Genomic DNA, 57,671 nt, shown 5'->3' on the forward strand with positions numbered 1-57,671 from the left:
ATAATAAGGAGCGATTATTATTAAAAAACAGATTTGATTACCTAATTTTGTGAAATCGCAAATAAAATCCTGCGACTACAAAATCACTTCTGATGAACAAAACGGCTCAAATCAAAAAAAATCATCAATTTATTAAATTCCGAAAATTAGTTATTGTTTCTATTTTAATTGGCTTCCTTTCTGCCTTCCTCGGAATTTCACTTAAAAAAATTACAGAGTATTACGAAGAAATCTTCTTTCATCAAGTTTCGGTAAACCCATTATTTTATATCCTTTTTCCGGTTTTCGGATTGTCTGTAATTTATTTTTTGAGGCAATATCTTTTTAAGAAAAAAGAAAATAAAGGAATCAAAGAAGTTTTTGAAAGTACGCAAACCACAAAGAATCTTCCCTCTTATAAAATCCCATCACACTTTATCAACGGATTATTGACTGTAGTTTTTGGAGGTTCAACCGGAATCGAAGTTTCTACCGTTGTTGCCACAGCCACAATTGGTTCAGTTGCTCACGAGAAAGAAAATGTTTTCCGTCAGTACAAAACCGAATTAATCTGCGCCGGAGTTGCTGCCGGAGTAACTGCACTTTTCAGCAGTCCAATTGCGGGAATTTTATTTGCTCTTGAAGTTATTTCCAGAAAAGTGACACGAGCTTTTATCATTTCAAATGTAATTGCGGTTTCAGTTGCCTTTGGTCTACTTTCTATTTTAAAAGAAGAACCTTTGTTTGCCGTTTCTATTGAAACCTGGCATTTAAAAGCCATTCCGTATTTTATTCTTTTAGGAATTTTAGCCGGAATGAATTCGGTTTATTTAACTAAATGTGTCTTGTTTTTCAAATCACAATTCGGGAAAATCGGAACGCATTATTATAAAATCATTATAGGTTCTGCAGTTTTAAGTATTTCTTTATTTATTTTTCCTCAATTATATGGCGAAGGTTATCACGCTATAAAAGGCATTTTTGGGAATACTGCACAAATTCCATTAACGATAACATTAGCTTTAACATTCATCGGAATTTTAATTCTAAAACCAATTGTAACTTCCATAACATTAGCTTCTGGTGGCGACGGCGGCGTTTTTGCTCCGAGTCTGTTTATTGGGGCTTTCTTAGGATTATTACTGGCTTCGGTTTTAAACAGCTTTTTCCATGTAAATGTAATTCCGGTTAACTTTATGATCATCGGAATGGCGGCTGTTTTGAGCGCCAGTATTCATGCTCCATTTACAGCAATATTTTTAGTATGCGGATTAACGAACGATTATACGTTGTTTTTACCAATTCTTGTCGTTTGCTTAATTTCAAAATACACCGCAAAAACGCTTTATCCATATACTGTATATAGTTATGCCCCAAGCTTAACGAAATAAATATTTTTTTTTTAGGCCACAGATTTTACAGATTCACACAGATTTATAATCCTTTTTAATCTGTGAAATCTGTGGCAAAAAATACCACAAATTATATTATTATGCCGACTCCTAAAATTAAAAGAAGCTATCGCAAAACACGTTACATTCTTTATAAAGAAACTTTAATTGATTACAAGGAACATTTTTGGTCTTTTTTAGGATCGTTTGTTGGAATTGGAATTCTGGCTTACGTACAATCGATTCACTTTTCTGGAAGTGATGCCGTTTATTTAATTGGTTCTTTTGGAGCTTCGAGCGTTTTGGTTTACGGAATTATTCAGAGTCCGTTTTCACAGCCTCGAAATCTGGTTGGCGGACATGTAATCTCTGCTCTCGTTGGCGTAACCGTTCACAAACTGGTTCCGGATATTATGTATATCGCTGCTCCATTGGCAGTTTCTATCGCCATAATTTTAATGCAGATTACTAAAACGCTTCATCCGCCGGGAGGCGCAACGGCTTTGATTGCTGTTATTGGAACAGAAAAAGTAAAAGCTTTGGGATATATGTATGTGCTTTCTCCAGTTTTAAGTGGCGTACTTATTTTACTTTTAACGGCTTTGATTTTTAATAATATGACTTCAAGCAGAAGTTATCCTAGTCATAGTACGTATCACAAACATTATCATAAAATTAGAAAGAGATTTACTGGGAAGTAATACTCTTGTCTGCTCCTGCAAGGTTTTCAAAACCTTGTAGGTATAACTTGAGCAATACCTGAAACCTACAAGGTTTTGAAAACCTTGCAGGAATGTGAAATATACGATTGTCGCCCTGAGCGAAGTCGAAGGGCGCTCCTAATTAGATCGAGGCTTCGACTTCGCTCAGCCTGACAATCGACGCCACATAATCAGAAAGCTGAAAAAATCTTTTCAACAAATCGTAATTCACAATTCGTATTTCGTTTTTTATATTTTACCTTTGACCTCTCAATAAAAACAAAGATTATGGTTTATAAATTTAGAGTAATTCTAGACGCCGAAGAAGATATTTTTAGAGACATTGCTATTCTTGAAGACGATACGCTTGAGGATTTACACAATGCGATCTTCAACGCTTTTGGTTTTGACGGATCAGAAGTTGCTTCATTTTATACTTGTGATGAGACTTGGAATCAGGAAGATGAAATTCCTCTTTTTGATACTGGCGATGTTCCGGGTGAACAAAGAACCATGAACGATTATCCGTTATCTAGTATTTTAGATAAAGAAAATACTAAGATTATCTACGTTTATGATTTCATCAGCATGTGGACTTTCTTAGTTGAACTAGCTGCTGTTGAAGATGAAGCAGTTGGAGCAACATATCCTGAAACTTTATTCTCTCACGGAGAAATGCCAGACGAAGCGCTTGAAAAAAACTTCGAAGCAGATGATATGCACAACGATATCTACGGAGAATTTGAAGATGATTTAGACGAAGATGATCTTGATATGTTCGAAGGCGATGACAGCTTTGAAGATTATGGATTTGAGGAAAATTGGAACTGACGTTAGTTGCTAAGATTCTGAGAGACTAAGATTCTAAGTTTTTTATTTTGAAGGATTTTTCTTATTTTTAAAAATTATTTAAAAAAAAAGAAATGAGTCATTTTAGAAAAATCTTGGTTTGGCAGAAGTCAATTTCCTTAGTTACCAAAATTTACAAAGCAACAAGTACGTTTCCAAAAGAAGAAATGTTTGGATTAACTTCGCAAATACGTCGAAGTTCAGTATCAGTTCCTAGCAATATTGCAGAAGGTTCAGGCAGGGAAAGTACTAAAGATTTTTTACGATTTTTATATATTTCTCTTGGCTCTATATTTGAAATGCAGACTCAGCTTGAAATTGCAAAAAATATAATTTACATAAACGAAGAAGAATTTAACCTTTTATATGAGGACAGTCGAGAGATCGAAAGGATGTTAGCGTCGTTAATTAGAAAAATAAAAGACAGTAACTAAAAAACTTAGAATCTTAGAAACTTAGAATCTCAGCAACTCAAAATATGATCAATTTATTCAACACCCACATCGAGACGCTTGCGATACACCGCGTAGGGAACAAAAGCCGTAACGAAGCTATTTTTTTATCAGAGCAGCCATTTAATCTAAAAGATGAAATTGTGCCTTTGATAAAAGAGTACTTCTTTAAACCTTTTAGAGAGAAAGAAGAAAACTATTATCAGTTTGCGCACGAAGTGGACTTGGATTACAACGACATGTTTAAATATGCAACGGAGATTTTTGCTAATCCTTCTAATTTACAAGAGATTTCAAAAAAAATCACGACGCATTTATTTGAACAGTCGAATCATCCGCATATTAAAAACGGAGAGGTTTATGTAACGTACTTAACAAACTTAAGTATTGATAATAATGTAGTTGACGCAATCGGGATTTTTAAAAGCGAATTGCAAGCAGACTTTTTACAATTTGAAGAAAAAAACAGCAACCTGGAAATGATTTTGCAGCAAGGAATCAACCTGAGCAAATTAGATAAAGGATGTTTGATTTTTAACTATAAAAAAGAAGAAGGATACAAAATTCTAACTGTAGATAGCAACCGTTACGACGCGCGTTACTGGTTAGAGCACTTTTTATCTGTAGACGCTTTTGAAGACGAAAACTTCATCACTAAGAAATATTTAAAATTCTGCCAAAACTTCGCAAAAGATGTGGTTTTACCAGCAGAAGACAAAAAAGAAGAAGTTATGTTTATGAACCGATCTGTGAATTATTTCGCTAAAAATGATCAGTTTGAAGAGCAAAATTTCCTGAATGAAGTATTAGACAATCCAGACTTGATTCCTGAATTCAAAAATTATAAAGTTGATAAAGGAGAAAAATACAGCATCGAAGATGTAACCTCATTCCCAATTGCTAACGCAGCAGTTTCTGACGCCAGAAAATCGATTAAAAACGTAATTAACCTGGATACACACATTCAGATTAAAATGGATTTTATCAATCCTGAAAGTGCAGAAAAATTTGTTGAAAAAGGCTGGGATGAAGAAAAACAAATGTATTACTACTTAGTGTATTTCAATAAAGAAGAAAAAAGCTAAGAAGTTTTCATTTTCTATTACTTACTTAAAACAAAAAATGGCAGTTACAAAATGTAATTGCCATTTTTTTATTGTTCTTATTTTCGATATTATAAAAGGGAAAAAACTGCTTTTACAATATCATCATAAACTTGTTTATCTCTTTCTCCGGCGCGGGCCAAAACCCTAATTCCGGAATAATTATTAAAGATGAATCGGGCTAAAATTTTCGCATCTAACTGTTTGGAAATATGTCCTGCCTCCTGCCCTTTTTTCACTGCATTTGTAAAAACTTCTTCCATTGTGTGGCTGTTGCTTTTTACAATTTTTGCAATGTCTTCATCGTGCATGGCTAATTCTACAGAAGAATTTACCATAAAACAGCCTTTTGTAATTCTGTCTTCGAGGCTTTCTATAACTGCTTGTTTAAAAATAGCATGCAATGTTTCTTTGACATTTTCAGATTTATCCAAAAGCTCTTTTACAGCATCTTGATTCTGCTGTTGATAGCGCTGCAAAGATTTTGAAAATAACTTTTGTTTGTCGCCAAAAGTATCATACAAACTAGAGCGGCTTAAACCTAAATGTGTTACCAAATCCTGAGCAGATGTTCCGTTGTAACCTTTGTGCCAAAAAATTTCAATTGCTTTATCTAAAGCCTGATCTTCATTAAATTCCTTCGTTCTAGCCATTACATCAAAATTAAATTTCTTTACAAATATAAGAATTAAACGGAACAATCGTTCCTGAATAAGTCAAAAAAATTATAATACTGTGTTTACAGTAAGTCCGCCGTCAACCACAATTTCTGTTCCTGTAATGAAAGAAGAATCATCAGAAGCAAGGAAACTAATTGTTTTTGCAACCTCAGAAGCTTGTCCAAAACGTTTCAATAAGATTTTTTGACCTAAAGCAGCTCCTAAACCTTCCACTTCTTCTTTTTCTAAACCAACTTTACCATACAAAGGTGTTTCGATTGGACCAGGAGAAACTGCATTTACTCTGATTTTTCTTGGTGCTAATTCTGCTGCAAATATTCTGTTTAATGATAAAACTGCTGCTTTACTTGCTCCATATACACTTGAACCCGGCATTCCTAATTGAGCATTTACAGAAGTATTAAAAATAATAGATCCGCCATCGTTTAAAATTGGCAATACTTTTTGAACTGTAAAATAAACTCCTTTTACATTCACGTTCATAATACTGTCATAATGATCTTCAGAAGCTGAATCTACTGGAGCAAAAGCTGCGATTCCAGCATTTAAAAACAGAATATCTACTTTTCCAAATTGTGCTTTTACTTGTTCTACTAAACTGTCAATAGATTTTAAATCAGATTGATCTGCAACGATTCCGGTAACGTTTAATTCTGTTTCGGCTTTTGCCAAAGCTTCTTTGTTTCTTCCTGTTACAATTACTTTTGCCCCTTTTGATACTAAATCAGCTGCTGCTGCGTATCCAATTCCACTATTTCCACCTGTTACAATAGCTACTTTGTTTTCTAAATTTTTCATTTTATTTGTTATTTAAGTTATTGATTATTCAATTATTATGGTACAAAGATATAATAACGGAACGATCGTTCCGTTATTATTAAAGTTAATTTTTTGTTAAAATAATTATTCACTTCTGAAAGTGCCATTTTATAAGGGTTTATATCTATGTAACCATAAAGGAAACAAATCGTAAAATGTCGCCAATTCTTAATTTATGCTTAATTTTGTATTTCTAAAAACAAAAAAACAGATGGATCGTCTTTTACCAGCCGAAAGTCCTTTCGAAACGATAATCTCATTTCATAAACTAATTGAATCTTTTGAGCAGATTGCTTTATCTAATGTTGATTACCGATCTAACTACGCCAAAGCGATTTTAAAAGAAATTGAAGCGTACCCGGAATTCAGAACAGGAATTCGCGATTACAGTACTATTAAGGATAATGAAGCATTAATTAAAAACATTGCTGCTGACTTATTCCCTACGGCTTTAACAAACAATGAAATAAAAGCCATAACAATACCTTTTCAAAATATATCATTTAATTATACAGAACGTTTCAAGAAAATATTGCGTAATGCCGGTGATGAATTTTACATGGAAATTCGTGATTTTGATGATCACCAATTCTATATTAATAATTGCTGTTTGATTTTAAGCGCTTATTATCATCAAAATATTGATTTTAATAAACCTTTTTTCTATGATATTCCAGATGAAGAAGGTGTAGAAAAACATTATCGTATTCTCTATAATGCCGATTTCATGGAAATCACTCCAACAGAAAATGCACCGCAGCTTACACAGGACGATATTGATATTTTGATTGATAACTATAATGATATCGATTTATGGAAATCTAAATTCCCGCCAAGAAGCTGGATTTTAAAAGGTTTCGGGATTGTTTCTTTATTTGATGCAACTACAGAAAGTGCAATTTCCAATTTAAAAAGTAATCTTTTAAAACCGGAAACTTCAAGAGTTGCTTCTACAGATATTATAGAAAACATCTTCAGGTCTATTTTTAAAATTCCGAGTTTAAAAGTTGGTTTTATTATCTATAATCCTGAAGAAGAAAAATTTGTACGACCAATAAAGTTTGACAACCAAATGCAGAGTTTTTTACTTTCATCTACACAGGAAGTAGATTGTAAAAATGCTTTTTTTGGATGTTCATTTGAAAATCTTTTAGATAAAAAGGAACCGTTTGTAATTTCAAATGTGAAAAAGTTTATCGAAGAATCTTCAAACCCAAAACTTGGCGAGCATTTATTAAGTCAGGGAATTCAAAGCTGTGTTTTTGCACCGGTTATAAAAGACGATCATTTATTAGGCGTTGTTGAATTGGTTTCTGATAATATTCGTGAGTTAAACAGCGTAAATGCAACAAAACTAGAATTGGTTTTACCGTATTTAACAGATACTATTGATCGTTATAATACAGATATGCAACATCAGGTTGAAGCTATTATTCAACGTGAATATACAACGATTCACCCAAGCGTTTATTGGAAATTCAGAAAAGAATCTCAAAATTATTTCCAAAATATCAATCATACTAAAGATTATATTTTTAAGGAAATTGTATTTAAAAATGTATTCCCGTTATACGGACAAATTGATATTAAAGGTTCTTCTGAACACCGAAATGAAACGGTTAAAATTGACTTGAAAAATCAGCTTACGGCTCTTTTGGAAATTTTCGATAATCAAAAACCAAATTCAAACCTGGTACTTTTAGAGCAGAGAAAATTTGAATTGGAATCACTTCGAAGTGAATTGGACTTTCCGCTTAAAGCAGATATGGAACAGCATATTCAGCGTTATATTGAAGACGAAATTCATCCAATACTGAGAAACACTAAAGACAACGCTAAAAATAAACAGTTAGAAGAATTGTACTTTCAAAGTCTGGACGAAAAAACCGGAATGTTTTATCAGGAAAGAAAGAAGTTTGACAATGCGATGTCGATTATCAATAAAAGACTGGCTTCTGTATTAGATAAAAAACAGGTTGAAGCACAGCAAATTTATCCGCATTATTACGAACGTTTTAAAACGGATGGTGTTGAGCATAATTTATATATTGGAGCTTCGATTTCGCCAACAAAACCATTTGATATTATGTACCTGCACAATTTACGTTTGTGGCAGTTACAGACTTTATGCGAAATGGAATTAGAACATCATCAGCTTAAGGAATCGCTTCCGTATGAATTAGATGTTACTTCACTGATTTTGGTTTTCAGTTCGCCGCTTTCTATTCGTTTTAGAATGGATGAAAAACGCTTTGACGTTGACGGAACTTATAATGCCAGATATGAAGTCGTTAAAAAACGTATCGACAAATCGAACATTAAAGGAACAAACGAAAGAATTACCGAAAAAGAGAAAATTACAATTGTATATTCTCAAAACAGTGAAGAAGCAGAATATTTAAAATACATTAAATATTTGCAGCACAAGAAAATTCTGGAACCTTCAATAGAACAATTTGAAGTTGAAGATCTTCAGGGAGTTTCTGGTTTAAAAGCGATTCGTGTAAAAGTGATTAATAACGTAAATAATTCAAAAATAAAGAAAATTACCTATCAGGATTTATTAGATGAGCTCAACTAAAAGTTGAGCTTTTTCTTTGAATTTATAATTTAACACATAGAAACATAGACTTTTGAAACTTAAAAAAGGCGTTTCACTTGTCTAAACAAACATAGCTATGTGTTAGAAAACTTGTTTTCTTTTTATATCTTTTTCATTCCCCATAAAAACCTATGTTTCTATGTGTTTAAATTTTATAGACAAAGAACGCGGATGAAACGGATTCGCTTCGCGAAGACGCAGATTATACGGATAAATATTTAACGCGGATAATAACAGAAAAAAATCTGTTTTTATCCGCGTTTTCGCGAAGCGAATCCGTATCATCCGCGTCTAATTTTATGTATTATAAAATTTAAATAGATTTAAAAGCAATTACAAACGCAATTACAGTAACAATAATTCCAAACATAAATAGGTTGTAAGCAATACGAAGTAAGTTATATTTTCGCTGTAAAACCAATCCCAGATAATACAAATCTTTAATCATGTTCGAATAAAGATAATCACGGTCTTTCATCATTTCGTTCATTGCCCAGTCGTATTCTTCTAAAGGCATTTTGTAGAAATTTCCAAAAAACAATAAATTAATCTTTTTATTCTCGATATCTTCTCTTGTAAAAACTCCCGAAGTTACTTTTGGCCTTGTAGAAAGAATCGCAAAAATAATAGTGATTACGCTCGACATCAGCATAATAAATGTTGGGATAACTAAATGTGCATTTTTCGGACTGTCTAATTTTGGAATAATAGACGAAAGTGCAATCGAAATAATAATTGCATTTACAGATAATAAAATATTGGCCTTACTATCCGCAATTCCGCTTAAACGGGTATGATTTCCAAGCGTAACGCGAAATAAGGTATCAACACCGCGATCTGGTTTTTCTACTTTTTCGCTTTTTTTGGTTTCTTTTTCAAGTTCTTCCGCCGCTTTCAATTCCTGCTTATTTATTTTTTTCTGAATCAAAATAAGGTTCTTTTCTTTTAAAGGCTGCCATTTTTTTAAAGCATAATCCGTGTAGAATCTATGTTTATTCAGTAAAAAATTCAGGTTTTCCTTTGTCCATTCAGCATTTGAAAAATTTACAATTCCTGTGTTTTTCAATTCTAAACGTAGTAATTCGCAGGTTGTAACATATTCTGTTCCCATTAAATGGGCATAATCAGCATCTTTAATTATTTTTTCCAAATGCGTTTTTGGATAGTAATCTTTGGCTGTAGCCAAAATCAAACTGGAAACCAATTCAATAAACTTTTCAGATTTTCCTTTTTCTTTTAAAAAATCAACAGCAATCTTTACACTCTTAGCTTCATGATCTTCATAACCTTGAATATATCCTGTATCATGAAACCATGCTGCAACTAAAAGTGCCTCTTTGTCATCACTTTCTACATCTTCCTTTTTGCAAAGCTCTTTTACGGCTGAAACTACTGTGAAAGTATGGTTAAAATTATGGTAAGAATATAAATTAGAAAGTTTATCTTTGAGTAAATTACCGACGAAATCCTCGGATTGTTCTATTAGGTTCATAAAAGAATATTTTTATACCACTAAATTATGAAATTGTTTTTGGATAATCATTTTATTGCTAAGGTTAAAAAATTTTCATTAGCAATTATAACTTTAACATTTATTTATTCTTGTGCCACACATAAGGCGCAGTACGGAAAAGATGTTAGTGCTAACGAAACAGAAAACGCAACAGATACTATAAAAATTGCCCACACTTTTTATCTTGTTGGAGATGCCGGAAATGCTGATCAAGAGCAGGCACAGCAAACACTTGAGCTTTTACACCAAAAGCTAAAAAAAGCGAGTAAAAAATCGACTTTACTTTTTTTAGGAGACAACATTTATCCTAAAGGTTTTCCTACTGACAATACTGATAACAAAGCTTTGGCAGAAACAAAATTGACGAACCAGTTAAAATTAGCTAAGGGATTTAAAGGAAAAACAATTTTTATTCCCGGAAACCATGATTGGTACAGCGGTATAAAAGGTTTAGAATTGCAGGCCGATTTTGTGACAAAAAATTTAAATGATAAAAAAGCATTTCTGCCAAGAAAATCATGCCCTATTGAAGATGTAAAAATTGACAGCATTACAACTTTAGTAACTATTGACAGCGAATGGTTTCTGGAAGATTGGGATAATCACCCCACAATAAACGATAATTGTGACATAAAAACGAGAGAAGACTTTTTTAAGGAACTGGAAAGTATCTTAAACAAAAATCAGGAAAAAACAGTTGTTTTAGCCATTCACCATCCTTTATTAAGTAACGGAAGTCACGGCGGTCAATATTCTTGGGAAAAACAATTATTTCCGTTAGAGAAAAAAATCCCGCTTCCGGTAATTGGATCTTTTATTAATTTATTGAGAAAAACATCTGGAGTAAGTCCGCAGGATCTTCAAAATAAACAATATACCATTTATGCCAAACGAATAAAAACGCTTTTGCAAAAGCAGCGAAATGTAATTGTAGTTTCTGGTCACGATCATAATCTGCAATATATCAGCAAAGAAAATATTCAACAGATTATCAGCGGTGCAGGATCAAAATCGGAAGCTGCAAGAGCCATAAATCCATTTGATTTTTCGTATGGCGGAAATGGTTACGCTGCTTTAACATTATATAAAAGCGGTGACGCCAAAGTTTCTTTTTACGGAAATGAAAACAATAAAGAAAAACTGCTTTTTGAAAAAGAAATTATAAAAGCAAAAGAAATTAACTGGGCATCAGATATCTCTAATAATTTTCCTCCAAGAATTACAACTTCTATCTATTCAGCAAAAATGACTGATAAAAGTATGTTTCACAGATTTTTATTCGGTCAGCATTACAGAAAATATTACAGCATGCCTATTGATATAAAAGTAGCCACTTTAGATACTTTAAAAGGCGGCTTAAAACCTATTCGCGAAGGTGGCGGGCATCAATCTGTTTCTTTAAGAATGTCTGATTCAAAAAACCGTGAATATGTAATGCGCGGCATGAAAAAAAGTGCTTCGGTATTTTTACAATCTGTAGCTTTTAAAGATCAATATATTGTAAATGATTTTGAAGATACTTATACAGAAAGTTTCTTATTTGATTTTTATACGACCTCACATCCATATGCTCCATTTGTAACTGGCAGTATGTCAGACAAAATTGGTCTTTTGCATACCAATCCGGTTTTATATTATATTCCCAAACAAAAAGGTTTAGGCGAATTTAACGCTGGTTATGGAGATCAATTGTATATGATTGAGGAAAGACCTGCTGATAATCATTTAGACGCTAAAAACTTTGGAAATCCGAGTAATATTATCAGTACAGATGATATGATGATGAATCTTCATAAAGATGAAAAATATTCGGTTGACGAAAAAGAATATATTAAAGCCCGTTTGTTTGATATGCTTATTGGCGATTGGGATCGTCACGCTGATCAATGGCGCTGGGCAGAGTTTAAAAAAAACGGTAAAGTTATTTACAGACCAATTCCCAGAGACAGGGATCAGGCTTTTGCAAAATATGACGGTGCGCTGCTTTCTATTTTAATGAATATTCCGGCATTACGCCATATGCGTACTTTTAAAGACAAAATTGGAAATGTAAAATGGCTGAGCAGGGAACCTTATCCTATGGATTTGGCTTTTTTAAAAACCGCAGAAGAAAAAGACTGGATTGAACAGGCTAAATTTATTCAGGATAATTTATCTGACAGCGATATAGAAAATGCTTTTAAAGCTATGCCAAAAGAGGTTCAGGATGGAACGGTTGATGAAATCATTCGAAAATTGAAAAACAGAAAAAGAGAGCTTCAGGAATATGCCGTAAAATATTCTGATGTTTTAAGTAAAACGGTTATGATTGCGGGAACAGATAAAAAAGACAAGTTTGTTTTGAATCATAATGCCCGAAAAAGCATTGAAATTCAGGTTTTCAGAGTGAAAAAAGAAGGCGATGAATTAGTTTACAGCAAAACAGTACATGACGCTAAAACTAAAAATTTATGGATTTATGGTTTAGATGATAATGATGTTTTTGAAGTAAAAGGCGATCAAAAATCGAGAATTAAAGTCCGTTTAATTGGCGGTCAAAACAATGATACTTACAATATTGAAAACGGAAGAAAGGTTATTGTTTACGATTTCAAATCAAAAGAAAACACGTATAACCTTGATTCTAAAACCCAAATGCAGTTAACAGACGATTACGATGTTAACTTGTACAATTTTCAAAAACCTAAATACAATGTTGTTTCCGGTTTACCAAATATTGGTTTTAATCCTGATGATGGTGTAAAATTAGGTATTAACTTAAATTATACAGTAAATAACTTTAAGCAAAATCCGTACACGCAGAGACATGTTTTAAATGCCTTTTATTATTTCGCAACCGGAGGTTTAGAGTTTAATTATGTGGCACATTTCCCCGGATTATTAGGTAAATGGGTTATTGATGTTGAATCTCTTTATACGACACCAAATTTTGCGATGAATTATTTTGGTTACGGAAATGAATCTCAATATGATGATAATCTTAGTATGGATTATAATCGTGTTCGTATTCGTAAATTTAATGCCTCAACTGCCATTCGCCACGTAGGAAGATATGGAAGTGAGTTCAGCATTCAGCCTATTTTCCAGAGAATGACGGTTGAAGAAACAGAAAACAGATTTATCGATATTCCGAATATTGTAAACCCTGATGTATTTAACAGTCAAAATTACGGAAGTTTAAAAGTGAAATATCTTTTCAAAAATTCTGATTTTGCTGCTAAACCAACTCTGGGAATGGCTTTCATGATTGCTGCAACCTGGACAACAGATTTAGATGACACGAAGAAAAATTTCCCAACGCTGGAAAGTTTTTTAGGATTTACACATAAATTGGATCATAACGGAAAATTGGTTTTAGCAACTTATGTAAAAGGAAAAGCCATTTTTAACAATAACTACGAATTTTATCAGGGAGCTGCTTTGGGCGGTGATACTGATTTAAGAGGTTTTAGAAATGAGCGCTTTTTAGGAAGTTCTTATTTCTCTCAAAGTTCTGATTTGCGTTTGAGTCTGGGTAAAATCCGTAAAACGATTGCTCCGTTTACGTACGGAATTTTAGGTGGTTTTGACTACGGAAGAGTTTGGCTTGATGGTGAAGATTCCAAAAAATGGCATCAGGATTACGGCGGCGGACTTTGGCTGAATGCGATTAATGTTTTAACGGCCAGAATCTCTTATTTTAAATCTCCTGATGAAGTTGGAAGGGTTATTTTTGGAGCAGCGTACAGTTTCTAGGTTCAGAGGGACAAAGTAACAAAGGTTCAAAGGTTTTTGCCACGAATTACACTAATTCTCACTAATTTTTATTTAAATATAATTCGTGGAAATTTGTGTAATTCGTGGCAAACTTTTTTTCTTAGAACCTTAGCAACTTAAAGTTTAAACTCATAAACGTTTCCTCCTATTTTATTTGTTTTTTCGTCGGCTACGAGTAAGGTGTTGTTGTCTTTAAAAACGATGGCTTCTTTTTGAGAGAAGTGGTTTATGCTTATTTCGGTTTGGGTTCCTTTGTGGAATAAATCCCCTTTGAAGCCTTTAAATAAAACTATTTTATCGTGGCTTAATAAAACTACTTTCTTACCGTCGGGACTTATCGTGGCGCTTGTTAAAACACAATGATTATAATTACTGCAGGTTTTAAACTCTCCTATTTTAACTGCTTTTTGAGTTCCTTTTGCATTTTTGATTTTGTAGATAAAAGCAGTTCCGTCAAAACCTTTGCTTCGGTTTTTGGTGAAAAGATAAAAATAACCGTTGTGCTCAAAGAAACCTTCAACATCATAAAACATTTCTTTTTTCTTTGGAGGAAATTCAGTTTGTTCGGGATACGAAAATGAGATTTTATATTCGGCGGAAGCCACCTCTTTATTCAATTGATTTTTGGCCACTTTATAAATACACAAATCCCTGCGTTCGTTATCGTTGTTTCCGAAATCGCCAATGTAAATATTTCCCGTTTTATCTTTGGTAATATCTTCCCAATCCACATTTTCGGCATTTGAGATCGTAATTGTCTTTTCTAATTTCCCTTTCGAATTAATGGCATAAATGGCATTTTTATTTCCGCTGTCTTCCAAAGTATAAATCACATTTGTTTCCGGGAAATAGGTAATTCCAGAAACTTCTTTTAATTTCTTCGGAAGTGAATAAAGCGTTTTCAAATCATCACCAGATTGTTGCTGACAAGCTAATAAAACAATAGAAACGGCTATTAAAAAAGATTTTTTCATAAGATTTGTTTTTTTTGAACCATATAAGTTATATAAGAAAATTTAAGTTTTGCTTTGTGGATATAACTTGCATTGATTTTTTAAAATCATATAAAGGAATTCACGTTTTGCTTTAATGAATTTATATAACTTATATGGTTTAATCCTTTAAACTAAGTTTGTGTTTTTAAAATTACGGATGATGAATTCAAAAGCGGCCTGCATGATGTGTCCCATTGATCTGGCGTTTTTAAATTTCATATCGTTTGTGTATCGGTACAATTCCATTTTTAACTGACTTAAATGTTCTTCTGTCGAAATGGTATCGTGACACATTATATTTAATAATTTTTTAATTCTGTTTTCGGCAGAATGGATTCGTTTGGCCAGAATAGCTCTTTCTTCATCTTTATATTGAATGATCGAACGCTCTTCTAACTTCTCTTTAATCAGCTGAATCATCGGATAGTTTTCCTTGAAAAACTGCGGACGATACACCTTAAAATTCCCTTCGTAGCATTGCTGGTCAAAATCGATAGGTCGAATTTTATAAACTACCTGATCAAAATCGTGAATTGGCACAATTACATAATTATACGCTCTCATATCGCCCAAAAGCCTGATCATACAGCGTTCGTTAAATTTAACGAATTCTTTGGCGATTTGTGCTTTCTCCATTTCAGTACATTTATCGAGCAGCGTATCCATAAAAACATCGCCGGGAATTCCGATAATATGTTCTTCAATTAAAGTATCATTATAAACCAAAAAGTTGATTTTATCCGGCGAAAGAATATCTTCTAACTCTAATCCGTAAATCCTTGAAGCATCGGCTTTTTTAATATAAAAGTGAACGTAATTATCGTTGAGAATATTACGGACTTTAATTCTAAAAGGTTTTGAATTTCCGAATGTACAATAGTCGATGGCATCAATATTTAGAAACTGAATAATTTCGCTGTTTCCATCGGAATGTAAAAGTGAATAGATTTTCTTTAAATTGAGGTCAATTTCATTTCGTTCAAATTCATTGTAATAAACCCGAATCCATAATGTATCGGTTTCGTTTTTATCATAAACGTTAACCGAACCAGAAAATCGCAATAAGTCATCATAAAACACAGAAACTTTCGATATACGCTCGTATCTGTCTAAATAACTTAAAAGTGGCTGTGTTAAAGGAAAAGAAGGTTTCTTTAACACCATCAACGGTTCGCTCATTTTGAATATCTTTATTACAAATTTACATCAATAAGCTGATAAAAATAAATTTGGCGTAACAATATAGAATTTGAATCGTCATACTAAAAACTAAAACCGAAATAAATTTGGAAACCATCCTTACCATTCAGAATCTCAGTAAAAGATACGGGCGCATTCAGGCGCTTAAAAATGTATCTTTTAGCATACAAAAAGGCCACGTCTACGGAATCCTGGGCCCTAACGGAAGTGGAAAATCGACCACTTTAGGAATCGTTTTAAATGTTGTCAACAAAACATCAGGCGATTATAAATGGTTTGACGGAAATGTACAAACGCATGAAGCTTTGAAAAAAGTGGGAGCGATTATCGAGCGTCCGAACTTTTATCCGTACATGACCGCCGAAGAAAACCTAAAATTAGTCTGCAAAATTAAAAGCATCAATTATTCTAAAATTGGAGAAAAGCTTGATCTTGTTGGTTTATCTGAAAGGAAAAACAGCAAATTCAGTACATTTTCTTTGGGAATGAAACAGCGTCTGGCAATTGCATCGGCACTTTTAAACGATCCTGAAATTTTGATTTTAGATGAGCCAACGAATGGGTTAGATCCGCAGGGAATTCATCAAATTAGAGATATTATTAAAGAAATTGCATCGCAGGGAACTACCATTTTGCTGGCTTCACATTTATTAGATGAAGTCGAAAAAGTTTGTTCTCACGTTGTTGTTTTAAGAAAAGGCGAAGTTTTATATTCTGGTTCTGTAGATGGAATGTCTGCAAATGAAGGTTTCTTTGAAATTTCTTCAGATGATAATCTGGCGCTGAAATCTGCTTTACACAGCCATCAGGCCGTTGCAGAAGTTAAGGACGAAGATGGAAAAGTTTTGGTTTACTTAAAAGCCGATTTATCTGCTCAGGAATTGAATCAGTTTTTATTCTCAAAAAATATTATTTTAAGTCATTTGGTCAAACGTAAAAATAGTTTGGAAGCCCAATTTTTAGAATTAACCAAAAATACAAATCCAAAAATCTAACTAAGCCATGAAAAGACTTATATCTATAGAATTACAAAAAATCTGGATGAATAAAGCCAGCCGTATTTTAACTTTAACCTATTTCATCTTACTTTCATTTATAGCTTTAATCGCTTCTATCAAGTTTGATATAGGACCATTTAAATTTCACTTAGCCGAAATGGGAATTTTTAATTTTCCTTTCATTTGGCATTTTAATACTTTCGTTGCCGCTTTTCTTAAATTTTTCCTAGCAATTGTAATTGTTTCCATGATGGCAAACGAATACAGTTATGGAACATTAAAACAAAACTTAATTGACGGTTTAAGCAAAAAAGAATTCATTTTATCAAAATTTTTAACGGTTGTTGTTTTTGCATTATGTTCTACAATTTTCGTTTTTGTAATGAGTTTACTTCTTGGCTTAAGCTTTTCTTCATACAATGAAGTTGATGTCATTTTTATGGATTTAGACTATTTGTTAGCCTTTTTTATAAAACTGTGCGGATTCTTTTCTTTCTGTTTATTTCTTGGAATTTTGGTAAAACGTTCTGCCTTCGCTTTAGGCTTTTTATTAGTCTGGAGCATTCTCGAAGGGATAATAAAAGGAATTCTGGTTTTTAGAATTTTCCCAAATAGTAATACTGGTGATTACATTATGCAGTTTTTTCCATTAGAAGCAATGTCGAACCTAATCATCGAACCTTTTTCAAGATTATCAGTAATAAAAAGTATAGGAACTCAAATTGGTGTAGAAAATACCAAAGATTACAGTGTACATTATCTTTCAATTCTGATTGTTGCAATCTGGACATTTTTATTTGTATATTTTTCTTACAAATTATTAAAAAATCGGGATTTATAGTATATTTGTTATACTATGAATCAGGCAAAAAGTTTTTTAATTATTTTATTTTTATGCTGTTTATCTACGAAGGTAAATGCGCAGTTTATCACTATTGATGATCAAAAAACACCGCAGCAGCTTATTGAAGATATTCTGGTGAATAGTTCGTGTGCTGCTGCTACAAATTCAACAGGCAATGGTGATACTTTCAGGCCTGGAAAACAGAGTTTTGGTTATTTTAACAGCAACGGAAGTAATTTCCCTTTTGCCGAAGGAATAGTATTGGCAACATCAACTGCCGAAAGTGCTGTTGGGCCTTTTGTTAGTGACTTGACTAGCAGTGACAGTCCTAACTGGCTTGGTGACAACGATCTTGATCAAATATTAGGTATTCATTCTATAAATTCAACAGTATTAGAATTTGATTTTATTGCTTATACAAGTGCACTGAGCTTTAATTATATTTTTGCTTCAAATGAATATCAGTACGATTATCCTTGTGAGTTTTCAGATGGATTTGCTTTTTTAATTAAAGAAGTCGGAACAACTGATCCATATAAAAATTTGGCTGTATTACCTAATACTACTACGCCTGTTTCGTCTATAAATATTCGTCCGAAAATTGAACCCGGAACAAGACCCGGCGGAATTAACTATCAAGGCTGTGCGGCTTCAAATGAAAATTATTTTCATGGTTTAAATAACAATACAAGTCCGGTAAATTATGCCGGACAAACAACTGTTATGACCGCGCAGACTACCGTAACAACAGGAAAAACATATCATGTAAAACTCGTTGTGGCCGATGATACATATCGATATCTGGAATCTGCCATTTTCCTTGAAGCGGGAAGTTTTGCTTCAAAGATTTTACTTGGGCAAGATCGTACAACTGCCGCAAATAATCCTGCTTGTTTTGGAGAAGAAATCGACCTGAACAGCAATCTTGATTCTGCCACTTATACTTTTAGATGGTTTAGAAAAACTGACCCGACTAATATTCTTGGCACAAACTCAACTTACAAGGTTACAAGTGCCGGAAATTATAGAGTTGAAGCTACTGTTATTGGTACAACTTGTGTATTATCAGGAGAAATAAAAATTGATTACGCTCCTGAAATTCTTTCCTCAAATACATCTTTATTTCAATGTGATGATAATACAGATGGAATTTCAATTTTCAATTTAGATAAAGCGAACAATATTGTTAAAAATAATACTGCCTATATTATTAATGAAGGCTATTACGAAACACTAGCACAGGCACAAGCTAAAAACAATAAAATTGTAAAGCCAGAAATGTATATTAATAAATATGCAGATCAAATTGTGTATGCGAGATTAGAAAATGAATTTGGCTGTTTTAAAATTGCCGAAGTAACCTTAAAAATTGCTCCAACCTCAATTCCAGATCCGAGTCCGATAAGTACTTGTGACCGAGACGAAATTCAGGATGGATTTTTTCAATTTGATTTGAATGCAGAAGTTACGCCAGTACTAACTGCCGGACTTCCAAGCGGATTGATTACTAGTTATTATTTAAATGCAAATGATGCTTTGGTTGAAATAAATCCATTACCAAATATCTTTAAAAATACAACAGCTTTTAATCAAAGAATATATGCAAGAGTCGTAAATGGCCCAGATTGTTATGATGTTGTACCAGTCAATCTCGTGGTTAATACTTTTGATCCGCCAAATTTTCAAGAAGAATCGAAATTTTTATGCCAAAATGGAGATACAACTTTGTCTGTAGCAGCTGGTTTTAGCAGCTATTCATGGAATACTGCACCAACAAATAATACTAATACTTTGGTAGTTATTGCTCCCGGCGATTATTCTGTAACGGTAACAGATGCAAATGGATGCGAAAAAACAAAAGACTTTAAGGTTATTTTATCTGAACCTGCAATCATAACGAATGCAGTTGTAAAAGATTTTTCAGGAAATGAAAACTCTGTTTCTATCGAATATACCGGAGTTGGGAATTACGAATTTTCATTAGACGGAACAACTTTTCAAAACGAACCGCTATTTACAAGCGTACCAGCAGGAACTTACACGGCAGTAGCAAGAGATAAAAATGGCTGCGGATTGTCTAATGCTTTTGTCGTGTATGTTTTAGATTATCCTAGATTTTTTACACCAAATGGTGATACTTTTAATGACTTATGGCTTATTGGAGATTCTAATTTGTTACCAAATTATACTTTAAATATTTTTGACCGCTACGGAAAACTCCTAAAACAAATGAACCAAAACAGTCCGGGATGGAACGGTATTTTTAACGGACAGCCGCTTCCTTCTGATGATTATTGGTTTACTTTAATTTTTGTAGACGGCAAAAATGTGAAAGGACATTTTAGTTTGAAAAGATAATTTTTTTGAAATTCCAATATTTAAATTCCAAATTCCAATAATATCGGTTTTAAAAATTCCAATACTTAAATTCCAAATTCCAATTTATAAAAGATTCGAATTTGAATCATAAAAAAATCCCAAACTCATAATTAGAATTTGGGATTTTTATATTGAAATTTAAATCTAATTAGATTTTAAATCTTTTTCTATCAGTTTCTGTCAAATAGATTTTTCTCAAACGAATAGATTTTGGCGTAACCTCTACGTATTCATCTTTTTGAATGTACTCTAAAGCTTCTTCAAGAGAGAAAATAATTGGCGGGATGATTCTCGCTTTTTCATCATTTCCAGAAGAACGAACGTTAGATTGTTTTTTCTCTTTCGTTACGTTTACACACATATCATCTCCACGAGAGTTTTCTCCAATTACCTGACCTTCGTAGATTTCAGCATTTGGTTCAACGAAAAACTTACCACGATCTTGTAATTTATCGATAGAATAAGGAATTGCTTTTCCTTTTTCCATAGAAATTAATGAACCTTTGTTACGTCCTGAAATTTCTCCTTTGAAAGGCTCATATCCAATGAAACGGTGTGACATAATAGCCTCACCAGCAGTAGCTGTAAGCAATTGATTTCTTAAACCAATAATTCCACGAGATGGAATATTAAATTTAATAATCATACGCTCACCTTTCGTTTCCATACTCAACATTTCACCTTTACGAACTGTTACGAATTCAACTGCTCTACCTGAAAGGTTTTCTGGTAAATCGATTGTTAATTCCTCAATTGGTTCACATTTTTTACCATCAATTTCTTTGATGATAACTTGAGGCTGACCAATTTGTAACTCATAACCTTCTCTTCTCATTGTTTCAATAAGAACAGATAAGTGAAGTACTCCACGGCCAAAAACCATGAATTTATCTGCAGAATCAGTTTCACCTAACTTCATAGCTAAGTTTTTCTCTAATTCTTTTGTCAATCTTTCTCTAATATGACGAGAAGTTACAAATTTACCTTCTTTACCAAAGAAAGGTGAGTCATTGATTGTAAACAACATACTCATTGTAGGCTCATCAATAGCAATAGAAGCTAAACCTTCAGGGTTTTCGTTATCTGCAATAGTATCTCCAATTTCAAAACCTTCAATACCAACTACAGCACAAATATCACCAGCAATAACTTCTGTAACTTTTTTACGTCCAAGACCTTCAAAAGTGTGTAATTCTTTGATTCTTGATTTCGTTACAGTACCATCTCTTTTTACTAAAGATATTGCCATACCTTCTTTCAAGATACCTCTTTCTAAACGACCAATTGCGATACGTCCGGTAAAAGCAGAGAAATCCAAAGATGTAATTAACATTTGCGGCGTTCCTTCTGATACTTTAGGAGCAGGCACATTAGCAATAACCATGTCTAATAAAGGCTCAATGTTTTCAGTTTGGTTTCTCCAATCATCAGACATCCAGTTGTTTTTAGCAGAACCATAAACAGTTGGGAAATCTAATTGCTCTTCTGTAGCACCTAATTCAAACATTAAATCAAAAACTTTCTCATGAACTTCTTCCGGAGTACAGTTTTCTTTATCTACTTTATTGATAACTACACAAGGCTTCAAACCTAAGTCAATAGCTTTTTGTAATACAAAACGAGTTTGCGGCATAGGACCTTCAAAGGCATCCACTAGTAAACATACACCATCGGCCATGTTCAATACACGTTCTACTTCACCTCCAAAATCCGCGTGGCCAGGAGTATCGATAATATTGATTTTTGTTCCTTTGTATTGAACAGAAACGTTTTTAGAAGTAATAGTAATACCTCTCTCACGCTCTAAATCGTTATTATCAAGAATTAAATCACCTGTATTTTCGTTGTCACGAAATAATTGACAGTGATACATAATTTTATCAACCAAAGTGGTTTTACCGTGATCGACGTGGGCAATAATTGCAATATTTCTAATAGATTCCATTTGTGATTTTTAATGGGTGCAAAAGTACACTTTATTTTGATAAAAAAAACGTTTCTGCGATAGTTTGCGTATATACAAGTAATTAGTTCATTAATCTAGTGTTAATTTGCACCCTAAAATGAACTTTAGTTATTGTTTAATTATAGTTAATTTAACTATATTTGAGTAATGAAAAGTAAAACTCTCCAAATTACTCTCGTTTACGTTATCATATCGCTAATTATGGCAATAGTCTGTCATAATTTACTCATAGACTACTTTTTTGAAGCAAAATACTCTTACTTCTTTTTTGCAAAGGACGTCTTTTTTATAATATCTACCGCATTCATTTTCAAATATATACTCTCAACAAATGAGACTAAAAATATTTCTGTTTTTCAGAAATTAAAAAGCACAAATGAGGAAATTAAAGAGTCAAACGAAAAATATGACATTGTTGCAAAAGCGACAAGTGACACTATTTGGGACTGGAAAATTCAGGAAGATACCATAAATTGGAATAAGGGAATTGAGAGCGTTTTTGGCTATAATCCGGAAGAAGTTGGAAAGACTTCGAAGTGGTGGTTTGATAAAATTCATCCTGAAGACAGCATTCGAATGTCGATCAAATTATATTCTTTTATCGAACAAAAAACAGAAAAATGGCAGGATCAATACCGATTTAGATGTGCCGATGGTACCTATAAATATGTTTTAGACCGAGGTTTTTTACTGAAAGATGAAAACGGAAGAGCCATTAGAATGATTGGAGCAATCCAGGATATTACCAAACAGAAAGAAGAAGAACAGCGATTAAAACTTTTAGAAACCGTAATTACACAATCTAAAGATTCGATTTTAATTACCGAAGCCAACTCACAAGATCGCAAAATACCGAAAATTGTTTACGTAAATCCGGCATTTTCACAAATGTCCGGCTATCAGTCTAATGAAATTATCGGGAAATCGACCAATATATTTAAAGGTCCAAAATCTGATTCGGAAGAATTAAAAAAACTTTTGCGGGCAATAAAAGATGAAGAAGAATGTGTAATTGAAACCATAACGTATACTAAAACTCAAGAAGAATATTGGGTACGTTTTGCAATGATTCCTATTTTTAATAATGAAGGAGCAATCACACACTGGATTTCAATCCAGAGAGATATTACAGATGAAAAGAAACTGGAAACAGAAAAAGAGCATCTTATTAGAGAACTTACACAAAACAATAAAGACTTAAAACAATTCTCTTATATAACATCACATAACCTTCGTGCACCATTATCTAATTTAATCGGACTTTTAAATCTTATTGAAGATATTCCAATCGAAAATGAAGAACTGGAAGAAATTTTAGCTGGTTTTACAAAATCAACTCATTTATTAAATGAAACCATAAATGATTTAGTAAAAGTGATTATCATAAAAGACAACCCTTCCATGCAAAAAGAAGAGGTTTCTTTAAAAGAAGTTTTTGAGAATGTTTTTAGTCAGCTGTCTTTCCAAATTGAATTACACAAACCTATTATCAAATTAAAATTCGACAGAGTTCCGCTTTTAATTACCAATAAAGCTTATATTGAGAGCATTTTATTGAATCTGCTTACCAATTCTATAAAATACAAATCTGAAAACAGAAAATTAAAAATATCAATTACAGCAGATCAAATAGATCATCATGCCATTTTAACCTTTAAGGATAACGGAATTGGAATTGATCTGGAAAGAAATCGTGACAAGGTTTTTGGACTCTATCAAAGATTTCATAATTATCCTGACAGTAAAGGATTAGGTTTGTATCTTGTAAAATCTCAGGTAGAAACTATGGGAGGAACAATTAGTATTGATAGTGAAGTCAATAAAGGCACCACATTTACTATAACATTTAAAAATTAATACATTATGCTTGAGCAAATTTTATGCATTGACGACGATCCAATTACGTTGATGTTATGCAAAAAAGTAATTTCAAAATCTTCATTTTCGCATGAAATTATTACTGCTCAAAATGGCGAAGAAGCATTACACCATTTTAATACTTTAAAATACACCAACAATAAAAATAAAGTAAACAAAAAACCGGAATTAATTTTTTTGGATTTAAATATGCCTGTAATGGGAGGCTGGGAGTTTCTGGATCATTTTACTTCTGCTGATTATGCCGAATTCAACACTGCAAAAGTCATTGTATTATCTTCTACAATTGATCCCGATGATTTAGCGAAAGCAAAAAAATATCCTATTATAATAGACTTTCTTTCAAAACCTATTACTCAGGCTATGCTTGAATATCTTAAAAAGAAAATCACATAGATTGGTAAATTCCAATATTTGAAATTCCAAATTCCAAACAAAATAAACCTACTATATAAAAAATCCAAATTTCAACTTTAAAAAAGTATTGAAATTTGGATTTTTCTTATTTAAAAATTAAACTCTAGATTGGAATTTCAAAATATTGGAATTTGGAATTTTTTCATTGGAATTTCTCAATATGGTGTAAACAAAAAAAGTCCTCTAAAAGAGGACTTTTTGTATATTTAGGAAATTGTAATTAATTACAATTTAGCAACATGTTTAGTTAATTTAGACTTCAAGTTAGAAGCTTTATTATCATGAATAATGTTCTTTTTAGCTAATTTATCAATCATAGAGATTACAGTTGATAATTTTGCAGCTGCATCAGCTTTATCAGTAGCTATTCTTAATGCTTTAATAGCATTACGAGTAGTTTTGTGTTGATATCTGTTAAGAACTCTTCTTTTTTCGTTACTTCTGATTCTTTTTAATGCTGACTTATGATTTGCCATTTTCTTTTAATTTTAGATGTAATAATAATTATAAATACTAGTTAAAAAAGAAAAACCTCCCACAATTGTAAAACAATCACTTTGGTTTTAACTAATAAAACAAAAACCGAGACACCAATTTTTATTTTACAAAACTTATTTACAACTAATTTTGTAGTCTGTAAGGGAATCGAACCCCTGTTACCAGGACGAAAGCCTGGAGTCCTAACCCCTAGACGAACAGACCAGTTTCATTCTAAGTTTTCTTCAATTTAAATAAAATTGAAATTGTAGTCCGTGGGGGAATCGAACCCCCCTTACCAGGATGAAAACCTGGCGTCCTAACCGATAGACGAACGGACCGTGTTTCTCTAATGCGGATGCAAAAATACAACTATTTTTAAGATGTACAATACCTGATGTAAAAAAAATTAAAAATTTTTAATAAGCCTTAGCAAAAAGCACTCTTTTTGAAGAAGGATTCCCAGTAAATACACAGGTTCCCGCCTCTTCTACAGCATCTAAAGGGATGCAGCGAATCGTCGCTTTTGTCAAATCTTTTATTTTTTCTTCGGTTGCTGCAGTTCCGTCCCAATGAGCCGAAACAAAGCCGCCTTTACCTTCTAAAATTTCTTTAAATTCCTCAAAATTATTCACTTCCGTAATATGTGTATTACGATAATCTAATGCTTTATTAAATAAATCCGTTTGAATTTGCTCTAACAAGTCATTAATATAATTTACGATTCCGTCTCCATAAACAACTTCTTTTGTCAATGTATCGCGTCTTGCCACCTCAAAAGTTCCGTTTTCAAGATCTTTTGGACCAACAGCAATTCTAACAGGAACACCTTTTAATTCCCATTCAGCAAATTTGAATCCTGGTTTTTGCGTCGTTCTGTCATCATATTTAACCGAAATTTTAAGTTTTCTCAATTTCGCAGTCAATTCATTAACCGCTGTCGTAATTTCAGCCAGCTGCTCATCTGTTTTATGAATAGGAACAATCACAACTTGTATTGGTGCTAAGTTTGGAGGAAGCACTAATCCCTGATCATCAGAATGTGTCATTACTAAAGCCCCCATCAAACGGGTAGAAACTCCCCAAGAAGTTCCCCAAACATATTCTTGTTTTCCTTCTGAGTTAGCAAATTTTACATCAAAAGCTTTTGCAAAGTTCTGACCTAAAAAGTGAGAAGTTCCAGCCTGTAACGCCTTTCCGTCCTGCATTAATGCCTCAATACAATACGTTTCATCTGCACCTGCAAAACGTTCTGTTTCGGTTTTAAAACCTTTTATTACCGGAATCGCCATGAAGTTTTCTGCAAAATCAGCATATACATTCATCATTTTCTCAGATTCTTCTATTGCTTCTGCTTTTGTAGCGTGAGCTGTATGCCCTTCCTGCCATAAAAATTCCGCAGTTCTTAAAAACAAACGCGTACGCATTTCCCAACGAACCACATTTGCCCATTGGTTAATTAATAAAGGTAAATCTCTGTATGACTGAACCCATCCTTTATATGTAGACCAGATAATTGCTTCACTCGTAGGACGAACAATAAGTTCTTCTTCTAATTTTGCATTAGGGTCAACTATTAATTTCCCTGGTTTATCGGGATCATTCTTTAATCTATAGTGCGTTACAACAGCACACTCTTTTGCAAATCCTTCTGCATTCTTCTCCTCAGCTTCAAACATGCTTTTAGGAACAAATAAAGGAAAGTAAGCATTTTGATGTCCTGTTTCCTTAAACATTCTATCTAACTCTGCCTGCATTTTTTCCCAAATTGCATATCCGTATGGTTTGATCACCATACACCCTCTAACTCCTGAATTTTCAGCTAAATCTGCTTTGACAACCAGCTCATTATACCATTTAGAATAATCTTCTGATCGCGTAGTAAGGTTCTTACTCATATTATATAGTTTGGCACAAATTTTGTTTTAATAATTTTAACTAAATAGTTTGACAAAACTAACTATTTTTGTAATGTGCAACAATAAAAAACACCACAGATATGAAAACTTATATTACTCTCCGCCAAAACTCAAGTTCTTTTTACTTAATTGGATTACTGAGTTTTCTAGCAGTATCCTGTGGTTCTTACCAAAACACTTCATATAATGATAATGATGGAGTATATGGTAATTCTACCAACAGATATGCTCAAACAAATACCACAAACACAAACAACCAATATAAAGACTACTTCAAGTCACTGCAAGATGATAACCAGCCTACTGAAATTTTTACAGATGTAGACAATTATGGTAATTATTCTGAAAGCGACAGCACACAAACAGCCGCTGTAGCTTCTTACCCGGCTTGGGGAAGCAGTAATTCAGATGTTTCAGTAAACGTTTACTCTGACCCAACATGGTCATTAGGATTCGGATGGGGATACCCTTATTACGGATACGGATGGGGATATGGCGGTTATTGGGGCGGCTACTGGGGATATCCTGGTTACGCTTGGGGATACCCTGGATATTGGGGACCTGGATGGGGCTATCCTGGATACTGGGGAGGCGGTTACTACGGTAACTACTCTTACAGCTATGGAAGAAGAGGATCTGCAGCTTACTACGGAGGCAGAAACTACGCTTCAAACAGAAGTTATGCTACAAACAGAAACTTTGTAAACAGCAGAAACTATACTAACAGAGGAAGCTATACAACAAACAGAAACTACACTAACAGATCTAACGGTTATTCTGATTACAGAAGAAGCTCTGCTGTAAACGGAAGAACTTACAATTCTGGCAGTCCAACATTTACAAACAGAAGAAGTTATTCTCAAGGTCAAAGTAACAGCTACGATTATTCTAACAGAAGATCTGGCACAACTACTAACACAAGAAGTTACAGCAATGGCAACAACGGCAGTACTTCGAGAACCTACTCTCCTAGCCCTTCACGCTCAATGAACAGTGGCGGAGGCGGAAGTATGAGATCATCTGGCGGCGGTGGCGGTGGCGGAAGATCATACGGCGGTGGCGGAGGTGGAAGAAGGTAACATTTTCCTTCTTTTCCACATCTAGTTTATATATTTAAAAATCTACCCAAATGAAAAAAATATTATTCCTTTTAATTACAGGACTAACTGTCAGCGTCTCACATTCTCAGGATGTTTCTGATGCTTTGCGATATTCACAAGATAACATAACCGGAACTGCAAGATTTAGAGCAATGAGTGGCGCATTCGGAGCTGTGGGCGGTGATTTATCTGCTACAACAGTGAATCCGGCGGGATCTGCAATTTTCAACAACAATCAAGTTGGAATTACATTGAGTAATCAAAACATTAATAATGGCTCGAAATATTTTAACGATGGGGAAACCCAAGACAAAGACAATTCTTTCATACTAAATCAGGCCGGCGGAGTTTTTGTTTTCAAAGACCGAAATCCTAACAATAAAGGATGGAATAAAATTGCAATTGGGGCCAGCTACGAGAACACAAACAATTTCAACAGCAATACTTTCTCTGCTGGAAGAAATCCTAACAATTCTATAGCTAATTATTTCTTATCGTATGCAAATGGAACTGCTTTAGGTGATGCAACGAAAATTCCATACGCTGATCAATTTTACTATGAACAGCAAACCGGATTTGGAGTTAATGGAAAAATTATACTACCTGTAAATCCGAATGACGAAGAAAACACGCAGTACACAAGTAATGTACCAGGATTACAACCTGGGCAAAGTTATTATCAGGAAAATAATATTTACGAAAGAGGCTACAATAGTAAAGTAAGCTTCAACATTGCAACATCATATAATGATCGTATTTATTTCGGTGCAAACTTAAATGTACATGTGACTGATTACAGAAGATCAAGTAGTTTTTATGAGTTCAATAACACTCCCCTTACCGGAACACCAACTATTTCTGATGTAACATTCAACAATGAATTATATACTTATGGTAACGGATTCTCTTTTCAACTAGGAGCAATCGCTAAGGTTACTGAAGCTTTTAGACTTGGATTAGCATACGAATCAAATACTTGGTACGAATTATACGATGAATTATCTCAAAGCGTTTATACTACCACAGAGGCTACAGGCGGGGTACAGAATTTTTATAATTTAAATCCTAATACCATAAACGTTTACGAACCTTACACTTTACAAACTCCGGGAAAATTTACTTTTAGTGGAGCTTACATATTTGGTAAATCAGGTTTAATTAGTGTTGACTACTCTATCAAAGACTACAGTAATGCAAAATTCAAACCAACAAATGACCCCGATTTTAGAACTACAAATGGCTACATAAGCGATCAATTAACCACTAATGGAGAATTAAGGGTTGGAGCTGAATTTAAAATAAAACAGTTAAGCCTTAGAGGAGGATATCGTTTTGAAGGAAGTCCTTATAAAAACGGAACTACAGTTGGAGACTTAAACAGTTTTTCTGCAGGTTTAGGTTATAACTTTGGAGCAACTAAACTAGACTTGGCTTATGCTTATGCAGAAAGAAAATCTAATCAAGGTTTCTTTTCTCAAGGATTTACGGACGGAGCAAACATTACCTCAACACTAAATAATGTTTCTTTGACTTTATTATTTGAATTGTAATTAAAATTAAATAGATGAATGGAAATTTCCGTCAGGTTTTTACTTGGCGGATTTTTTTTACCACAAAATATCAAAAAGCTCTTCATAAAAAACACCTAAAAGAAACCGAAACAAGCGGTGTTTGAATAAAAAAGTGTAATTTTGCACTCCAATTTATAAAAGTATGAGAACCAAGTCTTTAAAAAAGAACAAAATTAACGTAATCACTCTTGGGTGTTCAAAAAATGTATATGATAGTGAAGTACTTATGGGTCAGCTTCGTGCAAACGGAAAAGAAGTTACTCATGAGGCAACTAAGGATGAAGGAAACATTATTGTAATTAACACTTGTGGCTTTATTGATAATGCGAAAGCGGAATCAGTAAACATGATTTTGGAATATGCAGACAAAAAAGATAAGGGATTAGTTGATAAAGTTTTTGTAACCGGATGTTTATCTGAGCGTTACAGACCTGATTTAGAAAAAGAAATCCCAAATGTTGATCAATATTTTGGTACAACTGAATTACCTCAATTATTGAAAGCTTTAGGAGCTGATTATAAACATGAATTATTAGGAGAAAGATTAACTACAACTCCTAAAAATTATGCTTACTTAAAAATCGCCGAAGGATGCGACAGACCTTGCAGTTTTTGTGCAATTCCGTTGATGCGTGGTTCTCACGTTTCGCAGCCAATTGAAAAATTAGTTAAGGAAGCACAAGGTTTAGCTAAAAATGGCGTTAAAGAATTAATATTGATTGCTCAGGATTTAACGTATTACGGTTTAGATCTTTATAAAAAGAGAAATCTGGCAGAATTGTTAGAAGCTTTGGCAGCTGTTGAAGGAATTGAATGGATTCGTCTTCATTATGCTTATCCTACTGGTTTCCCGATGGATGTTTTGGAGTTAATGAAGCGTGAACCTAAGATTTGTAATTATATTGATATTCCGTTGCAGCATATTTCAGATTCTATTTTGAAATCGATGCGTCGCGGTACAACTCAGGCTAAAACAACACAATTATTAAAAGATTTTCGTGCTGCTGTTCCCGGAATGGCAATTAGAACTACTTTAATTGTTGGATATCCTGGTGAAACGCAGGAAGATTTCGAAATCTTAAAAGATTTTGTTCAGGAAATGAAGTTTGACAGAATGGGTTGTTTTGCTTATTCTCATGAAGAAAATACGCATGCTTATTTATTAGAGGATAATGTTCCGGATGATGTAAAACAAGCAAGAGCGAATGAAATCATGGAATTACAATCGCAGATTTCATGGGATTTGAACCAAGAGAAAGTTGGACAAGTTTTTAGATGTATTATTGACAGAAAAGAAGGTGCTCATTTTGTGGGAAGAACGGAGTTTGACAGTCCGGATGTTGATAACGAAGTTTTAATAGATGCATCTAAACATTACGTAAAAACAGGCGAATTTGTTAATATCAAGATAATTGAAGCAACAGAATTTGATTTATACGGAGAACCTGCTTAAATTTACCGTAAAACTAGTGCTAACCTTAGACAAAACAACTTTATGAAAGCTACTCAAAACTTAATTCTATTAGTTTTTACATTATTCTGTTTCAATTTTGCTTCGGCTCAATACGGAAACGGATATGGTAATGGTTACGGCAATGGCTATGGTGGCGGCGGTTACGGAAGAGGCGGCGGAATGGGCATGGACAGAAGCATGATGGGAGGTCCGCAAGGCAATACCAGTAAACCTAAAGAAATACCTGTTGAGGAAACTGCCGGTAAGATCGTTGAACAAATGAAACCTGTTGTAAATCTTGATGAACTCCAGGTAATTGCGATTACAAATGTTTTTTCTGAAAGTTTGAGAGAACAAGGAATTCTTATAAAAAATGAAAGCAGCAGCCAGGACGAGAAAATGGAGCAGTTAAAAGCTCTAAAAGAAAGCATGGACAAAAAAATAACTGCTTTTTTAAATCCTGATCAAATCGAGAAGTACAAAAACTTTATGGCTGACTTTAAAGAAATTAAAAAGTCAAAATCAAAAAAGAAAAAAGATAAAGATTCAAAAGATAATAAGGAAGAAGAAAAACCAGCTGAAAAAGTTCAGGAATAATTGTTCTAATTCTATTAAAAAATGTAACCAACCATGGCAAAAAAACATTTTTGTTATTTGTTTTTAGCAATTATCATTACTTCTTGCTCAACAAATCCATATAAGCATACTGAAAAAGCTTATGACCAGCAATTAAAGACCTTAGAGAATCAAATTACAAGCAAAGAAGCACAAACAATTCCTCCGGTAAGTCCGTTGATTATTGATACTACTTATGCTTCTCAATTAGGTATTATAAAAGATACATTGTCTAAAACAGGTTCAACTGCCTTATTAAACGGAATTAGCACAGAATGGATTGGAACTGTAAACTTCAACTTAAGAAAACCAAGTTTTGTTATCATTCATCATACTGCTCAGGATTCTGTTCAGCAGACTATAAACACTTTTACTAAAACCAAAACTCAGGTTAGCGCTCATTATGTGATTTCTGAGAACGGAAAAGTGGTTCAAATGCTGAACGATTATTTAAGAGCGTGGCATGCGGGAGCATCAACCTGGGGAAAAAATACTGATTTAAATTCTTCTTCTATAGGAATTGAATTAGACAATAATGGTTTCAAACCTTTTACTGAAGCACAAATCAACAGTTTAGTAGCATTATTGACAAAACTTAAAAAGGATTACAATATTCCGGCTCAAAACTTTTTAGGTCATGCCGATATTGCTCCGGGAAGAAAACAAGATCCTAGTGCTTTATTTCCGTGGAAAACATTAGCAGAAAAAGGTTTTGGAATCTGGCCAGACGAAGTTCTCGAAGAAGCGCCGTTCGACTTTAAAATCGAACCTGCATTGAGAATTATTGGTTATAATACAAAGAATCTTTCTGCAGCTATTCAGGCTTTTAAACTGCATTATATTCAAACAGATGCAACTGCAACGCTTGACCGCAAAACAATTGATACGATATATTCTATATACAAAAAACAACTGCAATAAATAGTTTTTTAAAAGACATAAAAAGCGCATTTCTAAAGGTTTAGAAATGCGCTTTTTTTATGCTGGTAATTTAAGTTTTGCCACAGATTAAAAAGATTAAAAAGATTTTTTACTCTTTGGGTTGGTGTTTTTTTTGCCACGAATTTCACGAATTTTCACTAATTATTTGTGGTGTAAACTGTATGCAAGAAATGAATTTCAAGGTTTCTGTTAAGAAATTTCATTAACGATACTTTGTGTAATGATATAAAAAAATTAAGCAAAATTTAATTCGTGAAAATTCGTGAAATTCGTGGCAGAAAAAAAATCCTTTTAATCCTTTTAATCTGTGGCAAATAAAATCTAATAAAAAAGCTGCCAAAACATTAGTATGTTTCGACAGCTCCAAAAAAAAAAAAAAAATATCAATCTTTATCTCTAGAAAGAGTATGTTGTAGCAAGTAAGGCGAAGAATGATCCTCCTGTTGGAACAGCATCGCTGTCTAAGAAAATATCTTCAGAAGCAGCATCGTATCTTAACTCAGGAATTATTGTTAGTTTTCCAACTTTATAGTTTAATGAAACTGTGTTTGCAAATACATTAGATCCAGTTAATGTTCCTAAACTTGGAGCAGCATCTTTTGCATCAAAATATTCAACTCTGTATGCTAAAAGCAAAGACGGACTGAATGAATAATTTGCATATCCCACTAATGAGAACCACTCTCCATCTAAAGTACTATCGAAATCATGTTTCGTTTTAGCGTAAGTTGCATTAAATCCAAGTCCGAAACTGTCGCTTATTGTTTTAGAAGCAGTCAAATCGAACTGAGTTTTATTTTCGTTTGATACTGGTATTGTACTTCCAGGAATTGGATTTGTACTTCCTGATGTAAAGTTTAAATAAGCACTTCCTGTATCACCCACAAAACCTACTTGTCCGATATACGTTTTTTGTGTAGAACCAGCATCCATTGCCGATTTAAAATCTGTTGGGTTAGTTATACCAAACATAGCAGTGAATTTACCAGCTGTATATTGTGCTTTAACCCCAGTATTAAAGAATGGCCCATAAGAGAAAGCATAAGACATACTGTAGTTTTTATTGTCTACGGCATCTAATACTTCATAACCTATGTGTGTACCAAAACTACCGGCAACAACTTTAAATTCTTCTGTAATTTGGTAAGTGAAATATAATTGTTTAATTAAAAATTTAGCGTTTATATCTTTATCTGTTGTTTCATTGTATGAGAATTCTCCTGCTCTTTTTCCGAAACCTAAGTCTACAAAAACAGAAGCTTTTCCGAAAGTATGACTTGCTTCAATCGAAGCCATTCCTAATTCAAACGAATCCTGAGAGTTGGTAAAGCTCGTTAATCCGTTCATTTGTTTAGAAAAATCATATTTATAGTAAGCGTCCGCAGACCCTCCCCATGTAGTTGCTGGTGAAGTTGCTTTTTCATCCTCTTGTGCAAAAGCAAAAGAACTCGTTAAAGTGGCAGCTAAAATGTAAAATACTTTTTTCATGTGTTAATTGGTTTTTAGTTATTAATTTGATTTTGGTTAGTTAATCGTTTATATATCTATTTAATAGTATAAGTCATTTTTTAAAACCTTGAATCTCCCCCTAAAACCTCTTCATTTTCATTAGCGAATTTATTAACTTTTGTATGAGTAGAATAATTGGAAAGTACTTTTTTGGCTTTTATAGCGAAGAATTATGGATTACAAAAATTAAACTGCCAATAATCGTTATTTGACATTTATAGCGTTTTGTTTTTGAAAATTCAACAACACATTTTTCATGTTTTAAACCAAAAAACAAGGGTTAAACTAAATTAATATACTAAAAAAAGACTTAAAATCATCTTAAAAATACTTTTAAAAAGTATTACCCCATATTTTTTTAGGGGTACATTTAAAAATAAAACATAAAACTAAAAATAAAGATATTAATCTTCCAAAAACCAACAACATCAAAGCTTAATGAAAAATTCCTACAAAAATAAATCACTAAAAACAACTATTGAAGATGTAATTCAAGACTCAAAAAATGGTTCATAAAACAAAAAAAGCCTGTTCAAATTTGAACAGGCTTCCTTATTATATAAAAGAGTTTTTTTATTCTTGCGTATTATATTTTCTTAAAAATTCACGAACCTTAATTCCGGATTCTTTTAAATCTTCATCTTTCCACTTTCCATCAGATTTTGCCGTTTTTTGTAAAATGGAACAAGTTTCATCTTTATCTGAAACTGACCATGTAATCCAGCTTAACTTTTTTGATTCCATCCAGTCAATATATTCCTGCCATGCTCTTAGATTTAAAGGTCCGTCGCCAGAAGCTTCCATCCCGGCAGATTCAGAGATAAAAATAGGAATACCTCTTTTTAATGCCTGATCTGTACGGTCTCTTAATTCTTTCCCGTGCGTTGCGGCATAAAAGTGCATGGTATACATTATATTATTGTATCCTAAAATTGGATCTTCTGCCGGAAGGTCAACATCCTGATCCCAATGCGGTGATCCTACTAATATAATATTGTTGGGGTCATTTTCTCTAATCACGCTTATTACTTCTTCGGCGTAGGTTTTTACTTCCCACCAGGTTTCATAATCGGGTTCGTTAAATATCTCATATATTATATTAGGATACTTGGAGTACTTTTGAGACATTTCTGCAAAAAATGCTTTTGCTTGTTTTAAATTAACATTATGACTGTGCCAATCGATAATTACATAGATATCAGATTTTATGGCACCATTAATTACGGCTTCTATTTTTTCTTTTGAAAACTGAGGATCATTAGTATAAGAGTAATCTCCAAGTTCGATTCCCATTGCGGCACGTACAACATTGCAATTGAAATCTTTTTTTAGCCAGCTTACAGCTTTTTCGTTATAAAATCTCGGCCACATACTATGCCACCCGAAACTTAATCCTCGCAAAACAATGGGTTCATTGTTTTTATCTACTAATTGAGTTCCCTGAAGACTTAATTGACCATGTTTTTTCACAAATTGTGCTTGTGCTAAGCAGCATACTAATAAGAATAAAATCGTAGTTAATTTTTTAAACCTCATCATAAATTTAAATTTTAAAGAGACAATTTTAATGTTATGCAATCATGTGAAGCTAATTCTGCTGTAAAATTCTTTTTCGTATTTCCTGAATCTTTATTTGTCCAAAGATTCTTTAATTTGAATGTAGTTTTATTAAAATCAGCTTCATAGCCGAAATCTACATCTTTTATTGCATTCTTTTTCCAATCGAAATTAATTTTTTTAGAAACCTCACTTCTGTTTAAAAAAGTGACGGCCCAATTTCCGTCTGATAGAGGTTTAACCCAAACTTCTAAACCATCTTCTGCTGAATGTTTGAAACCCTGAATTCCTAATTTATCCTGATTTACGGCGATTAATTCTTTATTGGTTAAAATCGCCAGCGTTTCTTTAGACATTTTTCTATAATCGTTTCCTGTAAATAATGGCGACGAAAGCATACACCACATAGCAAAATGCGATTTATCTTCGGTATCGTTCATTTCGTTTCCAACTTCCATCATATCAAAATCATTCCAATGATCAGGGCCGGAATATTTACGAATGTCTTTTCGCATTTCGGCGATTTTCATAAATCCCCAAGACGACCAATTTTCAGGATGTTTGAATTCGCAGTCAAAACAAGGATAAATATCTCCCGAAATTCTCCAAAGATTTCCAACAGGTTTTCCCCAGTCCCACGGCTGATTATCGCCCCATTCGCAAAGACTGAAAACAATTGGTCTTCCAGCCGTTTTTAATGCATTACTCATGGTTGTATACGCTTCTGGCGCAGTTATTCCTTTAGTGTTACACCAATCGTATTTTAAAAAGTCGATTCCTAATTTAGCATAAAAACGGGCATCCTGATATTCGTAACCACGAGTTCCCGGATATCCGGCGCAGGTTTGCGTTCCGGCACAATTATATAAGCCAAATTTTAAGCCTTTGCTGTGTACATAATCAATCAGCGCTTTCATTCCGCTTGGAAATTTAACGGGATCTGGAACTAAATCTCCATTTGCATCACGTTCTCTCGTCATCCAGCCGTCATCTAATACAATATAATTGTAACCTGCCGCTGCCAATCCGGATGAAACCATTATATCCGCTGTTTCTTTTACTAATTTTTCGTCAATGTTTGTTGCAAATGTATTCCACGAATTCCAGCCCATTGGCGGTGTCATGGCTAAACCTTCAAATTTTCCTGCTGCTTGTGTATGTGTATTTCCCTGGCTGAAGCCAAAAAAAGAAACACATAAAGCTAATCCTAAAATAATTTTCTTCATTTTATAAAATTTAAAAAGACATTATAAAAAGATATTCCCTAACTTTTCAATTAGGGAATATCTTAAACTAACTCAACTCGGTAATTTATTTATTTTAATACGAATCCTATATCATCAAATAATACCGTATTACCGCCGTCATTATTTGATTCCTGGAAGGTAAGCATAGTAAGACTTGTAGGGTTTCCTAAATCGCTAAAAGGAATTTCAAGATAAACCCATGTACTTGTAACAGGTAAAACATAATTTACACCGCCATTTACACTAAAATTAACGCGTCCGGTTTTTGTTCCTTTTATAGCAATACGTAATGCTTTATATGGAGTTAAATCGACATTGAAGCCCCAGTTTCCTCCATCCCATTGACCAAATTCCCACTGCCATGATTTTTCGCCTTGATAAGAATCTTTGTCATAAGCAAAATTAACACCTTTGCCTGCCCATGGGCCTCCCCATTGCATACCATATAATATATCATCATACAAGGCTGTTCCTATCGCTTCTTTTGATACGGCTGCTCCGGATATATTGGCAACAGAAAGATATCTGTGATTTGCATTTGCCGGGATTTTTACCACTATCTGCTCTAAAGTTGAAGATACTACGGTAACAGGAACTGCAGGCTGTGTTGCTGTTTCTGCCAAAGTAACTACAGGATTTAAGAAATATTTACCTTTTATTATTACCTGATCACCCTCTGCACAATTGATAGAATTAAAACCACTAAATGTAGGTACCGGAGGCGCAACTGTCAAATTATAAACAACAGTTCCTCTATCTGTAACAACCTTTAACTGATTTGAAGCATTTGCATAAGGCGTATCTTCATCAACCAATACAATGATATCTGTATCTGTTACAAATGTTGGTCTGAAATAAGTATCGAAGTCATTAAAGTATACTTTTTTTGTGGTAAGCAATCCTTTTCCGTGAATTACATAATAGTTTTTTGGATCTACTAATGTTACCGGAGTTAAAGGTTTAAGGGTTCCATCTGCATTATAACCAGAAGGCATAACAGATTCTATTACAGGTGCACCAGTAGAAGCCTCAGCACTGCTGTCATCACTTGAGCATGAAGTAAAAAGCATTAAAGATAACATCCATGCCATGCATGCTGCTAACGAAACAATTTTTATATTTTTCATATTTTTATTTTTAAAAATTATTTAAAAGTATACGGTGCTACTTCTGTTAATTTTGGATTTTTAATTAAATCATCTGCCGGATAAGGCAGTAAAAGATTTGTTGCCGAAATTGTAATGTGTTTTGGCGTTTCTTTATCTCCTCTGTTTTGAGCTTCTAAAATTGCTTTTGCTTTTGCAAATGGCAAACGTCCTAAATCAAAATAATAATCTCCTTCGCAAGCTAATTCTGCACGTCTTTCTTTAAAAATATCATCAAATGAAATTGAAGCTTTTATTGGCAGACCCGCTCTTTTACGAACTGCATTAAATGATTTTAAAGCTGCAGGATCAGAAGTGCTTCCGGTTTGCGAACCTAAAATAGCCTCGGCATGAATCAATAATAATTCAGCATAACGCATCATATAACTATTCATACTGCTTTCTCCGTTAAATGGTGCGTTGAATGGTCCTGTTATTGGTAAATTTTCTTTTCCGATTACATATTTTTTCAAACCAGCTCCAGAATTCTGAGCTTCGTTTTCTTCTTCAAAAGTATATCCTAAAAGTTTTGGAGAATCTACTGCAAGTGTTTGTGCATATGTTAAGTTTGGATAATAATCTCCAGGAAGCATGAATGTTTCTGCCCTTCTTTTATCGCCCGGCTCATAAACATTATGAATTAAATCCTGAGACGGTGCAATTTGTCCTGAATAAGAAGTTTCTACCAATCTGTTCTCTGGAGCAAATAATGTGTTAGAAAAGTTTCCTTCAAAGTACGTTCCTGCACCTGTCCATTGCCATGAAAAAATAGACTCTTCATTATTATTATTTTTTTGAAGCCATAAGTCAGCAAAAGATTTAGTTGGAAGTTCATCTCCCCCTAATAATTTAAATTCTCCGCTGTTAATTACTTCCTGAGCCATGGCTCTTGCTAATTCATATTTCTTTTGATACAAATATACTTTTGCCAATAGCGCTTTTGCAGATCCACTTGAAACGTGTGCATTTGAAGCATAGTCAGATCCTCTGTTTTTAGATCTTAAGTTAGCAATTGCAAATTTCAAATCGTTCTCTATAAAAGTGTAAACGTCTGCTACAGGATTACTTGGAATCACAAAATTCTTAGAATAATCGGCATTGTTTTCAATAATAGGCACATTCCCCCATAATCTTACCAAAAAGAAATATGAAAAAGCTCTGATAAAGTGCATTTCACCTAAAGCATTGTTTAACGCTTCACTGCTTACATCCGGCCCAACACTTTGAGGCAGTAAACCTATATAAGTGTTACAATTTGCAACAGCTCCAAAACAAGATCTCCATGAATCACCAATAAAAGATTGTGAATTCGTAAAACTCAAGTCTGTAAATTTACCAAACTCATTATAAGGCCCCGCATACATATTACCAGATATAACATCTGTAATACCATAAAAGCCTTCCTTGTTCATATTAAACCAAACAATTCCGTAAAGTCCATTACTTGCATTGTCCAGTTTTACATCAGAATCGTAATAGTTTCCTATTGTTGGTACTCCTTCTGCAGGCACATCTAAAAAGTCCTGAGAGCAAGAAGAAGATATTAACATCAGTAGTGTCAAAGCTACGGCACCACCTCTTTTTATTATATTTTTCATATTAATTTCGTATTAAAATTCAACATTAAAACCAAAAGATATTTGTCTAGGCACAGGATAACGACCATTATCAACACCAGATAATAATGCATCCTGATTATAAGAACCAACTTCAGGATCGTATCCTTTATATTTGGTAAAAGTGTATAAGTTTTGTCCAGAAGCGTAAACTCTCAATCTTGTTAATTTTATTTTTGAGATTATGTCAGAAGGAAGTGAATACCCTAAAGTTACATTCTGAATTCTTAAGTAAGATCCATCTTCTATAATTCTTGACGAAACTGCATTGTTGATATCATTGTAAGCAGAAGGTCTAGGCAGTGAAGCATCTAAATTATCTGCAGAATAAAAATCAGCAGCATCAGTTAAATAATTAGTTCCTAAATTACTATTCAAAGTACCAGACATACGAGTTAAATTCATCAGTTTGTTTCCGGCAGTTCCCTGAAGGAAAATAGACAAATCAACATTTTTGTATTTAAAGTTGTTTGTAAATCCGTAAGTGAATTTTGGATTTGGATTTCCAATCGTAACTAAATCTTTAGTGTCAATAATACCATCATTGTTTTGATCTTTATAAATAACATCTCCTTTTACAAAGTTTGGCAATAATGAATTTGTTCCGTTTTTCAGCACCACTCTTGTTCCACCTGCAGTTTCGTGACCATAAGTCAATAAATCTTCGTCTGTTCTGTAAATTCCTGTTGCTTGATAACCTATAAATGAACCTATTGGTAAACCTTCCTGAGTTCTTGATACCGTTACCGTATTATAAGCCAATGTTCCCATTGTTTTTACAATGTTTAAGCCCGCCATATTCGTAACTTCATTTTCATATTTTGTAAAGTTTGCACTTGCATTCCATGAAAAATTTGGTGTAAACTGCTGTGTATAATTAAGAGTAACCTCAATACCTCTGTTTTTCATACTTCCAAGGTTAAAAGATGGAGGATTTACACCACCTTCATAATCACCACCTCCAGAAAGGAAGTTTGGCAAAGGAACCTGATACAAGAAATCTTTAGAAACTTTTTGATACACATCGATCGTTGCAGAAAGTTTAGAGTCAAACATTGTAAAATCTAATCCTAAATTCGTCTGCTCCTGAGTTTCCCACTTCAAATCTTTATTAGCTGTATTTGATGGCAGGTAAGACGTTCCCATTGTACTATTAATTAAATGCAGGTTAGAATCGTATAGATTATTACCAATCTGGTTATTACCAGTTTGTCCCCAGCCCACTCTCAGCTTAATATTATCAACATACTTTCTTGTACTTTCCATAAAATCCTCATGAGAAAGTTTCCATGAACCGCTCGCAGAACTAAAAACACCCCATTTATTTCCTACGAAAAATTTAGAAGATCCATCTGTTCTAACTGCTCCGGTAACACTGTATTTATCACCAAAGTCATAAACAACCCTTCCTAAATAAGAAGCCAAAGTCTGAGTTCCTGAATAAACTCCACTTGTAACCGCTTTTGATAAATCAGAAGCCGCTAATGATTTATCATTATTATCTTTATAACCATAACCTGTTATTGTATAACCTTCCCAGTGTGCTCTGTTTGACTCCTGAACCGCAAGAATCGTAAAATTATGTCTGCCAATAGTGTTTCTATACGTAAGCATGTTTTTTAAGTTCCATGAATTACCCGTAGATGGATTGTAGTATAAATTAGCAAAACTTTTTACCGCATTACCTAACGAATACATTGGATCAAATCTTTGACCTAAATTATCATAGATATAACCACCTGCTTCAAAACGATAATCTAAACCTTTTACGATATCAACCTGAGTATAGAAATTTCCTGAGTAATTTTTTCTAACCAATGTATTTGACCCTAATAAAGAAGTCGCAACCGGGTTAACAAATGATGTTGCTCCACCAGCAGGCGGGCCGGCAAAAGCTCCCGAAAGTTCTCTAACCGCAACATCTGGAGTTGCTAATAATGAAGTCGCCACAACTCCGTTAAACTGCCCGTTTAGCGTTAATTTTTCATCAGTAATTGCACCGCTTACGTTAACTCCAACTTTTATAAATGAATTTACTTTAGCATCAATATTAGCTCTGAAATTGTATCTTTTAAATCCAGATTCAATAACAATACCTTCCTGATTTAAAACTCCTCCAGAAATATAATAATTCACTCCTTCTTTACCACCCGAAAAAGAAAGCTGATTTGAACTCATAAGTCCTGTTTCATAAATAGCATCCTGCCAGTCAGTACCTTTTCCTAAAAGTTCTGGATGAGCAAATTCTGGTCTGTAAGAAGTTGGATCATAAACTGCAGATAAAGCATTTTGATGTGCCGCATATTGCTGCAAATTCATTGAATGAAGTTTCTTTGGCAGGTTACTTATTGTATAAGAATTCTCAAAAGATAATTTACCAGTACCTTTTTTACCCGATTTTGTAGTTACAATTACAACACCATTTGCACCACGAGAACCGTAAATAGCAGTTGCCGAAGCATCTTTTAAAATATCAATAGATTCAATATCACTTGGATTAATTAGCGCTAAAGGGCTTTGTGTGATATTACCATTATTAGAAAAGTTAGAATTTCCCTGAGCATTTCTTCCAGAAGTAGATGAGTTTCTTGCATCTCCCGAAATTGGCACACCATCAATTACATACAAAGGTTCGTTTGTTCCTGTTAAAGATGAAACACCTCTAATCCTCACCGAAACGTTACTTCCCGGCTCACCAGAGTTACTGTTTACAACAACCCCAGCCGCTTTACCCTGCATCATTTGATCAAACGAAGCAACTTTTAGGTTTTCAATATCTTTTGAACTAATACTGGAAATAGCACTGTTCACATCTTTTCTCTTTTGTGTACCGTAACCAATTACAACTACATCTTTTAAGTCCTCAGCACTTGATTTTAAAATTACATTGATTGTTTTTTTACCATCAACTGCAACTCTTTGCGTATTAAATCCGATAAATGAATATACTAAAGTTCCATTTGCAGGAACATCAATAGAATATTTTCCGTCAAAATCAGTTGAAGTAGTTGTCTTTGATCCTGCTATCGAAATATTGGCACCAGGAATCGATAAACCTTTTTCATCAGATACCGTTCCCGATACTTTAACCTGAGCAGCAATATAATTACTTGTCAGTAACAAAAATAAAATCAGAGGAACCGCTCTGTGGTTAGCGTTCCAATGAATAAAGTTAGTCATTAGTTTTTTCATAATAAGTGTTTGGTTAGTTTAAATTTGTTCAATTCATAATTCAGCAGTAAGGGTATCTTTTACTTCGAAATTATTTAACAAATCTATAACAGATGAGATTATCAAATCGATAGTATTACATCATTTAATGATAATATTTTTACTATATCTCCTTAAAAAAACACATAATAAAATAAAACCATATAAATATTGAATTATTCGCAATGAAGCTACCCTTAACAACCATAAACTATAAAGAAAAGTTAACGAAATCGTAAAAATCAAACGTTTTCGTTAAAAATAATATTTATTTGTGCAAAAAAAGTATCACTACAAAATACGTTTTAATCCAGAAAAATCCTCACGATATTGACTAGGTGTGCAGTTTTTAATAGCCTTAAAGCTACGATTGAAGTTCGCAATATTATTAAAGCCAGATTTAAAAGCCACTTCAGAAACGCTCATATCTTTTTCAACAAGCCAGCGGGCGGCATATCCTATGCGGATATCATTAATATAATTGACAAAAGTTTTTCCGGTACGTTTTTTAATAAAACGATTAAAAGAAATTATTGACATACTCGCAACACTTGCCACATCATCTAAAGTAATTTTATCAGCAAAATGTTTTTGTACATATTCGTAAACCAATTTCATTTTATCATAATCATCAAACTTATCATAATCAACAGTATAAGTAGAAAGTAAACGCTGATTTCTCGAATTGGCAAGATCATATAATAAGGAAGTAATTTCCAGGAAATAGTCCATACCGTCTAATTTAGAAAGCCTTACCAATCTTGGCGTCAATTCTTCGGCCGTTTTTTTAGAAAATAAAATTCCGTGAATAGATCTGTTAAACATATCCCGAATTGGATTCATAATACGTCTGGCCAGCAAAGATTCATGAAATAAATCATTATGAAACTGAATCGTAATTTCGTGTATTTTTTTATTGGTACATTTATTTAATTCCCAACCGTGATATAAATTTGGCCCAATCAAAACCAATTCGACATTATCAATTTCTTCTATATTATCACCTACAACACGCCTTACCCCTTTTCCGTTTAAAATAAAATTGATCTCAAATTCAGGATGATAATGAACCGGAAAATCAAAACTATCTTTAACTCTGTCAAACACCAAAAAACTATCTCCGGCAGAAAGCGGAGCGATTTCTCTATAAAAATTTTTAGCAGTACTCATCTCTTAAAACTGTTTTTAAATGATATCAGTTGATTTTTTCCTGCAATAATATGATATATAATTGATAAAATAATATTAATTACGCTATAAACATACATTTATCTTTGAAAAATAGAATTATCAACTTTACAAAATCAGTATTAATAATAAACATTAATCATTTTTAATACTTAAACTTTTTATAGTTTTAATAATTTTATAAGGAAAACAATACCGAATCACAAATAGACAAATTCAGTTTCAGAAACAAGTTGACAATTTCAAATCAGAAATTGAGAACACACTGAAAAACAATATTTTCAAAAATGAAAAAATACTTTTTTAATCTTTTAGCCACTGCATTACTAGGAACTTCATGTTCTGCACAGTCTATTAATAGTAATACGAATTTGTCACTTTCAGATAAAAAAGCAACACCAGAAACCGTTTCTCTATATAAAAAACTGAATCAGCTTACACAAAACGGTTATCTTTTTGGTCACCAAGATGACTTAGCCTACGGCGTAAACTGGAAATATGAAAACGGAAGAAGCGACATAAAAGATGTTGTGGGAGATTATCCAGCTCTTTACGGCTGGGACATTGCAGGTTTAGAAAAAGACAATGCTAATAATATAGACGGAATTCCATTCGCCAAAATGAAACAATATATTATTGAGTCCAACGAAAGAGGCGGAATCTCAACGATAAGCTGGCATTTTGATAATCCTGCAACCGGAAAAAGTGCATGGGATAACACACCAAATTCTCTAAAAACCATTTTACCGGGTGGAGAAAATCATCAAAAATTCACTTCGTGGTTAGATAAAGCCGCGAATTTCTTTCTCTCTTTAAAAGATAAAAAAGGAAAAAATATTCCAATTCTGTTTAGACCGTATCACGAACTTTCCGGAGGCTGGTTTTGGTGGGGGAAAGGAAATTGCACTCCTGAAGAATTCAAAACCGCATGGAAATTTACATTTGAATACCTGCAGAAAAAAGGCGTACATAATTTAATTTACGTTTACAACACAGGAAGTTTCAGCTCAAAAGAAGATTTTCTAACGAATTATCCCGGAGATGATTTTGCCGATATTTTAAGCTTCGATTCTTATCAAAACAACAATGATAAAGAAGGAACAAAGTTTATAGAAGAAGTTCAAAATCAGCTAAAAATTTTAAACGAAATTGGTCTTGAAAAACACAAATTAATTGCCGTTGCCGAAGCGGGTTACGAAGCAATTCCAGACCCAAAATGGTGGACAGGAACTTTTTCAAAAGCCATTGGTGATTATAAAATATCCTATGTTTTATTATGGCGAAATCACGGCTGGCAGGAAAAAGAACAAAAAATGCATTATTACGCACCATTCAAAGGTCAGTTAAGCGAAAAAAATTTCATTGAATATTACAATCTAGACAAAACCTTATTTGAAAAAGACTTAAAAAAAATTAAAAATTGAGAATTAAAAATCCACGTCATCTGCGTGCCAAAGAATTCAAAAATAAAATCTGTTTTTATCCGCATTTTTACGAAGTAAATCCGTTTTATCCGCGTCAAAAAACAACACAACGAAACATTAAAATAATTGCCCCAAATTAAACTTTACAACCTTTAAAAAATAACCAATGCACGACAAAATTAGTTTAAAAGAAAAAATCGGTTACGGACTTGGAGACGCCGCGTCATCAATGTTCTGGAAAATCTTTAGTATGTATCTTCTGTTTTTCTATACCGACGTTTTCGGATTGGCACCTGCCGTTGTAGGAACCATGTTCTTGATTACCAGAATCTGGGATTCCTGCTTTGATCCAATTGTTGGAATCATTGCCGACAGAACAAAAACTAAATGGGGAAAATTCAGACCGTATCTTTTATGGGTTGCAATTCCTTTTGCCGTAATTGGAGTTTTAACTTTTTACACGCCGGATTTTGACGAAAAAGGAAAAATAATTTACGCCTACGTAACCTATTCCTTAATGATGATGATTTATTCCTTAATCAACGTTCCGTACGCATCACTTCTAGGCGTAATGTCATCTGACAGAAAAGACAGAAACACATTATCATCCTACAGAATGGTTTTCGCTTTTGGCGGAAGTCTTTTGGCGCTTTGGTTAATTGAACCACTTGTAAATTATTTCGGCGGAAGCCTAAATTCTAAAACAGGCTGGCTGGCAACAATTATTGTTTTTGGAGTTATTACAACAGCATTTTTCTGGGCTTGTTTTTTCTTTACAAAAGAAAGAGTGAAACCTATCGAAAATGAACAATCAAACCTAAAAGAAGATTTAAAAGATCTTTTAAAAAATAAACCGTGGTGGATTTTATTAGGCGCAGGAATTGGAACTTTAGTTTTCAACTCCATTAGAGACGGTGCGGCAGTTTACTATTTTAAATATTATGTAAGCAGTGCCGTAAATTTTGATTTCTCGCTTTTTGGAACAGATTTCCACATGACGCCAACTTCCATTTATTTGGTTTTGGGACAAGCAGCGAATATTATCGGTGTAATTATCGCTACTCCTATCGCCAATAAAATGGGTAAAAAGAACACCTTTTTTGGTGCAATGGCAATCGCTTCAATTTTAAGTTTAGCATTCTATTTCTTCGGAAAAGAAGATGTTCTCCTAATAATGAGTTTTCAGGTTTTAATCAGTATTTGTGCAGGCTGTATTTTCCCGTTAATCTGGTCGATGTATGCAGACAGCGCAGATTATTCAGAATGGAAACAAGGCCGCAGAGCAACCGGATTGGTTTTCTCAGCTTCATCCATGTCACAAAAATTTGGATGGACCATTGGCGGAGCCGGAACCGGATGGCTTTTAGGTTATTATGGTTTCCAAGCCAATGTGGAACAAACTGCCGTAACCCAAAACGGAATTCAATTAATGTTAAGTATACTTCCTGCAATCGCAGCCGCAATATCAGTCGCTTTTATATTATTCTATCCTTTATCTGAAGAAAAACTGCAAACGATAGAACAAGATTTAAACGAAAAAAGAGACCAAACAAAATAAAAATAAATCAGATACCGAATCAAAAATGACAACAATAACCTCTTCGACTACTTTTCTGGATCGAAAAGCAGCATTAGAAAAAGAACATAAAGCACTAATCGAACGAAAAAATACTCCGGAAGAAAATGCTGGAAACGGGATTTATCAACGCTATAAAAACCCTGTTGTTACCGCATCTCACGTTCCGTTGAACTGGCGTTTTGATTTAAACGAAAAAACAAATCCGTTTTTACAGGAACGAATTGGCGTAAACGCCGCTTTCAATGCCGGAGCAATGAAATGGAACGGAAAATATCTTTTGGCAGTTCGTGTAGAAGGAATTGACAGAAAATCATTTTTTGCCATTGCCGAAAGTCCAAACGGAGTAGATAATTTCAAATTTTGGGACAAACCCTGCGTAATTCCGCAAACCGAAGAACCAGACACAAACGTCTACGACATGCGTTTAATCAACCATGAAGACGGCTGGGTTTACGGTATTTTTTGTACCGAAAGAAAAGATCCAAAAGCACCAAAAAGCGATACAAGTTCGGCTGTAGCCAATGCAGGAATTGTACGTTCAAAAGATTTAGTAAATTGGGAAAGATTACCGGACTTAATTTCAAATACCGGACAACAGCGAAATGTTGTTTTGCATCCGGAATTCGTAAACGGAAAATACGCCTTATACACACGTCCGCAAGACGGATTTATTGACGTAGGAAGCGGCGGCGGAATTGGTTTAGGATATGTTGACGATATGACAAATCCGGTTGTAAAGGAAGAAAGAATTATCTTCGGAAAACAATACCACACCATTTACGAATTAAAAAATGGTCTTGGCCCTGCCCCAATCAAAACAGAAAAAGGATGGTTGCATCTGGCTCACGGCGTTCGTAATACCGCTGCAGGATTGCGCTACACGTTGTATATGTTCATGACCGATTTAAATGATATTTCGAAAGTAACCCACGTTCCGGCCGGACATTTTATGAGCCCTGAAGGAATTGAAAGAGTTGGCGATGTATCAAATGTTTTATTTTCAAATGGATGGATCGAAGATACCGACGGAACTGTTTACGTTTATTACGCATCATCAGATACAAGAATGCACGTTGCTGTTTCTTCTGTAGAAAAATTAGTTGATTATGTGATCAATACTCCCGCAGACACTTTTATTTCTGCAGGTTCAGTAGAAACGATCATCAATCAAATTGAAAAAAATAACGCAATTTAAGTATCGTGTGTACAACTGTAAAACAGCTAAAAACAGAATTAACAACAGAACTCGATTCTATTTTAAATTATTGGATAAAACATACGCTTGACACTCAAAACGAAGGTTTTATTGGGCAGATTGATTTTAACGATCACTTAATTGCCAATGCCGAAAAAGGCGCTGTTTTGAATTCAAGAATTCTTTGGACATTTTCGTCAAGTTATCAAGTCACTAAAAAAGAAAATCATAAAAAGATTGCCGAAAGAGCTTTTGATTTTCTTTCAAAATATTTTTATGATGCTGAATTTGGAGGTTTGTTTTGGAGTATTAATGTTGATAAAACACCGAAAGATACCAAAAATCAAATCTATGCCTTAGCGTTTGCGATTTATGGTTTAACCGAATATTATGCTATTTCTAAAGATGAAAAAGCTCTAGAAATAGCCAAAAATTTATATTTCAAAATTCAGGAACACAGTTACGACCCTGTAAATAAAGGGTATCTCGAAGCTTTTACAAGAAATTGGCAGCCTATTGAAGATTTGCGTTTGAGTGATAAAGATGCCAACGAAAAAAAGACAATGAACACGCATTTGCATATTATTGAAGCGTATGCCAATTTGTATAAAGTATGGAAAGATGAAACGCTTCGAAAAAACAGCATCGAATTATTACAAACAATTGAAAAGCATTTTATAAATACCGAAACCGGGCATCTTCGTTTATTTTTTGATGAAAACTGGATCGAAAAACCAGACGTAATTTCATACGGACACGATATCGAAGCGGCTTGGCTTTTATTACAATGTGCCGAGATTTTAGAAGAAGAAAATTTAGTTGGCAATTATAGAAAACACGCCGTTCAAATTGCCGAAGTTACCAAAGAAGGATTAGATTCTGACGGAGGTTTATGGTATGAATTTGATCCTGAAAAAAACGAATTAATTGCCGAAAAACATTGGTGGGTTCAGGCCGAAGCCTTAATTGGTTTTTACAATGCTTATCAATTAACCGGAAATGAAGATTATCTGGAAATCGTTTTTAAAAACTGGAAATTCATAAAAAAATACATTCTTGACCTGAAAAATGGCGAATGGTTTTGGGGAGTTTACAGAGATTATTCTTTAATAGAAAAAGACAAAGCAGGATTTTGGAAATGTCCTTATCATAACAGCCGCGCTTGTATGGAATTGATTCAGAGAATTAAAGATTAAAAACTTTAAAATCGTTGAGTGAAATTAATTTGAACACATAGAAACATAGCTTTTCTTTGTCTTCAAAGGCGTTTCACTTGCATTAATACACATAATGTTTGAGAAACTAGTTTCTTTCTTTAATCTTTTCTAAGTTAAGTATAAATCTATGTTCCTATGTGTTAAAACTTATTTTACAAATTAGACTAATAATCAACTAATTGCATTAAAAATATTGCTTATGAAAACACTTTTTCTTTTTAGTTTATTATTTCTGACTACAATAACAAATGCACAAGGCAACCTTGTCAAAAACCCAGGTTTTGAATATGAGTTTGTCAACTGGAACGGCAGCGACGCGGCCTACATTTCTCCTTATGATAAAAAATCAGGAAAAAGCTGTGTTGCAATCAATCAGTTTGTTGGTGCCGAATGGAAAGCCGTTGACCAAACGATAAATATTCCAAAAAACATTTATGCTCTGGAATTCAGCGTTTGGATTAAATCTGAAAGTATCGAAGAGCAAAAAGAAGCCTACAAAGCCGGTGCAGCAATTGCAGAGTTTACAACCTTAACCGATAAAAAAATTACATCCGAAACTTTTGCCCAGGTAAAAGGAACAACCGAATGGACGAATTATAAAAAAACGGTAAAAATTCCAGCCGACGCAAAAAAAGTCCGCATTATGCTTGCGCTCGCACAAACCAACGGCACCATTTATTTTGATGACGTAAAAGTTACCACTCTTTTAGAAGAAGAGTATTTAAAACAAAACTCAGTAACTACCGAAAAATAAGAGATGAAAAAAACAATATTAAAAATAGCCTGCATAAGCTTCTCGATTTTAGTATTTGCAAGCTGTTCTTCAGATAACGAAAAAGAAGACGAAACTATAATAATAGTAAATCCGCCAACGCAAAGCGATCCTTTAACAACACAAAACGCACCAACTTATATGGTTGATGCAAATGCAACTAAAGAAACCACAGCTTTATTCTACAACTTAAAAAGATTAGCACAAACTAAAGTTGCCATTGGTCAGCAAGATGCCTTTAATGGCTTTTATCAGGATGCGGGTGGAGATTCAGACATCAAAAAAAACACAGGTTTTGATCCTGCTGTTTTAGGTTCTGATTTCATGTTTATTACCGATAAAAACAATAATAATCAAGCCGATAACTGGTTTTATCAGCAAGAAGTAAAAATTACAAGCGATGTAAAAGCCGCTTACGCGAAAGGTATAATCAACACTTTCAGCTGGCATATAAGAGAACCTTTTAAAGACGAATCTTTTTATGCCGCCGATATGTCGGCACAGGAAAAAGCAACGGCTTTTAAAAGTATTTTACCCGGCGGAACCAATCACGAATGGTACAAGAAAAAACTAGATAAAGTTGCCAGCGTAGTTTTAAATTTAAAAGGCTCAAACGGCGAATTGATTCCAATAATTTTCAGGCCTTTTCATGAATTCGACGGAAGCTGGTTTTGGTGGGGTGCAAATTACTGCACTGCCGATGAATACAAACAAGCATATCAATTCACCGTTGATTATTTGAAAAACACAAAAGGCGTTCACAACATTTTATATGCTTTTTCTCCTGACAATTCATATACAACAGAAAGCAGTTATTTAAGCCGATATCCGGGTGATAAATATGTCGATATTCTAGGAATGGACAATTACGGAGATTTCAATAATCAAGGTGCAACAGGTTCCAGTAAAGCCAATGCAAAACTGAAAATGATCTCTGACATTGCTAAAACCAAAGTAAAAATCGCCGCTTTAACCGAAACTGGTTACAGAGTGACAAGTTCAATTCCGCCAGTTGTAAATTGGTTTTCAACTTATTTATATGATGCTTTAACAGCAAATGATATTCAGATAAGTTATGTAATGTTTTGGAACAATAACAGCGATGGATATTATGTTCCGAATGGTTCAGTTTCAAATGCCGCAGATTTTAAAACTTTTACTACCAAAACAAAATCGGCATTATTGAATTCCCTGCCGAAAATGTATGAAATGCCGAAATAATTCTTGTGTTTAGATGGCACACGGATTTAACAGATGAAACGGATTTTCACGGTTATTTTATAAACAATGTAAATAATAAAAAATCTGCTTTCACCTGTTCAAATCAGTAAAATCAGTGTGCCATCTATCTAGCAACTAAAAAATATTATATGAAAAACATATTTCTAAAAAACCTCAGCTTTGCTTTAATTTTCTCCGCAATCGCTTGTCAGGCGCAGGAAAAAATCACTGTAAAAGGAAACCAATTTTACAAAGGTGATAAACCCTACGCTTACATTGGAACCAATTATTGGTACGGAAGTTTACTGGCATCCAAAAAAGTGGGCGACAGAAAAAGATTAATTAGAGAACTTGATTTACTCCAAAAAAACGGAATCGATAATCTAAGAATTTTAGTTGGCGGCGATGGCGGAAAATACGATTTTACCGTTCGTCCGGCTTTGCAGTATGAGCAGGGAAAATACGATGAAGATTTATTGGACGGACTTGATTTCTTAATCAGTGAAATGAGCAAACGTAAAATGTATGCTGTTTTGTATTTGACAAACAACTGGGAATGGTCTGGCGGAATGTCACAATTTAGAATGGAATGGAAAAGGTCCAATTCCGGTTCCGGCGATTCCGCCTAATACGTGGCCGCAATTTATGTCGTATACAGAACAATTTCATAGCTGTGAACCTTGTATGAAAGGTTTAGAAAATCATGTGAAATTTATTATTGGAAGAACAAATTTCTATTCTAAAAAGAAATATACCGAAGATAACACGATTATGGCGTGGCAGGTTGGAAATGAACCCCGAACCTTTACGCCAGAGAATGAAGCAAAATTCACAGTTTGGCTAAATAACATTGTCGATTTAATTGACAGCTTAGACAAAAACCACTTAATTTCGACAGGTTCTGAAGGTAAAAACAGTTCAAATGACAGCATGGAAATTTTTGAACGCACGCATCAGAATCCGAATATCGATTATTTGACAATGCATATTTGGCCAAAAAACTGGAATTGGTTTAAAGCAGATAATGCCGAAAAAACACTTCCGACAACTTTAGAAAATGCCGGAAAATATATTGACGATCACATTAAAGTCGCAAACAATTTAAAACGCCCGATTATTATTGAAGAATTCGGTCTTCCGAGAGAAAATGAAAATTTAAGTGCAGCATCTTCTGTTGCAAATCGGGATATTTTCTACAATTATATTTTTGGAAGAGTTGCAGAAAGTGTAAAAAATAACGGTCCGTTACAAGCCGCAAATTTCTGGGGATTTGGCGGTGAAGGAAAAGCAATTAATAAAGACGGAAAATGGAATCCAGGCGATCCGTTAACAACAGACCCCCCACAAGAACCTCAAGGTTTGAATTCTGTTTTTTCTTCAGATAAATCGACATTAAAAATTGTAAAAGATTATAATTTAAAATTGAAAAAATAAAGGAATTTTAAACCATATAAGTAATTTAAGAACATATAAAATTCTGTCTCAATATATTGTAAAATATAAATAACATATTATTCATCCCCTATTTTCCGTAGAGACGCACAGCAGTGCGTCTTATGCGCAACGAATATACGCGACGTATAATTGAAAAAATAAAAATATTATTCATCCCTATCTTCCGTAGAGACGCACAGCAGTGCGTCTTATCCGCAAAGAATATACGCGACGTAAACTGGACGTAGACGCACTGCTGTGCGTCTCTACAATATGCATTGTGTGAAATGTGTTTTATAAAAATATATTTACGCTAATATTTTCTCAATCGCATTCAATTCATCATGCGTAAACTCAGTATTTTGCAAACAATCAATATTATTACACAATTGTTTTACAGAACTCGCACCAATTAAAACAGAAGTAATTCGTTTATCTTTTTGAAGCCAGGCCAAAGCCAATTGTGCTAAAGATTGGTTTCTGTTTTGAGCAATTTCATTCAGCTGAATTAATTTCTGAATTCTTTCTTGTGTAACTTCATTTTCTTTCAAATGCCCGTTTGGATTATGCGCTCTTGAATTTTCCGGAATTCCGTTTAAATACTTATCTGTTAAAAGTCCTTGTGCCAAAGGCGAAAATGCAATACAGCCCACTCCTTTTTCTTCTAAAACATCTAATAAACCATTTTCTACCCAACGCTCTAACATCGAATATTTTGCCTGATGAATTAAACAAGGTGTTCCCAATTGTTTTAAAACATCAACCGCAACACGAGTCTGCTCTGCCGAATAATTACTGATTCCAACATACAAGGCTTTTCCGCTTCTAACAGCGTGATCCAGCGCCATCATAGTTTCTTCAATTGGCGTTTCTGGATCGGGACGGTGCGAATAAAAAATATCGACATAATCAACGTTCATTCTTTTCAAACTCTGATCTAAACTTGATAATAAATATTTTCTGGAACCCCAATCTCCGTAAGGACCATTCCACATCGTATAACCAGCTTTTGTAGAAATCACGATTTCATCACGCAGATTTCCCTGAAAATTATGCCACAATATTTTACCAAAATTTTCCTCAGCAGAACCAGGAACCGGGCCGTAATTATTCGCTAAATCAAAATGAGTAATTCCTTTATCAAAAGCTTCTACAGCGATACTTTCAGCATTTTCAAAATTATCTACTGAACCGAAGTTATGCCATAATCCTAAGGAAATTTCTGAAAGTAATAAACCGCTTCTTCCGCATCTGTGATATTTCATTGTTTTAGTTTAAAGGTTGGAGTTTTAATAGAATTTAAAGTTAGAAAAATAATGCTTTTGTTTTGCCACAAAGACACTAAGTCGCAAAGATTTTTTTACATAGCCCCTAGCTTCAGCTAGGGGAATAAGATTGGAAGTTACAAAGGGCTTTAGCCAAACCTACAAAGTTTGGCTAAAGCCCTTTTGATTGCGTTAATATTTTTCATCCAGCTAAAGCTGGACGCTATTAATCTTAAATTTTAAAAAAAACTTTGCGACTCTGCGACTTTGCGAGATTAAAAAAACTTCACGCATTAGTGCCTTTGTGGCAAAAACATCTACTCTTTTATCTCAAAACCGTCTTGCAAACCTTGATCAGAACTTCCTCCCACCATAATTTTAAAAGTTCCCGGTTCTACTAAATAATTCTCATCGTTGTCATAAAAACCAAGCTCTTTCTCTGTTAAAGTAAAAGTTACCGTTTTAGTTTCCCCTTTTTTCAAACTTACCAATTCAAACCCTTTCAATTCTTTTATCGGGCGAACGATACTTGCGTATTCATCATGAATATATAACTGAACTACTTCTTTTCCATCATAATTCCCGGTGTTTGTAACCTCAACGCTTAGTTCTACATTTTCTCCTTTTGCAAAAGCAGTTTTATTCAATTTCAGGTTTTTATATTCGAATTTCGTATAACTCAAACCAAAACCAAACGGAAATTGAGGCGTTTTCTCGACATCCATATAATGTGACCAGAAAACATTTTTGTCACTGTCTGTTGGTCTTCCTGTACTGTATTTGTTATAATAAATTGGAACCTGACCTACATTTCTTGGAAACGACATTGGCAGTTTCCCACTTGGGTTATAATCTCCGTATAAAACCTGCGCAACAGCATTTCCGGTTTGCGTTCCTAATTGCCACGCTTCTACAATTGCCGGAACATTTTCTGTCGCCCACGGAATACTCAACGGACGTCCGTTATTTAAAACCAAAACTATATTTGGATTTACTTTATAAATTTCTTCTAATAATTCTTGCTGTAAACCTGGCAAATTCAAATCAGTTCTACTTCTTCCTTCTCCGCTTTGAAAACCGTATTCACCTAAAACCATTACTACAACATCAGCATTTTTCGCCGCTGTTTTTGCAGCTTCAAATCCGCTTTTATCTGTGGTGTTGAAAACTGTTTCGGTTAGAAAAGTAGCTTTCTGTTTTAATAAATCAAGACCTTTTTCAAAAACCAATTGATTGTCTTTATATTGCTGCATTCCTTCCAAAACCGAAACGGCAGTATTATCATCTGCAGCAATTCTCCAGCTTCCCAGCGGACTGTTTTTATCGTTTGCCAAAGCACCAATCAAAGCAATTTTTTGTCCTGATTTTTTCAGTGGAAGCAAATTCTTTTCGTTCTTTAATAATACAATCGATTTCTTCGCCATATCCAAAACGCCGTCATTATTAGCTTTACTTCCGACAACCGCTTTTTCACGTTTTTCATCGCAATATCTGTACGGATCATCAAATAATCCCAATTCAAATTTTACACGAAGAATTCGTCGAACCGCATCGTCAACCAAAGATTCTTTTACTTTTCCTGATTTTACTAAATCAACTAATTTTGCCACATACAAATACGATTCCATATCCATATCAGAACCTGCAATTACAGCTTTTGCGGTTGCATCGGCTTCATCTTTTGCATATCCGTGAGCAATCATTTCACGAATCGAAGCATAATCTGAAATTACAAATCCGTCGAACTTCCATTTTCCTTTTAAAATATCTCTTTGTAAAAAGGCATTTCCGGTTGCGGGAACACCATTTAAAGTATTAAACGAATTCATAAATGTTCTAACTCCCGCATCAACAGTCGCTTTAAAAGGAGGCAAAACCGAATTGTACAATTTCGAATTACTGATATCAACAATATTATATTCTAATCCCGCTTCAACATAACCATAAGCAGCAAAATGTTTCGCGCAGGCTGCTATTGTATTTACTTTGGCTAAATCCGCAGTAGTTTCTCCCTGAAAACCTTTTACTCGGGCATAACCCACTTTACTTCCTAAATATGGGTCTTCTCCGGCGCCTTCCATCACACGTCCCCAGCGTGCGTCATTTGCAACATCAACATTTGGTCCAAATGTCCAGTTAATTCCTGATGCCGAAGCTTCATCTGCCGCAATCGCCGCTGATTTTTTAATCGCTTCTAAATCCCAGCTTGCTGCTTCTGCCAACGGAATTGGGCTTAACGTTTTATAGCCATGTATTACGTCAAAACCAATAATTAACGGAATCCCTAATCGTGTTTCTTCAACTGCGATTTTCTGCACAGCGCGAACTTCTTTTACGCCGCGAACTGTCAGCATTGATCCTACTAATCCTTTTCTTAAATGTTCATATTTTAATTCAGCCGTTCCTCCTTTTGGAGCTGGTCCCGTAACATCCCAAAAACCATTGTATTGGTTCATCTGCCCCACTTTTTCCTCCAATGTCATCAAGGGCAAAAGCAAGTCAATTCTTTGCTCAATAGTTTTGTTTTTATCCAGATACGGCTTTTTTTGTGCATTCATATTTCCAACAGTAAACAGGGACAAAACCCCAATAATTATTATTTTTTTATTTTTCATATGTGGTTTAGTTTTTTTTCAAGGTGCTATCCCGATAGCTATCGGGACTGAGATGCTAAGATTCTAAGCTTTTTTCCAAAACTTTGCGCCTTTGCGTCTTTGCGAGATTCAAATTATACATTGTGTGGCTTCGACTTCGCTCAGCCTGACAAGAGCAAAAAAAAATCAGTGTTAATCAGTTGATCAGTAAAATCAGTGGGCAAAAAATCTAAAATCTACATTCTAAAATCTAAAATTCCCTATTCTGTAATAAAACAAGAAGCCGGTAAATTTGCTTTATTAAACAAATCTGACTGTGTTGTATTTCCCCATGCAAATCTCACTTTTGCTGGGTTTATTACTTTTTTGCTTGTCAAAATCACCTGATTATTTTTTATTGAAGCTTCGGCTGGATAGAAAACTCCATCGACGCCAGCCACTTCAAATTGATTCGATTCTTTATCTTTGAAATACAATCCGTCTCCATAATCAAAAGAAACCACAACTTTATTCTTATCCACTTTAAAAGCTTTAAAAAGCGGACCATTTACCAAATTTGAATTCACTTTATAGGTTTCGGCTAAAGCCAAATTTGCTAAACGAATTCCGACTGATTTTTTATTCTTTGGATGAATATCAATCGTATCTGAAATATCCGAAGTTAAAACCATTCCTGTTTTTGGAACTTCTTTTAAAATTTTTCTTTGAGAATTTCTAACCGTAACATTCGAGAAATTATTTGTTCCGGTTTTGTAAGGTGCAATTTGAACGAAATAAAAAGAAAATTCGTCGTTCCAGTTTTTTCTCCACGAAGTAATCAAAGCAGAAAGTGTTTTATCGTAAACCAAAGAACCAACATTTGATTCTCCCTGATACCAAATTGTTCCTGCAATTTTGAA

At 33.9% G+C, this 57,671-nt stretch carries 43 protein-coding genes and 2 tRNA genes (1 of these 45 running past the window's edge); 25 read left to right on the forward strand and 20 right to left on the reverse strand.

Annotated elements, in window-relative coordinates; translation table 11 throughout:
• Positions 1-92 precede the first annotated feature (92 nt).
• The 5 genes from FLAPXU55_RS16465 (at position 93) to FLAPXU55_RS16485 (ending at position 4,457) form a co-directional block, all read left to right on the forward strand.
• Positions 93-1,370 (forward strand): chloride channel protein, encoded by a 1,278-nt coding sequence (locus FLAPXU55_RS16465; RefSeq protein ID WP_180859535.1) that lies wholly within the window; start codon positions 93-95, stop codon positions 1,368-1,370.
• A 101-nt stretch (positions 1,371-1,471) separates the two neighbouring features.
• Positions 1,472-2,071 carry an HPP family protein gene (locus FLAPXU55_RS16470; RefSeq protein WP_180859661.1) on the forward strand — a complete coding sequence of 200 codons (600 nt, stop codon included), beginning with the start codon at positions 1,472-1,474 and terminating at the stop codon, positions 2,069-2,071.
• A 288-nt stretch (positions 2,072-2,359) separates the two neighbouring features.
• Entirely contained in the window at positions 2,360-2,902 is a 543-nt protein-coding gene (locus FLAPXU55_RS16475; protein ID WP_053473866.1) for an IS1096 element passenger TnpR family protein, read from the forward strand.
• A gap of 92 nt (positions 2,903-2,994) precedes the next feature.
• The gene (locus FLAPXU55_RS16480; RefSeq protein ID WP_180859537.1) at positions 2,995-3,354 is read left to right on the forward strand and encodes a four helix bundle protein; all 360 of its coding nucleotides are present in this window, start codon (positions 2,995-2,997) and stop codon (positions 3,352-3,354) included.
• A 44-nt stretch (positions 3,355-3,398) separates the two neighbouring features.
• Positions 3,399-4,457 carry a nucleoid-associated protein gene (locus FLAPXU55_RS16485; protein WP_180859539.1) on the forward strand — a complete coding sequence of 353 codons (1,059 nt, stop codon included), beginning with the start codon at positions 3,399-3,401 and terminating at the stop codon, positions 4,455-4,457.
• 89 nt (positions 4,458-4,546) lie between these two features.
• Here FLAPXU55_RS16485 and FLAPXU55_RS16490 read toward each other — a convergent pair whose 3' ends face one another.
• Both FLAPXU55_RS16490 and FLAPXU55_RS16495 read right to left on the reverse strand, forming a co-directional pair.
• On the reverse strand, positions 4,547-5,128 hold the full coding sequence (locus FLAPXU55_RS16490; protein ID WP_180859541.1) for a TetR/AcrR family transcriptional regulator: 582 nt from the start codon (positions 5,126-5,128) through the stop codon (positions 4,547-4,549).
• A 72-nt stretch (positions 5,129-5,200) separates the two neighbouring features.
• Positions 5,201-5,953, reverse strand: coding sequence for an SDR family oxidoreductase (locus FLAPXU55_RS16495; protein ID WP_053473862.1), 753 nt, complete (start codon positions 5,951-5,953; stop codon positions 5,201-5,203).
• A gap of 232 nt (positions 5,954-6,185) precedes the next feature.
• Between FLAPXU55_RS16495 and FLAPXU55_RS16500 the strand changes: the two genes are divergently transcribed.
• Positions 6,186-8,555 (forward strand): GAF domain-containing protein, encoded by a 2,370-nt coding sequence (locus FLAPXU55_RS16500; RefSeq protein ID WP_180859543.1) that lies wholly within the window; start codon positions 6,186-6,188, stop codon positions 8,553-8,555.
• Between the two features lie 334 nt (positions 8,556-8,889).
• Here FLAPXU55_RS16500 and FLAPXU55_RS16505 read toward each other — a convergent pair whose 3' ends face one another.
• A complete protein-coding gene (locus FLAPXU55_RS16505; protein ID WP_053473860.1) occupies positions 8,890-10,068 on the reverse strand; it encodes a Pycsar system effector family protein in 1,179 nt (392 codons plus the stop codon).
• A 27-nt stretch (positions 10,069-10,095) separates the two neighbouring features.
• Here FLAPXU55_RS16505 and FLAPXU55_RS16510 point away from each other — a divergent pair, with 27 nt between their 5' ends.
• Positions 10,096-13,824: a metallophosphoesterase gene (locus FLAPXU55_RS16510; RefSeq protein WP_180859546.1), complete on the forward strand. Its 3,729-nt coding sequence runs from the start codon at positions 10,096-10,098 to the stop codon at positions 13,822-13,824.
• A gap of 137 nt (positions 13,825-13,961) precedes the next feature.
• Here FLAPXU55_RS16510 and FLAPXU55_RS16515 read toward each other — a convergent pair whose 3' ends face one another.
• Positions 13,962-14,819: an SdiA-regulated/phytase-like domain-containing protein gene (locus tag FLAPXU55_RS16515; protein ID WP_180859548.1), complete on the reverse strand. Its 858-nt coding sequence runs from the start codon at positions 14,817-14,819 to the stop codon at positions 13,962-13,964.
• A gap of 147 nt (positions 14,820-14,966) precedes the next feature.
• A complete protein-coding gene (locus FLAPXU55_RS16520; RefSeq protein WP_053473858.1) occupies positions 14,967-16,019 on the reverse strand; it encodes a hypothetical protein in 1,053 nt (350 codons plus the stop codon).
• A 107-nt stretch (positions 16,020-16,126) separates the two neighbouring features.
• Here FLAPXU55_RS16520 and FLAPXU55_RS16525 point away from each other — a divergent pair, with 107 nt between their 5' ends.
• From FLAPXU55_RS16525 to FLAPXU55_RS16535, 3 genes are read left to right on the forward strand one after another with little or no spacing between them, the layout of a single operon-like run.
• Complete coding sequence (locus FLAPXU55_RS16525) at positions 16,127-17,035, forward strand: ABC transporter ATP-binding protein (protein ID WP_053473857.1); 909 nt, start codon at positions 16,127-16,129, stop codon at positions 17,033-17,035.
• A 7-nt stretch (positions 17,036-17,042) separates the two neighbouring features.
• Entirely contained in the window at positions 17,043-17,879 is an 837-nt protein-coding gene (locus tag FLAPXU55_RS16530; RefSeq protein WP_180859550.1) for an ABC transporter permease, read from the forward strand.
• A 15-nt stretch (positions 17,880-17,894) separates the two neighbouring features.
• The gene (locus FLAPXU55_RS16535; protein ID WP_180859552.1) at positions 17,895-20,240 is read left to right on the forward strand and encodes a T9SS type B sorting domain-containing protein; all 2,346 of its coding nucleotides are present in this window, start codon (positions 17,895-17,897) and stop codon (positions 20,238-20,240) included.
• Between the two features lie 169 nt (positions 20,241-20,409).
• On the opposite strand, the gene typA is transcribed toward FLAPXU55_RS16535, so the two are convergent.
• Positions 20,410-22,206 carry a translational GTPase TypA gene (gene typA / locus FLAPXU55_RS16540; RefSeq protein WP_053473854.1) on the reverse strand — a complete coding sequence of 599 codons (1,797 nt, stop codon included), beginning with the start codon at positions 22,204-22,206 and terminating at the stop codon, positions 20,410-20,412.
• A gap of 222 nt (positions 22,207-22,428) precedes the next feature.
• Between typA and FLAPXU55_RS16545 the strand changes: the two genes are divergently transcribed.
• On the forward strand, positions 22,429-24,084 hold the full coding sequence (locus tag FLAPXU55_RS16545) for a PAS domain-containing sensor histidine kinase (RefSeq protein WP_235992075.1): 1,656 nt from the start codon (positions 22,429-22,431) through the stop codon (positions 24,082-24,084).
• A 6-nt stretch (positions 24,085-24,090) separates the two neighbouring features.
• The gene (locus tag FLAPXU55_RS16550) at positions 24,091-24,501 is read left to right on the forward strand and encodes a response regulator (RefSeq protein WP_053473852.1); all 411 of its coding nucleotides are present in this window, start codon (positions 24,091-24,093) and stop codon (positions 24,499-24,501) included.
• Positions 24,502-24,746: 245 nt separating this feature from the next.
• On the opposite strand, the gene rpsT is transcribed toward FLAPXU55_RS16550, so the two are convergent.
• From rpsT to proS, 4 genes are all read right to left on the reverse strand, one after another.
• Positions 24,747-24,998, reverse strand: a complete 252-nt coding sequence (gene rpsT / locus FLAPXU55_RS16555) for a 30S ribosomal protein S20 (protein WP_053473851.1) — start codon at positions 24,996-24,998, stop codon at positions 24,747-24,749.
• 154 nt (positions 24,999-25,152) lie between these two features.
• Positions 25,153-25,224, reverse strand: a tRNA-Glu gene (locus tag FLAPXU55_RS16560).
• A 44-nt stretch (positions 25,225-25,268) separates the two neighbouring features.
• Positions 25,269-25,340: transfer RNA gene (locus FLAPXU55_RS16565), tRNA-Glu, on the reverse strand.
• A gap of 78 nt (positions 25,341-25,418) precedes the next feature.
• Positions 25,419-26,897: a proline--tRNA ligase gene (gene proS / locus FLAPXU55_RS16570; protein ID WP_180859554.1), complete on the reverse strand. Its 1,479-nt coding sequence runs from the start codon at positions 26,895-26,897 to the stop codon at positions 25,419-25,421.
• A 101-nt stretch (positions 26,898-26,998) separates the two neighbouring features.
• On the opposite strand from proS, the gene FLAPXU55_RS16575 reads away from it, so the two are divergent.
• The 5 genes from FLAPXU55_RS16575 (at position 26,999) to FLAPXU55_RS16595 (ending at position 32,578) form a co-directional block, all read left to right on the forward strand.
• Positions 26,999-27,997 (forward strand): hypothetical protein, encoded by a 999-nt coding sequence (locus FLAPXU55_RS16575; RefSeq protein ID WP_180859556.1) that lies wholly within the window; start codon positions 26,999-27,001, stop codon positions 27,995-27,997.
• 50 nt (positions 27,998-28,047) lie between these two features.
• Positions 28,048-29,568, forward strand: coding sequence for an OmpP1/FadL family transporter (locus FLAPXU55_RS16580; RefSeq protein WP_180859558.1), 1,521 nt, complete (start codon positions 28,048-28,050; stop codon positions 29,566-29,568).
• 163 nt (positions 29,569-29,731) lie between these two features.
• Complete coding sequence (gene rimO / locus FLAPXU55_RS16585; RefSeq protein ID WP_053473847.1) at positions 29,732-31,042, forward strand: 30S ribosomal protein S12 methylthiotransferase RimO; 1,311 nt, start codon at positions 29,732-29,734, stop codon at positions 31,040-31,042.
• 42 nt (positions 31,043-31,084) lie between these two features.
• Positions 31,085-31,639, forward strand: coding sequence for a hypothetical protein (locus tag FLAPXU55_RS16590; RefSeq protein ID WP_053473846.1), 555 nt, complete (start codon positions 31,085-31,087; stop codon positions 31,637-31,639).
• Between the two features lie 33 nt (positions 31,640-31,672).
• A complete protein-coding gene (locus FLAPXU55_RS16595) occupies positions 31,673-32,578 on the forward strand; it encodes an N-acetylmuramoyl-L-alanine amidase (protein ID WP_180859560.1) in 906 nt (301 codons plus the stop codon).
• Between the two features lie 417 nt (positions 32,579-32,995).
• On the opposite strand, the gene FLAPXU55_RS16600 is transcribed toward FLAPXU55_RS16595, so the two are convergent.
• From FLAPXU55_RS16600 to FLAPXU55_RS16630, 7 genes are all read right to left on the reverse strand, one after another.
• Entirely contained in the window at positions 32,996-34,087 is a 1,092-nt protein-coding gene (locus FLAPXU55_RS16600) for an outer membrane beta-barrel protein (RefSeq protein WP_053473844.1), read from the reverse strand.
• 594 nt (positions 34,088-34,681) lie between these two features.
• Positions 34,682-35,647: a glycoside hydrolase family 5 protein gene (locus tag FLAPXU55_RS16605; RefSeq protein WP_082356478.1), complete on the reverse strand. Its 966-nt coding sequence runs from the start codon at positions 35,645-35,647 to the stop codon at positions 34,682-34,684.
• A gap of 11 nt (positions 35,648-35,658) precedes the next feature.
• Positions 35,659-36,891 carry a glycoside hydrolase family 27 protein gene (locus FLAPXU55_RS16610; protein ID WP_053473843.1) on the reverse strand — a complete coding sequence of 411 codons (1,233 nt, stop codon included), beginning with the start codon at positions 36,889-36,891 and terminating at the stop codon, positions 35,659-35,661.
• Between the two features lie 89 nt (positions 36,892-36,980).
• Positions 36,981-38,039: a hypothetical protein gene (locus FLAPXU55_RS16615; protein ID WP_180859562.1), complete on the reverse strand. Its 1,059-nt coding sequence runs from the start codon at positions 38,037-38,039 to the stop codon at positions 36,981-36,983.
• Positions 38,040-38,056: 17 nt separating this feature from the next.
• Entirely contained in the window at positions 38,057-39,655 is a 1,599-nt protein-coding gene (locus FLAPXU55_RS16620) for a RagB/SusD family nutrient uptake outer membrane protein (RefSeq protein WP_053473841.1), read from the reverse strand.
• A 12-nt stretch (positions 39,656-39,667) separates the two neighbouring features.
• A complete protein-coding gene (locus FLAPXU55_RS16625) occupies positions 39,668-42,865 on the reverse strand; it encodes a SusC/RagA family TonB-linked outer membrane protein (protein WP_180859564.1) in 3,198 nt (1,065 codons plus the stop codon).
• Positions 42,866-43,174: 309 nt separating this feature from the next.
• A complete protein-coding gene (locus tag FLAPXU55_RS16630; protein ID WP_053473839.1) occupies positions 43,175-44,053 on the reverse strand; it encodes a helix-turn-helix domain-containing protein in 879 nt (292 codons plus the stop codon).
• A gap of 305 nt (positions 44,054-44,358) precedes the next feature.
• On the opposite strand from FLAPXU55_RS16630, the gene FLAPXU55_RS16635 reads away from it, so the two are divergent.
• The 8 genes from FLAPXU55_RS16635 to FLAPXU55_RS24130 all read left to right on the forward strand — a co-directional run bounded on the left by FLAPXU55_RS16635 (position 44,359) and on the right by FLAPXU55_RS24130 (position 52,913).
• Entirely contained in the window at positions 44,359-45,495 is a 1,137-nt protein-coding gene (locus FLAPXU55_RS16635; protein ID WP_180859566.1) for a glycoside hydrolase family 26 protein, read from the forward strand.
• Between the two features lie 166 nt (positions 45,496-45,661).
• Positions 45,662-47,053 (forward strand): MFS transporter, encoded by a 1,392-nt coding sequence (locus FLAPXU55_RS16640; RefSeq protein WP_180859568.1) that lies wholly within the window; start codon positions 45,662-45,664, stop codon positions 47,051-47,053.
• A gap of 25 nt (positions 47,054-47,078) precedes the next feature.
• Entirely contained in the window at positions 47,079-48,269 is a 1,191-nt protein-coding gene (locus FLAPXU55_RS16645) for a glycoside hydrolase family 130 protein (RefSeq protein WP_180859570.1), read from the forward strand.
• A gap of 5 nt (positions 48,270-48,274) precedes the next feature.
• Positions 48,275-49,465: an AGE family epimerase/isomerase gene (locus FLAPXU55_RS16650; protein WP_180859572.1), complete on the forward strand. Its 1,191-nt coding sequence runs from the start codon at positions 48,275-48,277 to the stop codon at positions 49,463-49,465.
• A gap of 220 nt (positions 49,466-49,685) precedes the next feature.
• Entirely contained in the window at positions 49,686-50,240 is a 555-nt protein-coding gene (locus FLAPXU55_RS16655) for a carbohydrate binding domain-containing protein (protein ID WP_180859574.1), read from the forward strand.
• A 3-nt stretch (positions 50,241-50,243) separates the two neighbouring features.
• Positions 50,244-51,479 (forward strand): glycoside hydrolase family 26 protein, encoded by a 1,236-nt coding sequence (locus FLAPXU55_RS16660; RefSeq protein ID WP_180859576.1) that lies wholly within the window; start codon positions 50,244-50,246, stop codon positions 51,477-51,479.
• A gap of 149 nt (positions 51,480-51,628) precedes the next feature.
• Positions 51,629-52,108: a glycoside hydrolase 5 family protein gene (locus FLAPXU55_RS24125; RefSeq protein ID WP_235992077.1), complete on the forward strand. Its 480-nt coding sequence runs from the start codon at positions 51,629-51,631 to the stop codon at positions 52,106-52,108.
• A 16-nt stretch (positions 52,109-52,124) separates the two neighbouring features.
• Positions 52,125-52,913: a glycoside hydrolase 5 family protein gene (locus FLAPXU55_RS24130; protein WP_235992079.1), complete on the forward strand. Its 789-nt coding sequence runs from the start codon at positions 52,125-52,127 to the stop codon at positions 52,911-52,913.
• A 308-nt stretch (positions 52,914-53,221) separates the two neighbouring features.
• Here FLAPXU55_RS24130 and FLAPXU55_RS16670 read toward each other — a convergent pair whose 3' ends face one another.
• From FLAPXU55_RS16670 to FLAPXU55_RS16680, 3 genes are all read right to left on the reverse strand, one after another.
• A complete protein-coding gene (locus FLAPXU55_RS16670; RefSeq protein ID WP_180859578.1) occupies positions 53,222-54,178 on the reverse strand; it encodes an aldo/keto reductase in 957 nt (318 codons plus the stop codon).
• 317 nt (positions 54,179-54,495) lie between these two features.
• On the reverse strand, positions 54,496-56,793 hold the full coding sequence (gene bglX, locus FLAPXU55_RS16675) for a beta-glucosidase BglX (protein ID WP_180859580.1): 2,298 nt from the start codon (positions 56,791-56,793) through the stop codon (positions 54,496-54,498).
• Between the two features lie 239 nt (positions 56,794-57,032).
• Positions 57,033-57,671, reverse strand: the final stretch of a protein-coding gene (locus FLAPXU55_RS16680) for a sialate O-acetylesterase (RefSeq protein WP_180859582.1). The gene runs 741 nt beyond the window's last position; the window shows 639 of its 1,380 coding nt (coding positions 742-1,380); its start codon lies beyond the right edge, outside the window; the stop codon is at positions 57,033-57,035.

The sequence above is a fragment of the Flavobacterium panici genome (assembly GCF_903819335.1).
Classification (GTDB): Bacteria; Bacteroidota; Bacteroidia; order Flavobacteriales; family Flavobacteriaceae; genus Flavobacterium; species Flavobacterium panici.

Coding starts and splice junctions, on each gene's coding strand:
- FLAPXU55_RS16475 (WP_053473866.1), top strand. CDS start 2,360: ATGGTTTATAAATTTAGAGTAATTCTAGACGCCGAAGAAGATATTTTT.
- proS (WP_180859554.1), bottom strand. CDS start 26,897: ATGAGTAAGAACCTTACTACGCGATCAGAAGATTATTCTAAATGGTAT.
- bglX (WP_180859580.1), bottom strand. CDS start 56,793: ATGAAAAATAAAAAAATAATAATTATTGGGGTTTTGTCCCTGTTTACT.
- FLAPXU55_RS16530 (WP_180859550.1), top strand. CDS start 17,043: ATGAAAAGACTTATATCTATAGAATTACAAAAAATCTGGATGAATAAA.
- FLAPXU55_RS16645 (WP_180859570.1), top strand. CDS start 47,079: ATGACAACAATAACCTCTTCGACTACTTTTCTGGATCGAAAAGCAGCA.
- FLAPXU55_RS16500 (WP_180859543.1), top strand. CDS start 6,186: ATGGATCGTCTTTTACCAGCCGAAAGTCCTTTCGAAACGATAATCTCA.
- FLAPXU55_RS16465 (WP_180859535.1), top strand. CDS start 93: ATGAACAAAACGGCTCAAATCAAAAAAAATCATCAATTTATTAAATTC.
- FLAPXU55_RS24125 (WP_235992077.1), top strand. CDS start 51,629: ATGAAAAACATATTTCTAAAAAACCTCAGCTTTGCTTTAATTTTCTCC.
- FLAPXU55_RS16495 (WP_053473862.1), bottom strand. CDS start 5,953: ATGAAAAATTTAGAAAACAAAGTAGCTATTGTAACAGGTGGAAATAGT.
- FLAPXU55_RS16490 (WP_180859541.1), bottom strand. CDS start 5,128: ATGGCTAGAACGAAGGAATTTAATGAAGATCAGGCTTTAGATAAAGCA.
- FLAPXU55_RS16505 (WP_053473860.1), bottom strand. CDS start 10,068: ATGAACCTAATAGAACAATCCGAGGATTTCGTCGGTAATTTACTCAAA.
- FLAPXU55_RS16545 (WP_235992075.1), top strand. CDS start 22,429: ATGGCAATAGTCTGTCATAATTTACTCATAGACTACTTTTTTGAAGCA.
- FLAPXU55_RS16635 (WP_180859566.1), top strand. CDS start 44,359: ATGAAAAAATACTTTTTTAATCTTTTAGCCACTGCATTACTAGGAACT.
- FLAPXU55_RS16670 (WP_180859578.1), bottom strand. CDS start 54,178: ATGAAATATCACAGATGCGGAAGAAGCGGTTTATTACTTTCAGAAATT.
- rimO (WP_053473847.1), top strand. CDS start 29,732: ATGAGAACCAAGTCTTTAAAAAAGAACAAAATTAACGTAATCACTCTT.
- FLAPXU55_RS16550 (WP_053473852.1), top strand. CDS start 24,091: ATGCTTGAGCAAATTTTATGCATTGACGACGATCCAATTACGTTGATG.
- FLAPXU55_RS16620 (WP_053473841.1), bottom strand. CDS start 39,655: ATGAAAAATATAATAAAAAGAGGTGGTGCCGTAGCTTTGACACTACTG.
- FLAPXU55_RS24130 (WP_235992079.1), top strand. CDS start 52,125: ATGTCGTATACAGAACAATTTCATAGCTGTGAACCTTGTATGAAAGGT.
- FLAPXU55_RS16470 (WP_180859661.1), top strand. CDS start 1,472: ATGCCGACTCCTAAAATTAAAAGAAGCTATCGCAAAACACGTTACATT.
- typA (WP_053473854.1), bottom strand. CDS start 22,206: ATGGAATCTATTAGAAATATTGCAATTATTGCCCACGTCGATCACGGT.
- FLAPXU55_RS16485 (WP_180859539.1), top strand. CDS start 3,399: ATGATCAATTTATTCAACACCCACATCGAGACGCTTGCGATACACCGC.
- FLAPXU55_RS16655 (WP_180859574.1), top strand. CDS start 49,686: ATGAAAACACTTTTTCTTTTTAGTTTATTATTTCTGACTACAATAACA.
- FLAPXU55_RS16535 (WP_180859552.1), top strand. CDS start 17,895: ATGAATCAGGCAAAAAGTTTTTTAATTATTTTATTTTTATGCTGTTTA.
- FLAPXU55_RS16610 (WP_053473843.1), bottom strand. CDS start 36,891: ATGAAGAAAATTATTTTAGGATTAGCTTTATGTGTTTCTTTTTTTGGC.
- FLAPXU55_RS16595 (WP_180859560.1), top strand. CDS start 31,673: ATGGCAAAAAAACATTTTTGTTATTTGTTTTTAGCAATTATCATTACT.
- FLAPXU55_RS16520 (WP_053473858.1), bottom strand. CDS start 16,019: ATGAGCGAACCGTTGATGGTGTTAAAGAAACCTTCTTTTCCTTTAACA.
- FLAPXU55_RS16630 (WP_053473839.1), bottom strand. CDS start 44,053: ATGAGTACTGCTAAAAATTTTTATAGAGAAATCGCTCCGCTTTCTGCC.
- FLAPXU55_RS16590 (WP_053473846.1), top strand. CDS start 31,085: ATGAAAGCTACTCAAAACTTAATTCTATTAGTTTTTACATTATTCTGT.
- FLAPXU55_RS16660 (WP_180859576.1), top strand. CDS start 50,244: ATGAAAAAAACAATATTAAAAATAGCCTGCATAAGCTTCTCGATTTTA.
- FLAPXU55_RS16640 (WP_180859568.1), top strand. CDS start 45,662: ATGCACGACAAAATTAGTTTAAAAGAAAAAATCGGTTACGGACTTGGA.
- FLAPXU55_RS16510 (WP_180859546.1), top strand. CDS start 10,096: ATGAAATTGTTTTTGGATAATCATTTTATTGCTAAGGTTAAAAAATTT.
- FLAPXU55_RS16605 (WP_082356478.1), bottom strand. CDS start 35,647: ATGATGAGGTTTAAAAAATTAACTACGATTTTATTCTTATTAGTATGC.
- FLAPXU55_RS16575 (WP_180859556.1), top strand. CDS start 26,999: ATGAAAACTTATATTACTCTCCGCCAAAACTCAAGTTCTTTTTACTTA.
- FLAPXU55_RS16515 (WP_180859548.1), bottom strand. CDS start 14,819: ATGAAAAAATCTTTTTTAATAGCCGTTTCTATTGTTTTATTAGCTTGT.
- FLAPXU55_RS16580 (WP_180859558.1), top strand. CDS start 28,048: ATGAAAAAAATATTATTCCTTTTAATTACAGGACTAACTGTCAGCGTC.
- FLAPXU55_RS16625 (WP_180859564.1), bottom strand. CDS start 42,865: ATGAAAAAACTAATGACTAACTTTATTCATTGGAACGCTAACCACAGA.
- FLAPXU55_RS16600 (WP_053473844.1), bottom strand. CDS start 34,087: ATGAAAAAAGTATTTTACATTTTAGCTGCCACTTTAACGAGTTCTTTT.
- rpsT (WP_053473851.1), bottom strand. CDS start 24,998: ATGGCAAATCATAAGTCAGCATTAAAAAGAATCAGAAGTAACGAAAAA.
- FLAPXU55_RS16480 (WP_180859537.1), top strand. CDS start 2,995: ATGAGTCATTTTAGAAAAATCTTGGTTTGGCAGAAGTCAATTTCCTTA.
- FLAPXU55_RS16615 (WP_180859562.1), bottom strand. CDS start 38,039: ATGAAAAATATAAAAATTGTTTCGTTAGCAGCATGCATGGCATGGATG.